Here is a 55,903-nt window from a genome sequence, read left to right as displayed (position 1 = left end):
GACAACTAGAAAGTTTGATAATAGTTGTCCGTTTTCTTATATACAAAATTGCTTTTCCAAAGAATGATAAGGGGGATTTGGATGGAGAATTTAGTAGAATGGTTAGTAGGGCAAGTGTGGAGTATCGGTTTAGTTGTTTTTGCATTAGGGGCAGGCGTATATTTCACGATTGCAACACGTTTTTTGCAAATTCGTTATTTTAAAGAGATGATTAAACTATTATTTGAAGGAAAGAGTTCAGAGACGGGAATATCATCTTTTCAGGCATTTTGTTTAGCCTTATCAGGAAGAGTTGGAATTGGTAATATCGCAGGGGTAGCGACAGCGATCGCTTTCGGCGGGCCTGGAGCTGTATTTTGGATGTGGGTAATGGCTTTGTTAGGGGCAGCGAGTGCGTTTGTTGAATCAACATTATCTCAAGTATACAAAAGTAAAGTAGGGAATGAATATCGCGGCGGTACTCCATATTTCATTGAGAAAGGTTTAAAAATGAAATGGTTTGCAGTCATTGTAGCGGTAGTTGTAACACTTTCATATGGCATGTTATTACCAGGTATTCAATCTAGTAGTATCGCAGTTGGATTCGAAAACTCTAATGGTATTAACAAATATATAACTGGTATATTTTTAGTCGTGTTACTAGCGGCAATTATTTTTGGTGGTGTAAAGAGAATTGCTGGCGTTTCTCAAATGCTTGTTCCATTTATGGCAATTGGTTATGTAATTGTTACATGTATCATATTAATTGCGAATGTAACGGAGATTCCAAGTATGTTTGCTTTAATTTTCTCTAGCGCATTTGGTGTAAATGAAATGTTTGGTGGAATTGTTGGTGCAGCTATTGCATGGGGTGTAAAACGTGCTGTATTTTCAAACGTTGCTGGTGTCGGAGAAGCGACGTATAGTTCGGCTGCTGCTGAAGTATCGCATCCTGCAAAACAAGGATTAGTTCAAGCGTTTTCCGTATATATCGATACAATTGTCGTATGTACAGCGACAGCTCTTATGATATTAATTACAGGTATGTATAATGTTATACCTGAAGGGAAAAGCGCTATTGTAAAAAACATAGGAAATGTGGAAGCAGGTCCAATTTATACGCAACAAGCAGTTGAAACTGTGATGACAGGGTTTGGTCCAATATTTATTTCAATTGCAATTTTCTTTTTTGCATTTACAACGTTACTCGCTTATTACTATATCGCTGAAACGACACTTACTTATTTAGATCGTCAATTGAAGTATGGCTGGTTAAAACCAGTTTTAAAATTTGGATTTTTAATTATGGTTTACATCGGTAGTGTTGAATCAGCGTCGCTTTTATGGAATCTCGGAGATTTAGGAATCGGTAGTATGGCATGGTTAAACTTAATCGCGATTCTATTATTAAGTAAAATCGCATTAAAAGTGTTAAAAGACTATGAAACGCAGAAAAAAGAAGGGAAAGATCCAGTATTTAATCCTAAAAATGTGGGGATTGAAGGATTAACATTTTGGGAAGAAAGAAGTAAAGAGGTTGAAAGAAAAAGTTCTAGAGAAAAAGTTATTGTAGATGATAATTTAAAATTATAACGTAAATTAACTGAAAATTCTTAATTTAAAAGAGGGTATATTGCCTCCATTTCATCGCATACTACAATAGGTATGGATAATATGACTGGAGGGAATAAGATGGAACATGAGCAACATAGTTCGATAAATGATATTCTACATCATTATAAAGAAGGTATAGGTAGTTTTACAAATCAAATTCCTGAAATCGCTGAGACATATAATGCGTTCACGCAAGCTTGTTTTCAAGAGGGTGCTTTAACAAAAAGAGAAAAACAACTTATTGCATTAGGAATTAGTTTAGCAACGCAAGATGAGTATTGTACAATTTATCATACAAAAGGTTGTCTTGATCAAGGATGTTCGGATAAAGAGATTCTGGAAGCATGTGGTGTTTCAGCAGCATTTGCTGGCGGAGCTGCGATGAGTCAAGCGGTAACTTTAGTGCAAGAGTGTTTAACAGAACTGAAAAATCAAAAGCATTGAATAAAAAACGTTTTAAACTTTATGTTTAAAACGTTTTTTATGTGAAATTAAATTTGAGTATAAAAATTATCTAGGATGGGTTCAATTTTTATCGTTTTCAATTTGTATTCAATTTAATATTCTATATCTTCATAAATAGATTTTCCTACATCAGGAAGAACTGTGTATATACTCTTACCGATTAAAGCTTCTAATTCTTTCTTAATCGCATAAAACCCTTTCCAATGTAAAGATGTATGAGATGTTGTACCATGACGCAAACCAACGGAAATTAATCTTCTTTCCAGCGTAGTAAAGCCATCTGCGTCAGCAAGAGCGTCACAAAGAGTAATTACTTTATTATATAAGTCGTAGTTACTATGTTCATTCAATATTGCAACTAACCGGCTTTTCATATGGTGAGGAACGAGACTCCACTCCGCTGCGATATCTATATGTTCATTTTTGCATGGGAATGAGTGTGTCACACAAATAACAGCGTTTCCTGTATACCCTAAATCATTCATATACATATAACCATCATAGGAATGAATGACCGATTTGGTAAAACCTTTGTATCTTCCGATATCATGCAAAAGGGCAGCATTATATGCTATGTCAGCATCTAGCTTGTACCCTTTTTTTATAAGTTCTATAATTATGTTTTCAGTTGCTTGAGCAACATGTAGTGAATGTTCAAACCAAGGGCCCGGGTTTTGTTCATATGCCCATACGAGTAATTCTTTTGCGTACGTTCTATCTAATATATATTTCATATCGTTATCCTTTCAAAAAAAATCATATCTTAATATAAATTCATCTTATTATTTCATTATTCCTTCTTTAAAAATTGTTACAATGAAACAAAAGGGGGAAAAGTAATGCGAAATTTAGTAATTGAAGAAATTAAGAAACTAGAAAATGATATGGAAGAACTTTCGAAACTTTTGAAAATGGTTGTAAATGATGGGGCATCAATTGGTTTTTTGCCTCCACTGGAACAAAAAGACGCAACAAAGTATTGGCAAACAGTATTAGCGCCAGAAGTGATATTGTATGTGGCTAAAATAAACAACGAAGTAGCAGGGAGTATTCAATTACAATTAGTTACAAAGCCTAACGGAATTCATAGAGCCGAGATTTGTAAATTAATGACTCATCCAAACTTTAGACGTAACGGTATTGGACGATCGCTTATGCAAAAAGCAGAGGAACGAGCAAAGCAAGAAAACAGGTCTCTTTTAGTATTAGATACTAGAGAAGGAGATCCTTCCAATAAATTGTACAAATCACTAGACTACCAAGAAGTTGGAACAATACCAGGGTATGCAATTTCTCCGAATGGAAAGTTAGATGCTACGGTTATTTATTATAAAAACATTTAAGATATAATCAAACGGGGAGAGTGCTTAATTATTAGTAAGTGAATAATAAACAACTATTTTTAACACAGTCTATATTTTTCTGGCGGTGTTAAAATAGTTAATTATAATCTAATTAACGCACTAAATGAATTTGAGAAAGTTTTTAGAGGGTTCTTTTAGTAATGATTCTCGTCTTATAATAAATGTAGAGAAGATGACTAGCCAACTATAGTTATTTTCGCTTTATTATCGGAAGGGGATGAAAGTATGAAAAAGAATAGTTTACAAAAGATGAAGAAAGTTATTTTAAGTGGTGGAGTATTACTTACGGGATTATTAACATTTGGATTTTCAGAAAAGGCTTCAGCTCATGGATATGTAGAATCACCAGCGAGCCGATCTTATTTATGTAAGCAAGGGGTAAATGTAAATTGTGGACCGATTCAATATGAACCACAAAGCGTAGAAGGGATAGGTGGATTTCCGCAACTAGGACCTTCTGATGGACAAATTGCAGGGGCTGGTCATTTTCCCGATTTAGATGTTCAAACTGTAGATAGGTGGAAGAAAGTTACGTTAAATGGCGGGATGAATACATTCAAGTGGAAACTAACGGCTCCTCATAGTACAAAAGAATGGAAATATTATATTACGAAAAAAGGTTGGAATCCAAATAAACCTTTAACGCGATCAGATTTAGATTTAGTGCCATTCTATGTAAAAAATGACGGTGGAGCTAGACCAGGGACAACAGTAACGCACGAAGCAAATGTACCAACTGACCGTAGTGGGTACCATCTTATTTTAGCTGTTTGGGAAATTGCAGACACTGGAAATGCGTTTTATCAAGTTATAGATGTAAACCTTTTGAATAATGGCTTATCCTCAAATTTCGCTTTTAACAATGTAGTGCAAGCTCCTACACTATTTTAATTGAAACATACATTTCGATCATCTAATTCATTTTAGATGATTTTTTTTATGAAAATGATGAAAAATATAGAAGAAAGTGCAATTATTTATAAAAAAATATGCTTTAAATATTGTCATATTTGCTTCTTTAAGATATCCTTTTCATGAAGAGGTGGAAAACATGGAAAAAGTACTAGTTTTCGGGCATAAAAACCCAGATACAGATGCAATTTGTTCTGCAATTGCTTATGCAGAATTGAAAAAAGAATTAGGAATGAATGCTGAGCCTGTACGTTTAGGCGAAATCAGCGGTGAAACTCAATTTGCGTTAGACTATTTTAAAGTAGAAGGACCGCGTTTTGTTGAGACAGTAGCAAGCGAAGTGGACAACGTTATTTTAGTTGACCATAACGAGCGTCAACAAAGTGCTAACGATATCGAATCAGTTCGTGTGTTAGAAGTTATTGACCATCACCGTATTGCTAACTTTGAAACAAGCGATCCTATATACTATCGTTGTGAGCCAGTTGGATGTACAGCTACAATCTTAAACAAAATGTACAAAGAAAATGGCGTTACAATTCGTAAAGAAGTTGCAGGTTTAATGTTATCTGCAATTATTTCAGATTCTTTACTATTCAAATCTCCAACTTGCACAGAACAAGACGTAGCAGCTGCTCGTGAATTAGCGGAAATCGCTGGTGTAGATGCTGATAGCTACGGCTTAGAAATGTTAAAAGCTGGTGCTGACTTAAGCGGAAAAACAATGGAGCAATTAATCTCTCTTGACGCTAAAGAATTCCAAATGGGTAATGCGAAAGTTGAAATCGCACAAGTAAACGCTGTTGATACAAACGACGTTCTTGTACACCAAGCGGAACTTGAAAAAGTAATCTCTGCAGTAGTAGAAGAGAAAGGTTTAGACCTATTCTTATTCGTTGTAACTGATATCTTAACTAACAATTCTGTCGGTCTTGCGATCGGTAAAGCAGCAAACGTTGTTGAGAAAGCATACAACGTATCACTAGAAAACAACACAGCTACTTTAAAAGGTGTTGTATCTCGTAAAAAACAAATCGTACCAGTATTAACAGAAGCATTCCAAGCTTAATTTTATTGAGTACACATAAACAGCAAGGACAAGTAGTCAGATTGGCTACTTGTCCTTTTTTATCTCGAAAAAACAGAAAATTAAAAACGGGAGGATTGTGTATGTTGAATGATTTGGAGAGTAAATTACAGTCACTTTTAGAGCGAAATATTACGTCGGTTTCAGAATTAGAGAGCTGGCTTTCGGAGGAGCTGCGTTTAAACGCAGAAATAGAAGAAGAGTTAACGATCAATTTAATCGCTATGTATAGAGATACAAAAGATAGTAATATACGTGATATACATATGTATAACCAAAATGAAATTCAGCCACTTTTAAAAAGATACAATGCAAAATTTGACCAGAAATTTAGAGATTGTCCGTTTTCTGATTTATTAGATGAGCAGAAATATGGATTTATGAAAAAAGCAAGATTTGTGAAGAGTGAAATGTTTAATGAAAAGAACATAGCGCTTTCCGTTAAAGAGCAAGAACTTATTACGAAATATAGAGAAATAATGTCTAACATATCTATTAATTGGGAAGGCGAGCAAAAGACGTATGCATACGTAAAAGCAAGGATAGATAACCCAAATAGAGCTATTCGTGAAAAAGCTTGGTACGCTTTATGCGAAGCAAGAAGTATAGTAAAAATAGAAATAGATTGTATTATGAAGGAACTCGTACAATTGCGGAATCAGATGGCTTTAAATGCAGGGTTTAATAATTATAGTGAGTATGCCTTTAAACAAAAAAATAGAGATTACAGTATTGAAGATTGTTATAAGTTTCATGAGTCGATAGAAAAGTGTGTTGTACCAATTTGGAAACAGTTAGGAAGTCTTTTTAAAAAGAATCTTGATGTAAAAACGTATCGTCCTTGGGATCTTGCTCCTTGTAATTTGCAAAAATCTTCATTTGAAAATTACATTGATTTATTGGATGGGGTTGAAGAAATGTTTCGGAAGACAGATTCATGTTTTCATGAGGAATTTACTCATATAAGGGAAGCGGGATTAATTGACGTACAAGAACGGAAAAATAAAGCATCAGGAGCTGCTTGCTTTACCTTACCTCATAGTAAAGACGTTTTTATTTATTCTAATTTTAGTCCTTCATTTTATGCAATTCATGCATTAATACATGAATTGGGGCATGCATTACATTTTTATAAACAATTTAACAATGAAAGTAGTATGCAGGAAAGATACCTTCGTGAAGAGGTGGCGGAACTTTATTCCCTTAGCCTGGAGTTATTATTAATGGATAAGCTTACTATTTTTTATACGCAAGAGGATGATTATAAAGAAGTACAGCGAGTTCAATTATATCGTACTTTATCGTTATTAATATCGTCAGTTTCAGGAGATGTATTCCAGCACTGGCTTTATACAAATCCAAATCATTCACCAGAAGAGCGAGATGAGAAATATATTGAACTATGTAAAAGGTATCAATATTCATCAGTTGATATTGCAGGAGTAGAGAATGAAATTGGTTCTAGTTGGTTCGAGTCATTTCACTTTGTTCAGTTTCCTTTTTATAAAATTGAATATGCAATTGCACAAATAGGAGCGATTCAATTGTTTCAAATTTATCGAGAGAATCCGGAACAAGCGATTACTTTCTTTAAAGAGGGAGCGAGTTCAGATTGGAATTTATCTATACAGGAAATATATATAAATACAGGTGTTGCGTTTGACTTTTCGGAAGAAAGGATACAAAGTACTGCAAGGGCTATTTTAGATTTGATTAACGAATTAAAATAAGGATAGCGTTAGCTATCCTTACAATTGTTTATTCGTAAGATTTTTTCTTGTTTATATAAAATGTGATTATCGCAGTAATGAAGAAAATAGGTATCGCATACACTTGCCCAACAAATAACTTCCAGCCGACATAATTGTAGCCTTCAGATGCTGGGATGATAACGGAAATAACGCAAACGATAAAATAGACTAATAGTGCAGGGATAATATTTTTCATTTTTACGAACCTCCTTTTTAATTTTTATTATTACATCATAATATTACAATTTATTTTTATTATTTTGAAGAAAAAAAGAAAAATTTTTATGGTATTATAATATTTGCATTGAGAGTGATCTATAGTACTTATATGGTAAAATGTGTAATTAAAACTTTCAGAATTATTATATAGTATTTCGAGAGAAAAATGTACAAAATAATGGATTTTATTTATTGAAGTAAAGGGAGTAGAAATATATATGAAAAGGCTATGTATAATTCCATGTGGAAAAAAGAAAATTTGGGATAAGCATTCAAACTACGGACCGATGGAAGCAAAAGATGTATATATTAGTCCGTTCGGAAAAGCATGTCAGGCGTACGCATCCATGTTTTTCGAAAACTGGGTTATATTATCAGCGAAACATGGATTTTTAAGGCCAAATGATATTGTATTAAAAAACTATGATCTTGCATTTGATTCAAAAAGCGATGAGGTAATAAGTATAGAGAAATTACAAAAACAGATGGTAGATAAAAGTTTACTACAGTTTGACGAAATCGTCTTACTAGCAGGGAAGAAGCATAAAAAAGTAGTGACAAAGTTATATCCAGAAGAAATGATTACATATCCGCTAGAGGGGTGTAAAGGAATTGGGTATATGTTGCAGAGGTTAAAAGAGGCAGTGAAGGAGGAGGCGGAAATATAGGTATAGTTTCGGTCACCATGATCTTAAACTTTATTTAGGGAACTAAAACGTAAAATAGAGTTTTTAAGCATCGCCAAAAAGGTGATGCTTTTTTGTTCGTGTTACCATTCAAGTTAATACAATTTAGAGAATAAAGAATCCGATTTGTGAAGTGACATCTCTTTTTTTAATCGAAAACGAATTGCCTTCACTTTTAGAAAATGTAGGACGTATTGGTGCAGTTAAGATTGTAAGTGGGAATAGCAATGAGACAAGTTTTGAATAGGATATTAAGAAAGGAGATGTTGATGAATAATGGCCAGATATAGTTTGCACGGAGGACACAATAGTATTGTTCAAGGTGCTAATTTTGGGAATCGGAGAGAACACGTTCTGGATAGGCAAGTTAAAGATGCTGTGGCGGCTAAGTTAAGAGCCTTGGGACACACGGTTTATGACGATACGGACGAGGTAGGGACAACTCAATCACAAAATTTAAATAATATTATTCGTAAAAGCAATTCCCATGCTGTGGATTTAGTTATTTCTTTTCATCTTAATGCGAGCAATGGAAATGGACAGGGTGTTGAGGTTCTGTATTATGATCAGAAAGACTTGGCGGCTAAAATCTCAGCTCAACTAGCAAAAGATATTGGATGGCGTGATCGAGGTGCGAAACAGCGTACAGATTTAGCGGTATTAAATGGGACGAAAGCACCTGCTATTCTTATAGAATTAGGATTTATTGACAATGAATCCGACATGGCAAAATGGAATGTTGATAAAATCGCTAATTCTATTGTATTTGCTCTTACAGGACAAACTGGAGGAGTTGCAGTGGATTTGCTCAAAGTAAAAACTGGCGGTGTAGCATTTAGTAATTTACAAGCTTTGGCTCAAGCGATGGTTGATGCGGGTATTGATGGACAAATTGTCGTTCAGAAAGATGGCATTGGTTATGCTATAACGAATGGTTACCCGGCTGGAAATATCGATAAATTTACAGCTTGGTTAGATTCACGTAAGTGGTACTATGAGTATGTGAGATAAGACTAATTATTATATAATCTTCTAACTCTACTTATGATATGGAGAAAATAGACTAATATACAAGCCTTTGTATACTTTCAAACATAGAATATGATGAATTCTATTTAGGAGGAAGTATATTCATGAGGAATACTTGTCATTGTGGGCATTCCCGAAATTGTAATAAATTTTGGGATGATTTAATGTTTGGGAGATGTAGATGTAAATGCAGAGATTTTCACGAATGTTGTTGCAAAGAGAAACCGAAATGTGAGTGTGAAAAATGTCATTGTAAAACAAAACCGAAATGCCATTGTAGGGATGAAGAGGAAGGGGATTAATAATAAAAAAGAGTACGATACGTACTCTTTTTTTGGGGGGAATTATAATCCATCTTGAATAGATTTCTTTACAATTACCCATGTGTCTTTCTTTTTAACCGTTATAGCTACATTAGTTCCATTAGATTCCTTATAAAAGATATATCCATTGTTTGAGTTTACATATGTTACTGGTTCGCCTATGCAATCTCGCGAGCAGGATTTGTTGACCAGTTCAATTAGGGATAGTTCGCTTGGATCGGTTTTACTTGCTTCTATAACAGCATCAAGGCTTGTTTTTCGATAACCTTGCAAGTTTATATGAAAAAGCTGCTCTATTTCTCCTGTAATGCTAGTGTTCATTACTTCTACTGAATTCTTTTTTTCTTGAAGAAATCCTTTTTCATAAAGTAATTTTGTATAGCCAATCCATGCTATTAACACTAGCATGAAAAACATACCCGTCAGTTTAAGTATTCGAAGTCGTTTGCTTATAATTGTTTCTGAGTATTTCATTCAGTCTAATCCTCCAATGTTTTTAATTTAAAATATGCTTGGATACATACTTTTAGAAGAGGATGAAAGTTAATGAGTTTTCAATAAAAAAGAAAACATCTAGAGTTAGATGCTTTCTTTTTTTTGTATTTTTCGCTATCTGTTCGTTACTTGTTTCATAAGTGGTCTTATTTCTTTAACTGGTGGTTTCTTATCATAGGCATCAACGTAAGAAAAGTAGTAGTTTAAGTTTCTTAGAAGACCTTTTCCTATTTTGGCACTTAAGAAAGGAAATACTTGTCCGGTATAATCATCGAGAGATTTACAGTAATATTTTTCATCTAAATATATACTGTATTTACATGTTAGTTCTACTAAAGGATTCCCTTCATCATCAAATACTTCTTTAGAACCAATAATATCTATTAGTGCAAATTTTTCATTTAAGTAAACTTTCTTTTTTTTCTCGTGTTTATTTGTAAGTATAAAAACGAGACCAATCGCGTTAATCAAACTATTTCCTCCTATAAAAAACGGATATTAATAAAATATATCGATATAAGCTAAATGTAAAGAGGAGAGGTGAAATATCATGGAGAGAAAACTAAATAAGCCGATTTATGTTTGGAAATCGACTTATTTTTATTAAGTATTACTTAGTAGTAATACCTACTCTGATTAAAGTTTTACTTTATTGAAATACTTGCGGGAATTGTTTTACGATTGCGTTTGTTATCATGTCGGCCATTTCTAATGCTTCTTTTTCAATTTTATCGTAAAGTTTTACTCCTGCTTCATAATCTTTATTTAGGAATGCCAGTGCTTCTGCCTTAGTTAGTGCTAAATGTTCATAAAACATTTTTCTAAATTCTTCTTTATCTATATATGGGTTGATACTGTTAAGAAATTGAGTAATTTCATCACCATTAGCGTACCATTTTTTCTCTATAGCGGCCGCTGCATTTTGATCACCAGCTTTTGCGGATTTAACAAGATCCGCTGCAATTACTAAGTGATCTTTAATTAATGCACTATATTTTTTCACTGCATCCTCACCGTAAAATGGTTCAAGTGATAGACCCATATGTGTTGCGTTTTGTAGAAGCCGTCCAACAGTAACGTTAACATCTGGTAAATTAAATACAATACTTATAATAGCCAATCTCGTCCAAGCGACGTGTTGTTCCCATAAAGAACGCATATACCCTTTTAAAAAATTCTCGTTTTTACTAATTCGGTAGTTACGTACGGATAAATCATAGTTTACATAAGGATTATGATAGGGGGAGTAATACGATTGCCAATAAGAATACATAAATAGTAACACTCCTTTGAACATGTATAACTCAAAGTATGATAAATATTTATTTTTAGTTACGTGTCCTAGATTATTTTTAGGGAATTTGAAATGGAGAAATTCAACGAATGATGTTGTGGTATATATGAATAAAATGAATATAAAGTAAAAGAGAGTCTGCAAGGGAAGTTGCAGACCCTCAAAAGGGTATTGCCGAGATGTCGGACTCGACTACGTAATGTTATCATAAAATTCTTTTGAAAAAACCTGGTAAATGTGTCCAAATGAAATTGGTACCGTCATAAAGTCAAAGGGACCTGCTTCCCGCGGCAGGCCCCATTAACTAGATAATGTCGATGAGCAAAAACTCATCTGGAGTACTTTTATAGTAACAAGTAAAATGTGTTTTGTGTATTGAGAAAGAAGAATTGCATAATTATATGTGAACAATTTAAATCCCAACGATTTATGATTATCATTAATTGTTGGGATTTAAATATAGTTATAAAATGGAGAAAAGACTTGGAAGTGGGATTGAAGTGCACAGAAGTATGTAATCATGAAAAAGACCTGCTAATATAAGCAGGTCAACTTAAGGGGTTTATCCAACAGATTATTATATATGGTAACAACTGAATTGTAGTAAGTCTATACGTTTAATATTGAGAAAACTTCTGTGAATGATACATTTTTTGCGCATATATTAACGTCTAAAAAGTTGAGAAAGAAAATGTAAAAGCTTTTTATAAGAGAATAATGGCTGGTACTTATAGTATGATTCATATTTCCACGCATCATTATTAGAGAATTGGAGTTGTGTTGTTTTCTTTTTTGTTGTGATGGAACTCATATTACGATGTTTCATATAGAAACCTCCTGAATTTATATGTATACGATTAGTAGTATTCAAGAAAGGGAAATAAAATGAATATTTAAATTGAAACTCTTTCTTCATGTGTACTGGATTTACGTTATAAATGTTGTAAAACATATAAAACACGGATGCTAATTCATATTAAATATAGAATAATGAAAAAACAATAAGCATTTATTCATCCCTTTCAAGTCGTATAAGTGATTGATATAATAGAAGTAGATGAAAGATAAAGAAAAGCAGGTGACTCTTTTTTGTTTACTAAAGCACAAGAACTTTTAGCGTCCTACTTTGGTTATTCTTCGTTTCGAAGAGGACAAGATGAAACAATTAAAAATGTACTAGATGGGAAAGATACAGTTTGTATTATGCCAACAGGTGGCGGTAAGTCGATTTGTTATCAAATTCCGGCATTAGTATTTGAAGGAACGACGTTGGTTATATCCCCTTTAATATCACTTATGAAGGATCAAGTAGATACATTGGTACAGAATGGCATTTCAGCTACATATATTAATAGTTCTATTTCTATTGCTGAAGCAAATCAGCGAATTCAATTAGCGAAACAAGGACATTACAAGTTACTTTATGTGGCGCCTGAGCGTCTTGATTCGATGGAGTTTGTTGACCAACTTATCGATATGAAAATCCCTATGATTGCGATTGATGAAGCACACTGTATTTCACAGTGGGGACATGATTTCCGTCCAAGTTATTTACATATACATCGCATTTTAGATTATCTTCCAGAAAAACCGCTCGTATTAGCATTAACAGCAACAGCAACACCGCAAGTACGTGAAGATATTTGTAACACACTTGAAATTAATCAAGAAAATACAATTATGACAACGTTTGAGCGAGAGAACTTATCGTTTTCTGTCATTAAAGGACAAGATCGAAATGCATATTTGGCGGATTATATTCGTCAAAATCAAAAGGAATCTGGGATTATATATGCAGCTACTAGAAAAGTAGTCGATCAGTTATATGAAGATTTAATGAAGGCAGGAGTTTCTGTATCAAAATATCATGCTGGTATGAGTGATAGTGATCGAAATGAGCAACAAGAACTCTTTTTACGAGATGAAGTAAGTGTAATGGTAGCAACATCTGCATTCGGGATGGGTATTGATAAATCGAATATTCGTTACGTAATTCATTATCAGCTTCCAAAAAATATGGAAAGTTACTATCAAGAAGCGGGACGTGCTGGTCGTGATGGATTAGATAGTACATGTATATTGTTATATTCTTCTCAAGATGTACAAGTACAGCGGTTTTTAATTGATCAATCAACTGGAGAATCACGTTTTTCAAATGAACTTGAAAAATTGCAAAATATGACCGATTACTGTCATACTGAACAATGTTTACAATCATTCATTTTGCAATACTTTGGAGAAGAACCGAAAGAAGATTGTGGACGCTGTGGTAATTGTACAGACAATCGCGAGAGCATCGATGTGACAAGGGAATCACAAATGGTTTTATCATGCATGATTAGAACGAACCAACGCTTTGGAAAGCAAATGATAGCGCAAGTATTAACGGGGTCGAAAAATAAGAAAGTTATTGAATTTAATTTTCATACTTTACCAACGTATGGGCTTTTATCGAACCGTAGTGTAAAAGAGGTCAGTGAGTTTATTGAGTTTTTAATTTCAGATGAGTTAATTGCAGTTGAACATGGCACTTATCCGACGTTAAAAGTAACAGAAAAAGGGAAAGAAGTATTACTTGGTAAAGAGAATGTTTTACGAAAAGAACGAGTAGAGACAAGACAAATTGTTCAAGACCATCCTTTATTTGAAGTGCTTCGTGAAGTACGTAAAGAAATTGCACAAGGAGAAGGTGTACCTCCGTTCGTTATTTTCTCTGACCAAACGTTGAAAGATATGTGCGTGAAAATGCCGCAAAGTGATTCCGAATTGTTGACGGTAAAAGGTATCGGAGAACACAAACTTGTGAAATATGGCTCGCACTTCTTACAAGCAGTTCAGCATTTTATTGAAGAAAATCCAAATTATGCTGAAACGATTAAGACAGAAGTAGTTTCAGAGCGTAAAAAGTCAGGAAAAGCGTCCGCAAATTCTCATTTAGAAACGTATGAAATGTATAAACAAGGTATTGATTTGAATGAGATTGCAAAAGAACGCAACTTATCAAGACAAACAATCGAAAACCATTTAATTCGCTGCTACGAGGATGGAATGGAAGTAGAGTGGCAAAGTTTTGTTCCATCAGAGTATGAATCTCTTATTGAAACTGCCGTTCAAAATGCAGAGGGTGGTCTGAAATCTATTAAAGAACAGCTTCCGAATGAAGTGAGTTACTTTATGATTCGTGCTTATTTACAAATAAGAAAGTAGAGACATATAAAGGGGATAAGAATTTATGTATCATGTTTTCGTTTATGGCACGTTAAGAAGAGGACAAACGAATGCTCATTATATGCTAGGTGCAACATGCATTGCGGACAGAGCTTGGACATATGGAAAATTATTTGATACGAACGAAGGATATCCGGCCATGACTTATTCGATTGAAGAAAAGGTGTATGGAGAAGTTTATGTAGTAAATGATGAGATATTGTGTAAGTTAGATGAACTAGAAGAATATACAGGTAATGCGGAGACTGATTTATATGATCGAATCACGCAAACAGTATATGTTGCTGATAGGGAAATTGAGGCATATGTGTATATCGCTCAAGATAAAAAGATGATATTGAAAGTTATTGATTCTGGTGACTGGATGGAGTATCAAAAAGAAAAATAAGAGTAGCTAAAGAGTAGATAGTGGAATAATCCATTATCTATTTTTTATACTTTCACTTTCAAAATTCTTATTATTTTGATAAATTGTAAGTGTAGGGAAATCAAAAGGAGGATTTTTCATGGGGATTAGAAATTTAGTTTCTCACCTGTAACAGAAAAATAATTTGCAGGAGGAGAATAATAATGAACGAATTAAATGTAAAAGAATTTTATAAAAAACAATTTGAACTAATGAGCTATGATATAAATAATGAAAATTGGTTACAGGAAGTTGCTAAAGAAGTGCAAGAACAAGTTGGATATCCAATTCAGACGATGTTAGAATTAGGAGCTGGAAATGGCGGATTCGCAAGGGCGATGTCTAATTTGAATGTAAAAATGACTACTGTTGAGCTTGTACCGGAGTTAGCTATGTTTGCAAAAGAACATTCTACTAATGACATTGAGGTTTATTGCGCCGATTTTTATAAAATTAACTTTAAAGAAAAGTTTGATGTTGTTAGTTATTTAGATGGATTTGGTGTAGGAACAGATGAGGAACAATTATTTTTATTAAAGCGTATAAATAACTGGTTGAAAGATGATGGATGTGCACTTATTGATATTTATCAACCGTTATATTGGGAAAAAGCCAATGGACAAGAAATGCTGATAGGTTCTGCAATGCGAAAGTATGAATATGATAGTGAAAATGCAAGAATGCTAGACCATTGGTGGGAAATAGATTCTTCAAATGATATCGTGACACAATCTTTACGCTGCTATGCTGTAGATGAGATTAGTAATTTATGTGCCGAGGCTCATTTAAGTATAGTTGGGATTTTCCCAGGAGGAGCGTATGATTTTGAAGCTGGGAAATATGAAGAGCAATCATCTTTAAATGAATGTTTATCATATCGAGTAAAAGTGAAAAAGAGTAGGGATTAAATCCTTACTCTTTTTACTTTTATTGTGTGAATAATTATCGTTCTCTTTTTATTCTTATAGTTCTTAGTACGATTCCAATTCCGAGAAATAAAACAGTAGCAGCGACCCCGCTAATAGGATTTAACCAAAAATCACTACTGTTTGTAAGAGTAATAATCCCTGTTATTGTAACTAAAACAGTAGGAACAGCATCCTCGATCGCATGCATGATAACGCATGGCCAGACAGATTTTGTAAGTCTATATATTTCAACATACATAATTGACCAACAAACCATAAGGATACAGCCAGATAAAAGCATATTTAATCTTGAGATAGATTCAAAATATTCATTTGGCAAAAAGACTATATAATATGCAGCATGCCAAAGTGCCCAAATTAAACCAGAAATAATATAAATGTACCAATCGTTTAGATTTAGTTCAATCAACTTTGGAGTTAAATAACCACGCCAAGAAAACTCTTCAAAAATATTTTTAATAAAGTTACCAATAGTAGACATGACTATGAGTGACAATAACGTGGATATATCAAAACTAGAAATATGAACTACTCCAAAAATGAGCGATATGCTTATCGTTATTACTGTAACGAATGGATAAATAAGTAGTGCAGTGAAATACCATATAAAGTTTCCTTTCAAATTTGGCTTGATGCCAAAATCATTCCAATCTCGGCTAATAACTCTAAGTAAAATGCTTACGAGGAAAGGTAATATTAGCCATAACCCCATACCTAAAGTGTTTCCTGCAGGTTGATTTGTTAGAAGAGAATCTAGAAATACCCCAATCCATCCACTGGCCAAAACAGTTAATACAAAAATAAGTAAATATAACTTTAGTGATTTCTTTTTCGCGAATTTCATTTGAATAGACTCCTTTACTTTTATTTAGCCTACTATTTGTGGGCAGTAAAACCCCCTTATAAAATTTTCACTTTATGTATCTTTGATTTTTACATTGTTTGTCAATATATAAATTAAATAGGTCACAAATAGAAAGAGGTATTTTTTGTATGCATCACTATACTATATGTGTAGTGATGTGATTTAGATGTTGTATATATCTTTAAAATTAGAAAGATAAAAAGTAAGTTTTTTCGGAAAATTTAATTGGAAACTATTGACTTTACGATTGAATTTTTAATACAATGGTATTTCGACTGAAAAATTAGAACGGACAGGAGGGAATCGTCGAAATGAGCAACATATTTGAAGATGAGTTACAAAAAATGAAGGATACTTTACACACGATGGATGAGCAATTGGATAAGCTTGAAAAAATCCCAGTTTATTATGGAGAAGATTTTAAAGAGCAAATTCTTGAAAGTATGAGAGAGTCTAATAGACAAAATTTACGTATTGGTGTGCAAGAGCCGTACTTTGGAAGGTTAGATTTTCAGGAAGATGGTAAAGAAGCAGTTATGCCGATTTATATTGGAAAAGTAGGGGTTTCGGATATGGACACGATGAAACCAATTATTATTGATTGGAGAGCACCTGTCGCAAGTATGTTTTATTCATTTACCGGTGGAGAAGAGTTAGCATTTTATCAATCACCAGATGGGTTAGTAGAAGGTGATGTGTATTTAAAACGAAACATTTCCATTCGAAAAAGAGAACTTGAACGTGTTGTTGATACATATGTAAAAGGAAATGAAGATGTATCGCATGCCGATGATTTTCTTCTATATCGATTAGGTGAGAATAAAGATAATAAGCTAAAGGATATTGTTTCAACGATTCAATCGGAACAAAATGATATTATTCGTGCGGAAAGAAACTTGCCATTATTAATTCAAGGGGTTGCAGGGAGCGGAAAGACAACAATCGCTTTACATCGCCTTGCTTTTTTAATTTATGAATATCGTGAACAACTAGAAGCAGAAAGAATGATCGTATTTGCGCCGAATAGTCTGTTTTTAGACTATATTTCGAGTGTACTTCCTGAATTAGGTGTAGGGAATATTAGTCAAACAACGTTTTCGGATTGGGCATTACGTACGTTAGAGGGTTCAGTGAAACTAAAGCAGACAGAAGAAAAATTGAAAGAAGCCTTTTCAATTAATCGCGATGAAAGAAAGATTATGATCGGTAAATTAAAAGGTACGCTAGAATTTAAGGCGTTTATAGAAGAAAGAATGACTCAATTTGAAAATGATTTAGTGCCAACAAAAGATTTTGAGGCATGGGATAAAGCTGTTATTCCAGTGGAAGACGTTAAAAAATGGATGCAAGTGGAATATAAACATTATCCATTAAAGAAGAGAAGAGAACGTTTAGTCGGCCGTATGAAACGTTGGATTGAAATTGAACTTAAAAAGTATGGAGAAACAAACGAGAAAAAGTTACTAAAAAAAGAAGCAACAAAGAGATTGAACACCTATATGAATTTTTGGCCAAAAATGAGCCCACTTTCACTATACAGTTCAATGTTGAAAAGCAAAGAAATACTCGAAGTATTACCTGAAGAACTTGTTCAAGAAACAGAAAAGAGTTGTCGTAAAAAAGAAGTGTATGTAGAAGATTTACCAGCTTTAATATACATACATCATCGTATAACAGGGATTGAAATCGGGCAGAAGTTTCATCACGTTGTTATTGATGAAGCGCAAGATTTTTCGCCTTTCCAAGTTTATGTATTAAAAGAAATTACATTAGGTAATTCTTTCACTATATTAGGTGATTTATCGCAAGCGATTTATGATTACCAAGGAATTGAAGATTGGAATGCTTTTAAGGAAGTATTCCAAGAAACCGGTTATTATGAATTGACAAGAAGTTATCGTTCTACAAAAGAAATTATTGAATTTGCAAATGAAATAATTAAAAATGCAGAAATCCCAGTAGGACTCGCAACACCAGTCTTCCGCAGTGGAGAAGATGTAAAAGTAATTCATGCAGAAAATCAATTTACTGAAATTGTGAAGACGGTAAAACATTTGCAAAATGCAGATGTGAAAACAATTGCGGTAATCGGAAGAACAGAAGATGAATGCCGTGATATATATGTGAAATTAACAAATGCAGGATTAACGGTCAACGTAATTGAAGCAAACCAAAGTAAATATGAAGGTGGTATATCAGTAGTACCTGTCTATTTAGCGAAAGGTTTAGAATTTGATGCGGTGCTTTTAATTGATGTGGATGAAGAACATTACAAAAACACAAAACATGATGCAAAATTACTATATGTCGGATGTACGAGATCACTTCATGACTTATGGATTTTCCATAGTGGAGAAGTGTCACCTTTAATTAAAGGATTAAAATAAAGTAAAACTATAATCAGTGGGGAGTTTTACTGCAAGCTAATGTGGGATAAATATAAAAAGAGGATTTCTATTACTGTCTACTTAACAGGGAGATGACTATGAAGATCCTCTTTTTATATTGAAATTAATGTTCAATTTTAAACGAATAAAGCCATTAATATTAAATTTTGATAGCTATCATCCAATTTTACACCCTTTGCTTTTCTACCCTCTTCAAAGAAGCCTAGATTCTTATATAACTGGATTGCACCTAGATTATCTTCCATTACCTCAAGACAAACTTTTTCAATCTTACTGTTATTTTTAGCCCAATTGATTAACGTTTCTAGAAGAGCTCTTCCAATACCATAATTTCGATATTCAGGTAGTATGGTCATCGCAAAAGCCCCTTGATGACTAATTTTTTCTTTGTTTCCGTTCTTAAAATCTATTGCACCTACTAACTTACCATCAACTTCAGCAATAAACTGTACATAATTTGGATTTTCATGATAAGCTTTTAACGTTTTTTGAATAGCATCGATACGCACCTTTTTTAAATCCTCAACCGTACTTAGCATGTATGGAGCGTTTATTAAAGCTTTTGAAGCAGAATCTAGTATTCTTTCTGCATCCTGTTCTTTAGCTTCTCTAATTATTACTGTTTTTCCATCCTTAGATTTATAAGTAAAAACATTAGTTGATAAGATACTACACACACCCTTTCGGAATATAATTAATTAAAATTTTCAACTGTTTCGCGATTCTTAAGTAAGAAAAAGTTGTATCACCTTTTTCTGCAATCGTTCTGCTTCAACTTAATAACGATTATTTCAAATATTTCTAATTTTTACAAGGATTCATTCCATTATATAGTCCGATTGTTGAATAACATGACTGGCGTTTTTTAAACAATTTTATTATGTTTTAAACAACTTTATTATCTCTGTACAAGATGAATTAACGACTTGAGCTGTTGTGTAAATAATATACAATGACCATTTCTAATTCCTTAGTTTGTTCTTTTTCCCATGTACGAACAGCATCTACTGGAATTTGTGTATGTTTTAACCAATCTAGAATTAAGTGTAGTTGTTCTTGTATTTGACCAATGTTTTGCTCCTTTATGTTCTTATTCTGAATTCTATTAATTAATTGAAGCATATAGGGAAGTTTTTCTATACATTCGCTTAAATCTCCGCAATAACCTGAAGGGAATTCATGTGTACCAAATTCTAAAGTATGGATGTAATTAGAAACTAGGTATATCATAGCTTCTTGTTCGGTATCACCACCTAATTCAATCGCTTTTCGAAGGAATTTTTCTAAATCGTCATCTTTATTGCTAGAGTCCATATAAATTCCTATCCATCTAAAAGGTCTTGAATCAATCGGGTTGTTTTCTGTCCATCTATATAGAATGTCAATTAGAAAACTATTTAGTGAGAAAGTTAAGACCTCATCTTTTTCGTTTAATGCATCTAAAATAGTAAACAACGAAATGGCAAACTCTTCTTGATCTTTTGATTCCCATTTCTTTGCATTTGAAATAAATGTCTCTAAATGTTTATAAGCTAATTTTCGAAGTCCCGCTTCGCGATGCTGACAGTAACAAATAAAATCATGCCAATGTTCATTTGTATTCATATGTATAATAATAGTTTGTAATGCAGTGAGAGGTTTATCCATTATAAGTCCCCAATCTATTAAGCACGTGTTGAAAATTTAGTGTTATTATATCATTACATAAATTAAAGTGGGAAGAATTTAAGATGGATTTTATTGGTCGCGGGATCCAATTGATTGGTAATGTAGCAGTTCTAACAGGACTCATTATAGACTTTGAAGATGAAACGTAAAAAAAGTTATTATGTTTATCTGGATATTAAGGTAATGCAACATTAGTATTTATTTAATTTTTAGAAAACATAGACTACAACATTAATAAATGGTATAATTTCCTTGTTATTGGAATTAAAATGAAAATATTAGAAGAAAAAGGATAGGATTGGTTTTAATGGGGGATTCTGATCACAAAGAAACAAAGGCAATATTAAAGTTATGGTTTATTTATATACCACTTGCATTTGGAGAGTTTGTCTTTTCGAATATCATAGATTATTTAAAAAAATAAAGATTTTGCATTTGAAAAACAATTAACCTAATTTAATTGTTTTTTTATTTTTCTCTAATAAACCAAACAAAAATAAAGATTTTGAACAAGATGAAGTTTATGAAGGAAATAACGTTGATTAGGTGCTGAAAACGGGAATCATTCAAGCATGGTAATTCGCCATTTTTATAGCTTCCTATAGTGAAATGTTATGTTCACATCATATGTATACGATATTTGTAACTTAATATAGCATTACTGGAACTTCAAAATTAGTAGTTAAGGTTGCTACCTTTTAGAGTGCTATAGATATATAACTTAGCTAAAAAAGCAAAAATCATATAATTTGCGCTTTTTATTATCCGTTTTTTGGTAAATGATTATAGTTTTTGTCACATTAATACTGTACGATACATAGTATAAAACACATACTGTATGACATATAGTAATGGAAATGAGGTGAGTGAATGGATACTTTATTAAACTCGTTAATTACTGAGTTAAGAAGAGGGACATTAACGTTAGCTGTTTTAAGTCAATTAAGAACGCCGCAGTACGGATATTCACTTGTCCAGTTATTGGAGCAATCAGGGATTACAATTGATCAAAGTACTTTATATCCACTACTTCGCCGATTAGAAAAGCAGGAGTTAGTGACGAGTAGTTGGGATAAAACAGAGAGTAGACCTCGTAAGTATTATGTTTTAAGTGAATATGGATTAGAGATATTTTTACAATTGAAAAAGCAGTGGGTAAAGGATTCGAAAGAACTTTATAACTTATTAAAGGAGGAGGACGAAAATGAGTTTGATTGATATGTATGTCCATGAAGTTGCGAAGAGATTGCCTGAACAAAATCGTGAAGATATTACACTTGAACTACGGTCAACAATAGAGGATATGTTACCAGACGATTATAATGAGAAAGATGTGAAGAGTATACTCGAAAAATTGGGAAGTCCAGTTTCATTGGCTAATGGGTACTTGGATAGACCAATGCATTTAATTGGACCACGTTATTTTGATGTATATACGACGCTATTAAAAATGATTATACCAATTGCAGCTGTTATTGCGCTCATTTCAATGGTTGCAGAAAATTTTATAGGCTATAATGGTGATCAAGCGGTATTAAATGTTATTTTACAATTGATAGGTAAAGGTATAGGGGAAATTTTTGAAGTGGGTCTCCATGTATTTTTCTGGTTAACACTTGTATTTGCTATTTTAGAAAGAACTGATAAAGAAAAGGATCCACACCCATTAACAACAAGCTTAAAAAAATGGACACCAGATGACTTGAAAAATGTTTCGTATATCCCGAAGAAAAAGGCGATTTCAAAGTTTGAAGTTTTTGGAGGTTTAATGTGGACAGCAATATGGGCTACACTTTACTTTTATGCGAATCATCTTGTAGGCGTATATCATGGTACAGAAAACGGATTGAAGTTTGTCGCGCCAACGTTTAATCAAGATGTTTTGCTTCAATACTGGCCCCTAATTTTGGTTATGATCGTTTTCGAAGTAGCTATATCACTTTATAAGTTAGTACAGGGACAATGGACGAAAAGGTTGGCAATTGGAAATGCTATTCTTCAAGTAGTCGGAACAATCATATTCATTGTAATTGTAGTAAATCCACATTTATTAAACGCAGGATTTATTACGTATTTGGCAAATGCATTTACTATTTCCCCAGAGGAGTTTAAAACGTGGCTCATTGGGGGAGGAATTTTCTTCTACATGTTATCTGCTGCAATAAATATACTTGATGGTTTCCGAAAAGCTAGTATTCGTATGTAGATAAAAATCGGAAATTTCGATAAAATAAAACTATTGAAAAGATAGTGAAATAAGATGAACATGATGAAAGGAAGAAAACAATGATAAGGGAAGCAACGAAAAGAGATTTAGCATACATTTTAGATATTTATAACGATGCGATACTTTATACAACAGCTGTATATGCGTATAAACCTGTAACCCTTGAAAATAGAATAGATTGGTATGAACAAAAAAAGGCTGAAGGGTATCCAATTTTCGTATATGAATTAGATAATAAAGTAGTAGGATTTGCGACATTCGGCCCATTTAGAGCGTGGCCTGCTTATAAATATTCAGTTGAACATTCTGTGTATGTAGATAAGGCATATAGAAAAAATGGCATTGGGTCTTCATTAATGAAAGAATTAATCAAAATTGCAAAGGAAAGAGAGTATATGACCTTAATTGCTGGAATTGATGCAGAGAATGAGAAAAGTATTGCCTTGCATCAAAACTATGGATTTATTCATGCAGGAACAATAAAAAAAGCTGGTTATAAGTTTAATAAATGGCTAGATTTAGCTTTTTATCAGCTGGAACTTAACGGTCCTGAAAATCCTATAGAAGAATAAATATTTTTCGGTAGCAAGAAAAAATTCATGCTACCTTTTTCTTATTTTAATAGCTAATGAAAAGTTTTTTTACATTCAATGTTGAAATATTAGAAGTTAATATAACGATATAAAAAGAGGGATGGAAATGGAAACTGTTATAAATAAAATAAAAGAGGTACAATCTAATTATGTGGGAATGGCAATTTATTCTACAAAAGATAATCGGATAGTTGCTTCATATAATAATGAATTAAATATTCCGTTAGCATCAGCAGCAAAATTAGTCATTGGATTTGTAGTAACGCAAATGGTGAAGGAAAATAAACATAATTGGAATTATACTTCATCACATTAAATTTAATCCGCATGAAGATAGTGCGCAGTTATATCCGCATTTACAAGGAAGAACTTCTTTAACACTTAGTCAAGCGGTAGAGGTAATGATTGCTTGTCATGATAGTTGCGTTGCACAGTCAGTTGTAATGCACTGTGGTGGATGGGATGCTGTGAAAATGTACGCACAAACGTACTTTTCAAAAATTTATATACAAGAGAATGCTAGAGATGAGAAAAATGTTGGAGAATTAAGTGAAGTTCTTGCCCTTTTCATACAAACCTTTCAAGGTTATAAATCAGAACCAGAATTATGGGAACCAATTATTAGCGGCATGGTAAGACAGCAAGGAGAGTATGAAGAAATCCCATATTATCATTTAGCTCATATGACAGGTGGATTACTCACAGCTACAATAAATATTGGTATTATAGGAATGTTTAACGAATTTCCGCTTCTTTATGTGATGGGGGGAAAAGATTTACCGAATCGACGTGAAAATACAGAGGTAGATGAAGCTTTTGCAGCAGTTTTAAAGTACATATACAAAGAATATAGTGAAAGCATGCTAGGAGTGAGCGATTGAAAAGAAACTTAAAGACTTCAACAATCATTATTTTAATTTTAACGATTATTGCTCTTGAAGTTGGAATCGCACTATATGATCACAATTTGTCATTAGATACAATTTACTTTGCAGCGATCCTTATTTGTATTGTATTGCTTTTTGGCACACGTGTTTCTGGAGAGAAAGAAAGTACATCGCAACGAGGAAGAAGAAAAACAGCTCTTATATTTTGGCCATCTATTTTATTGTCTATCGTTTGTTTTGCGGTTATAAGTTACATAAGGGTAGGATATGTCTCTGTACCAGGTATAATTGGCTTTTCATGTTTTGTTACATATGGTGGATTCGTATGTATTAGTATTTTAAAGAGAAAAAATAAAATGTAGATTACTAAGCTGAAAGGAAGCAATATAAATGAAACATATAAAGAACGGTACACGTACTGAAGGAGAATATATTAAAAATAAAGTTATTCAATATAATATGTCCATCTTAACAGATGAGGCAAGACAGACGATGGAAGAAGTACGCCTCGTAGTAAAAAATGAAGAAGGAAAAATTTTTGGTGGCGTAACAGGTACGATGTATTTTTATCACCTTCATATCGACTTTTTATGGGTTGATGAATCAGTTCGTCATGACGGTTATGGCAGCCAACTTTTACATGAAATTGAAGGGATTGCGAAGGAGAAAGGGTGTAGATTAATATTGCTAGATTCATTTAGTTTTCAAGCACCAGAATTTTATAAAAAGCACGGTTACAGGGAGTATGGTGTCGTTGAAGATCATCCGAAAGGTTATAGTCAGCACTTTTTTGAAAAGAGATTATAATAATATTATGTATACTGTTTGATAGGAGAAAGAATATGTACACGTATAAATTGCAACAAGAACAACCAATCTGTGCAGAAAAAATAAAAAAACTTTATGATTCTGTCGGTTGGTGGCCAGAAAGAAAAGAAGTCGATATTGAAAAAATGTTAAAGAATAGCATAGCCATTGGAGTATGGGAAGAAAATGAATTAGTTGGATTTGCTAGAGTCGTTTCTGATGGTATTTTTCGAGCATACATTGAAGATGTTGTCGTACATGAGAGTGTAAGAAATAAAGGTATTGGAGAGAAGATGCTTACAATGTTACTCGAGGAAATATCTCATATTCATATTGTTAGTCTATTTTGCGGAGAGAAGCTAATAAAGTTTTACGGTGAGCAGCAATTTCAAGCAACGAAGCAAATTGTGATGCATCGTAATCAAACAGGGAAGAATAAGAGGTGCCAATTAAAATGAATGCAACAAGAGCGTACTGTTTATCGAAAAGAAAAGCGACAGAAGATTCTCCAGATGGTTGGAGTGCAACATGTATGAGGCTTAATAATAAAATATTTGCGATAGTAAATCATGAAGAAGGCGAAAAAGCTGCGATTACATTGAAGTGTGATCCAGAAGTCGCATTAAGAATAAGAGAAGATTATCCAGAAACCATTATTCCAGGGTATCATATGAATAAAAAACATTGGAATACTGTTTATATTCATAAGGATATAGAGCAGGAGCAAATTAATAAAATGATTGATTGGTCGTATGATTTAGTACTACAATCATTTTCAAAGAAAAAGCAGCAGGAGTTAATAGATTAATATGTATTAGGAGTGTGTGTAATGAAAGATTCTATTAAAGATACGTATGATAAATTAGCGAGTACATATAAAGAAAATCTAGATTTCGCAAATCCATATAACAGTTATTATGAAAGACCGGCGATGATGGAGCTTATTCCAAAGGAACTAGAAGGAAAAAAAGATACTAGATGCTGGATGTGCAGCTGGATGGTATACTTCTCAATTCATAAAAAGAGGAGCAAATGTTACAGCAATTGATGTAAGTCCTGAAATGGTAAAAGCAGCAAAAGAAAATATAGGAGAAGAAGCAACGTTCCTTTGTCATGATCTGCAAGAAACATTGCCATTTAAAGATAATACATATGATGTGATTGTAAGTTCATTAACTCTTCATTATATAGAAAATTGGAATCAAGTATTTCAAGAATTTCGTCGTGTATTGAAGCCAGGTGGAGAACTTATATATTCTATTCATCATCCTTTTATGGATTTCACAAAGTTTCCATGTGAAAATTATTTTGAAAAACAGTTATTAATAGATACTTGGGTTAAACCGAATATTACTATTGAAGTCAAGTTTTTTAGAAGATCATTACAAGACATACTAAATGAAACTACAAATTATTTTGTATTAGAAGAGATAGTAGAACCGAAGGCAATTGAAAAAATGAAAGAAGTAGACGAAAAATCATATTATTATCTAAATACGAATCCACATTTTCTTATCATTAAAGCAACTAATAAATAGCTAGTAAAATAACTTTGTTTTACTAGCTATTTACAGTTTTACATTACATATTAGGGGACTTTAAAATGAATACGAAACGAAATAGAGTAGTATATGCACTATTTACTATAGTTATTATTATTTTAGGTCTTAGCTCAAGAAAGTTTTCTTTTGCACTACCACATCTATTAAATGATTACTTAGGCGATGCTTTATGGGCATTAATGATTTTCACTGGCTTTGGATTTTTGTTTCCTAAAACAGAGACGAAGAAGTTGGCTTTTATTAGTTTAATGTTTTGCTACGGGATTGAAGCGAGCCAATTGTATCATGCGGAATGGATAGATAGCATGCGTGCAACGACTTTGGGCGGACTCGTGTTGGGATACGGTTTTTTGTGGAGTGATTTAGTGGCCTATACAATTGGTGTTGGAGTGGGAGTACTGTGTGAGGTTATTTTTCGGAAGACATAAGAATTGTAAAAGGGGTATTTGTAAATGGAACAAGCACTGGAAATTGCAAAGTTTTGGTTTCAAAATGAACATGTCACAGCTACTGTAATTCAACAAAAAGTAGCGAAGGTTATATGCAAGAATAAAGAGTATATTTTAAAGAAAACAGGATCAATAAAGCAACTTCTAGTTGAATTCGATGTTTTGAAGCAACTGTATGAAAAGGGAATTAAAGTACAGAGAGTAGTAAAGACAGAAAATGATGAACAATATGTATTATATAAAGAAAAATATTATTGCTTATATGAGTATGTTGCCGGAAGTGTTTTAGAAATAAAAGATACGAATAAGCTGGAAAGGCTAGCAAGTACAATTGGAGAAGAAATAGCTAATCTGCACAAAGCATTACATTCGGTGAATAGTGACCATGAGTTAATAAAAAGAGATTTATATAGGATGGCATTTGAATGGGCTATACCGATTTTAGAAAAGAATGAGTATGTTCATCGAGAGGTAATTCAAAAGATGGAGCGAATGCACGCAGCTTTCAAGGAAACGGTCCATCCATTACCGAGACAAATTATTCATCGTGATATGCATCTATCAAATGTAATCTTTAAAGATGATAAACTGGAAGGGTTTATAGATTTTGAGATTTTAGAAAATAATGTAAAAATATTTGATTTATGTTATTGCTGTACAAGTATATTAAGCGAGCTATTTAGTGATGAAAGATTAAGAGGGAAATGGTTACATATCGTTAGCAAAGTCTTTGAAGGTTATTATAAACAAAATGATTTAACGAAAGAAGAACTAAAAGCTATTTGGTATGTTATGCTTTCAATTCAAATTATCTTTATTGCTTATTTTGTCCAGTTACCAGATTTATTAAAGTTAAATGAAGAAATGTTCTTCTGGATTTTCGCTAATAAGGAAACTATTGAAGAAGTTATAGAAGGTATCGTAAAGGTATGAAAAAAATAATATTAATTGGTTCTGGTGGTTCAGGAAAATCTACATTAGCAAGGCAGTTAGGAAATAAATTAAATATTAAGGTGCATCATCTTGATGCATTATTTTGGAAACCGAATTGGGAAGGTGTTCCGAGAGAAGAACAAATAACAGTTCAAAATAACTTAATTAAAGATGAGAAATGGATTATTGATGGGAATTACGGCGGGACGATGGGTATAAGACTGAATGCAGCTGATACAATTATCTTCCTTGATATTCATAGAACAATTTGTGTTTATAGGGCTTTTAAAAGAATTGTAAAATACCGAAATAAAACAAGACCAGATATGGGCGCAGGATGTGAAGAAAGATTTGATTTGCAATTTTTTAAATGGATATGGGAATATCCTAATGCTAAACGACCTACAATTTTAAAAGAGTTAGAGCAATTGCCGGAAGAGAAAAAGGTTATTGTTTTAAAATCTCCAAATGAGGTTCGGAAATTTTTAGAGCACATATAATTATAGAATGTAACACAGAAATTCTTTGTGAATCTTACCGATTAGTTTAATAAAACTAATCGTTTTTTATTATGAAAAATTTAACGCTTTTTGAAAATTGTATTTTGTAATGAGTATATGACTTTAATTTCATATAAAATGAACGTTTGGAGGAATAGAAAATGACTAACGATTTAATTCAACTAATCGATTCATTAATGGTCAATATTCCAGCTGGAGAGGTAGTATTAAGAGATGATCGAATAAAAAAAGAATGGCTAGTACAAATTCAACCATTTCTTCTTGCAAAGTATGCTGTAACAATGGAACTATATGATGCTATTACAAATAGTACATTAAATAATTTTGATAAAAATCATAAACCAGTTGTCAATATTTCATGGAACGATGCCATTGCGTTTTGTAATGTACTTTCAAAAAAAGCGGGATTAAAAGAATATTATTCTATTAGTGATGGTGGTCAAATTGTGAAATGTAATTTAGATTCAAATGGCTACCGATTACCATCTGAGGCGGAGTGGCAATATGCATGTAAAGCAAGTACAACCGGATATACATACGGGAAACTTCATGATATAGCGTGGTATAATGAAAATTCAAATGGAGAGATTCATGACGTTGGCCAAAAAGAACCGAATGCATGGGGACTTTATGATATGCTAGGGAACGTTTGGGAATGGTGTTATGATTTGTATGATGAAACAGTGTACGGATCATACCGCATTTTTCGTGGTGGTAGTTGGGCTGAAACAGCGAGAGGGTGCGGCGCTACTTGTCGTCGTCGAAGCCATCCTACATTTCATATAGATGATCTCGGTTTTAGACTTGCTAGGTCAATTTAGTAGGAACATGATACGAACAGCTAGGAAAAGAGTATGGAGAGAATCCGTACTCTTGCCAACATAGAAATGATTTAACGTAAGGAGTGTTTATTATGGCGCGTGTTTTATTTATTAATGCTGGATCAGAAGGACATATAAATCCAACTTTACAAGTTGTAGATGAATTGATTTCTCGTGGTGAAGAGGTCGTTTATTTTTCAATAGAAGCTTTCAGGGAGCGGATTGAGAAGACAGGTGCTACTGTACGAACGATTGATGATCAAAAATTTATAAAAGCGTTTCTATCTGGAGGCAGAAATTATTTACAGGAAAGAATAAATGGCCTTCTACATACAGCGGATATTGTCATACCTAGCGTTCTAGAACAAATTGAAGGTGAACATTTTGATTACATAATTCATGATTCTATGTTTGGCTGTGGCCATTTAATTGCTCAAATCCTTAAACTTCCAGCCATAAATTCATGCACATCTTTTGCGCAGGATGAAAAATCCTTTGAGCAAATGTTAGGTCATCTATCAAAAAATATCCCAGTAGAAATTTATGATAAAATACAGAATGATTTTCAAAACTTAACGAAGGGAATTGCTGAAAAATATGGTGTTGAAATAAAATCATCGTATGAAGTTTTCTGTAATCCTGCACCCCTTACTATTGTATATACAATTAAGGAGTTCCAGCCTTTTGGTGATACGTTTGATGAAACATATAAATTTGTAGGACCATCTATCTCTGCACAAATGAAAAACAGAGACGTTAATTTTACTTCAATTGAAGAAAAAAGTCCGATTTATATTTCATTAGGTACTGTTTTTAATGAAGCGATTGACTTTTATAAACTGTGTATGAAGGCCTTTGAGAATAGTGAGCATACAATTGTTATGTCTATTGGTAATAAAACAAAAATAAGTGATCTAGGCGAAATTCCTAAAAACTTCATTGTGAAAAACTATGTACCCCAAACTGAGCTGCTTACATATACGAAACTATTTATTACACATGGCGGGATGAACAGTGCGCATGAAGGACTGTATAACGGGGTTCCGCTCGTTGTAATACCGCAAAGTGCAGATCAGCCAGTAGTCGCAAAGCAAGTGGAGAGTCTTGAGGCGGGAGTTCAGTTACATATGAAGGAATTAACTGAAGAGCAACTACGTGAAAATGTGGAACTAATTTTAAATAATCCTTCATATAAAGAAGTTGCTTTGAATTTGAAGGAATCTTTCCAAAAATCAGGTGGATATAAGGAAGCTGTTGATGAAATTTTTATATTTGTAGGTCAGTGAAAAAAATGAAATTCTACATTAGAAAAGCATCTAAATAGGATGCTTTTTATTTAACTTTATAATTCTTATTTTTAATATCTAGTATGGTTAAAACTAAGGCACTGAGAGATATAAGTATAAGAATAAAAGTTAACCAGTTAAATGTATTTTCAATTATGAAGTAAAGATGATAGATAAATATATTCAAATTGTATTTTAAAATGTTAGGACTTAGTTTTACATGTTAGTAATAATTTCACTGTTTCTGCACAACTTCTGCACATACTCAGGTAATTTCTATGTCATGATATATTCATAAAGTGAAATATTTCACAAGAAAAATATAATTTCACTGCGGTGTATGCATAATTAACACATACATCGGTACAAGTTTGTCTCTTGTTATTCTTTTACATCAAAGCCCACATTCCACTACAAAGTATAACAAGAAGGAGACATGAACATGAATAATCGATTTTTAAAACAACTACAAAATATGAAAATGAACAAAAAAAGTTTAGGAGCTGTAGCATTAACAGCTGGAATTATTAGTACGACACTTATTCCTCAAAATGCTTATGCGCACGGTTTTGTTGAAAAGCCTAGTAGCCGATCCGCTTTATGTAGTCCAACTTATGGTGCGCTAAATGTAAACTGTGGAAGTGTTATGTATGAACCACAAAGTTTAGAAGCTCCAAAAGGGTTCCCACAAGGTGGTCCAGTAGATGGACAAATTGCTTCAGCAGGCGGAAAATTTGGCGGTATTTTAGATCAACAAACAGCAAATCGTTGGTTTAAAAATACAATTACTGGTGGGGAAAATACATTTACTTGGAAGTATACTGCGCCTCACTTAACGAGTAAGTGGCATTACTATATTACTAAAAAAGGATGGAATCCAAATAAAGCGCTAACAAGAGCAGATTTCGAACCAATTGGAACTGTACAACATGATGGTTCTGCAGCTTCAAATAATTTAACTCATAAAATCAATATACCTACTGATCGTAGTGGATATCATGTGATTTTAGCAGTATGGGATGTAGCTGATACAGCAAATGCATTCTATAATGTAATTGATGTTAATCTTATTAATGATGTGAAACCAGACATAGAAGCGCCAAGTATTCCAAATGGACTTCAGACGCAAAAAGTAACAGCGAATAGTGTAGAACTAACATGGAACGCTTCTACGGATAATGTAGGGGTAAAAGGATATCAAATCTTCCGAAACGGAGAGATGATCGATACAGTACTAGGCACTCATTTTATTGATAAGAAATTACAACCAAGCACAGAATACTCTTATACTGTAAAAGCAATTGACTCAGCTGGAAATGTATCGAAAGAAAGTACAGCGCTTACAGTAAAAACAACAGATGAGATTCCTGATACAGAAGCACCAACACAACCAAAAGGATTACATAGTATGGGAACGACAGCGTCAAGTGTGGATTTAATGTGGAGTCCATCTGACGATAATATTGGTGTAGACCATTACGATATTTATAGAGAAACAGAAGGATCAATGAAAAAGATTGCAACATCCAATACAACTTCTTATATGGATAAAAATCTGCTCGCTAATACTACTTATAAATATGTAGTATTAGCTGTTGATGTAGCTGGAAATGAATCCGTACAGAGTGATATATTCACAATTACTACAAAAACCGAAAGCGCTTCATATGAAGCGTGGGATGCAAAAAAAGCATATAAAAAGGGAGATAGAGTTCTACACGAAGGAAAAGTATATGAAGCAGTCCAGAGTTATCAAGGAAATGGTGATCCGAACTGGATTTATGCATTATCATTATGGAAAACAGTGTAAGCTTTACCTAGATATGAACTAAGAGATGATGGGCTTTGATGAAAAAGGGAATCTTGAGAATTCACTTTTCTATTAATAAAAAAGGGTAGTGTATGAATACATAAGATTCATACACTACCCTTTTTATTATGATAACATTTTCGTCATAAGTATATGTGGAATGCCATCTTCCATAAATATATCAGAAGAAGTTTCATAACCTAATTTTTTATAAAATCCTTCAGCTTGTGTTTGCCCGTGTAGTTTCACTTTTGTAGCTTGTTCGTTACGAGCAATTTCTTCTAACGTTTGAATGATAACTTTACCTAATCCGTATGTACGATAATCTTTTAAAATGCAAATACGTTCTAATTTTCCGACGCCATCAACAAATCGTATACGCCCTGTACCTACAGGAAGCTCATTATAATAAACTAAAATATGTTTACATTGCTCTCCGATTTCATCGAATGTATCGAATTCATCTGCAAGAGGGACACCTTGTTCTTTTACAAATACTTCTTTTCGAATATGAAAGGCAGTTTCTAAATCAGCAAGTTCTGTTATAAGTTTGGATTGCAAAATGTTCAGTCCTTTCTAGTGTAATCAGCTTGTGTTTTCATAGTATATCATAATAAAGCGCTATTAAGAGAAGAACATACTAAAAAGCCAACTTTAAAAAGTTAGCTTTTATTACAATTCCTTTATCCCATTTTTAGCGCCGATAATTACTTTACTCGTCATACTTATAAACAACCCTGTTTCAACTACACCAGTAATCATTTTTAATTGAGTGTGTAAATGGGCAGGATTAGAAATAGGATTAGGGAATATACAATCGATAATCATGTTATTGTTATCGGTTATATAGGTTTCATTATTTTTCAAACGTAATGTTGTTTGACATCCTAAAGACTGAATTTTATTTTCGGTTTGTTTCCATGAAAAAGGGATGATTTCAATAGGTAATGGAAAAGTACCTAAATGTGTTACAAGTTTCGATTCATCAGCAATGATAATTAGTTCTTTAGAGGAAGAGGCAACGATTTTTTCACGAAGTAATGCACCGCCACCGCCTTTTATAAGTTGTAAATTTGAATCAATTTCATCCGCTCCATCAATTGTAAGATCAAGACTTTGTACGTCGTTTAACGAAATTAGGGGGATATTTAGTTGATGCGCTAATGCTTCAGTTTCCTTTGATGTCGGTACAGCTTGAAATGATAATCCTTCTTTTACACGCTCACCTAATTTTTGTATTGTCCAATATACAGTAGAACCTGTACCAAGCCCAATCTTCATGCCATCATTTACAAAGTTAGCGGCATATTCGCCAGCGAGCTGTTTTAAATTCATCGCTTTACTCCGCCGGACGCGGTCCAGCATCAAGACCTGAATTTTCAACTGTAAGTACCGGACGAACGACTATATCTTTATGTACACGCATTTGACAAGATAATCGTAAATGATCTTCAATCCCTTTTTCCGTCATTGCATGTTTCTCATTCGCACTCGCTTCACAGAAATCACCTGCTAGTATTTCTACTCTACAAGTTGTGCAACGTGCATTCCCGCCGCAACGATGAAGAATGTTGACACCGCTATCTCCAATTGCTAATACTAACTTCGTTCCTTCTTTTACATCAAATGTTCCCGCACCTTCAATTGTTAATTTTGGCAAATTTGTTCCTCCTCACGTAAAATTGTACATAACATATTTATGACCGCGAATTATTGAACATAAACATTATTTTTTTATATCCCCGTAACTTTTTTTAATGTTGAATCGTTTATTAAGTAAGCGCTGAAAAGGAGTGGTTATTTTGTGCACAAAAGTAACTCATGTTTTAAAGAACCGTATCGATATGAATCATTCAAATATAAACTTTTTAATTGAACAATATGGAGAGTTAAAAAGATACTGTACTTTTTTAACGAAAAACAAATGGGATGGGGAAGATCTCGCCCAAGAAACAGTGTGTAAAGTGCTTCAAAAATATAGAAATAAAGATATTTGTATGACACTCGTCTATAAAATAGCAAGAAATCGTTGGTTAGATCAGATGAAGTCTAAGTCTGTTCAGGAAAAAATAAGAGAACAAATCACTTTTGAAGAACCACATGAGAACATTGCAGATTTGCATGAAATGGTAGGGAAAGTATTGTCTTCATTAAATGTACAGCAATCCGCAATTTTATTATTAAAAGATGTTTTTCAATATAGTATCGCTGATATTGCTAAAGTGTGTTCTGTATCAGAAGGTGCAGTGAAAGCTTCTTTATTTCGGAGTAGAAATAGGCTGAAAACTGTAAGTGAAGAAGGGGTCGAGATAGTCGAATTCACAGATGATATGGAAGTTGTAGTAACGTCTATTCGAGAAGAGAGACCGGAATTATTAACGAAACTGCTTCCGTCAATAGATTTTACTAAGTTACCATCTAAACAGCCAGTCTTATTATTTAATGTGAAACAACCTTCTTCCTACAGTTGTATGCTTTGCGCAGCATAACAAGTATTGGAGGGATTTAAAATGAATGCAATTCCATATGTAGTAGAACAAACAAAATTAGGAGAACGTTCCTATGATATATATTCAAGGTTATTAAAAGACCGCATTATTATTATCGGTTCAGAAATTAATGATCAAGTAGCGAGTAGTGTCGTAGCTCAATTATTATTTTTAGAAGCAGAAGATGCAGAGAAAGATATATTCTTATACATCAATAGCCCCGGCGGTTCAACGACAGCAGGTTTTGCAATATTAGATACGATGAATTTAATTAAACCAGATGTGCAAACGCTGTGCATGGGCTTTGCGGCATCATTTGGTGCATTGCTATTATTATCTGGAGCAAAAGGAAAACGGTTTGCGCTCCCTAACAGTGAAATTATGATTCATCAGCCGCTTGGTGGTGCACAAGGGCAAGCAACAGAAATTGAAATAACTGCGAAAAGAATATTAAAGTTAAAGCATGATATTAATAAAATGATTGCAGAAAAAACAGGCCAACCGATTGAAAGAGTAGCACATGATACAGAAAGAGATTATTTTATGACTGCAGAAGAAGCGAAGGAATATGGGATTGTAGATGATGTTGTTACGAAAAAATAAGATGAAAAAGGCTAGAGGATATATTAATTCTCTAGCCTTTTTATTAATCCTTTACCCATTCATCAACTAATGCTTGATTTTTTTTAATCCATTTTCGCGCAGCTTCTTCAGGATCTTTTGTTTTATTTAACATGACCATTAACGTACCGAGCTGTTCATCGTTCATTTTCCATTTATCAAAGTATTTTATAACATCTGGGTGATCTTTTTCGAAACCTTTACGAACGGAGTAATAAATGTCATCTTTTTCACCATATACTTTCTTAGGGTCTTTTAAATATTTCAAGTCAAATTCTGAAAAACCCCAATGCGGATTCCAAAGCGTAACAGCGATTGGTTTCTTTTTTGTATATGCTTTCTTTAGTTCACTCATCATCGCAGCTTCAGAGGATTGGACAAGTTTTAGTTTTATATCATATTCTTTCATTGCTTTATTCGTTAAATTCATAAGACTACTACCGGGTTCGATACCGACAATTTTATTATCTAGTTCATCTTTATGAGCATTTAAATCTTCGATACTGTTTATGTTTTTCATATAAGAAGGGACGACTAAACCTAGTCCAGTACCTTCGTACCATTTTGATTTTAAGACAATATCATCTTTATAACGATCGTTTAGCGGTTTATCTGTAACTGGTAGCCATACTTCTAAATTCGCATCAACATCGCCACGAGCAACACCAGTCCAAATTGCGGCTTTTTCTAAATACATAAGCTCAACTTTGTAGCCTTTTTCTTCTAATAAAACTTTCCACATGTTTGCAGTTGCAATATTTTCTTTCCAACTTGTTACACCAAGTTTAATTTTTCCTTTCGAATTTGCATTTGTTGCATTACATGAAGTGAAAATCATAGTAATAAATAATGCAAGGCATATAAACCAAATTTTCTTTCGCATCGAAAACCTCCTAAGTAACGTTTGCCTTATAAAATAAATGTATAAGTAAGCATTCTTATTATGAACGGAAACGAGAATTTTAAAGAAATCTTATGAATGTCATTTTTATGTAATATTTCTTTGTAAAATCGCAACACTATGTGAATAGATGGGTAGAAAAGGAGTAGTGACATGGATAATACAAAGGTGCGTGTTGAAAACGTAACAAAAGTATTCGGGAAACATCCGCAAAAAGCCCTTTCCTTATTGAAAGAAGGAAAAAGTAAATCGGAAATTTTAAAGGAGACAGGAATGAACGTTGGTGTGAAAAAAGCAACGTTTGAAGTATACTCTGGAGAAATTTTCGTTATTATGGGTTTGTCTGGTAGCGGGAAATCTACGCTAGTTCGTATGTTAAATCAATTGATTAAACCAACCGCAGGTCATATATACATAGATGGTGAAGACATCGCAACGATGGGAAAAGAAGAGTTACGGAGAGTAAGAAGAACGAAAATGAGTATGGTATTTCAGAAGTTCGCTCTATTTCCGCATCGTACGGTTATACAAAATGTTGCATATGGGTTAGAAATACAAGGAGTTCCGGTTGAAGAGCGAGAGAAAAAAGCGTTAGAATCGCTACAGTTAGTAGGACTCGATCATCATAAAGATAATTATCCAAGTCAACTTAGTGGTGGTATGCAGCAGCGCGTTGGAATCGCAAGGGCGCTAACGAATAATCCAGATGTATTACTAATGGACGAGTCATTCAGTGCATTAGATCCACTTATTCGAAAAGAAATGCAAGATGAATTGTTAGAGTTGCAAGATAAAATGGAAAAAACGATTATATTTATTACGCATGATTTAGATGAAGCGCTTCGAATTGGAGATCGTATCGCATTAATGAAAGATGGAGAAATCGTTCAAATTGGAACGCCAGAAGAAATTATGATGAGCCCCGCTAATGAATTTGTAGAAAAGTTTGTTGCGGACGTGAATTTAGGAAAAGTAATTACGGCGGAGTCTATTTTAAAACGACCAGAAACTTTATTAATTGATCGTGGACCTCGTGTAGCCCTTCAAATTATGAGGAATGCTGGTGTTTCAACTGTATATGTTGTAAACAAAAAGTATGAGTTTTTAGGTATATTAACTGCGGATGATGCGAGTAAGGCAGTACAAAAACAGTGGCCGATTGCTGATTTATTACTTAATGATATTCCGCATGTGTATTTAGATACTTTACTGGAAGAGACGTATGCAAAAATGGCGGAGATGAAATATCCGTTACCAGTAATCGATGAGAAGAAAAGGCTAAGAGGAATTATTAAACGTGAAAGTGTCATTCAAGCTCTTGCAGGAAACATTGAGGAAGAGGTGAAAGACGATGAATAGTATACCGCGTATTCCATTAGGGGAATGGGTAGACTCATTTGTTGCAAGTTTATATGAGCACTTTGAAGGCTTATTCCGAGGATTCTCTTATATTATTGGTGGATTCGTTGATTTACTCACTAATTTTTTAATAATAATTCCTGCCATATTGATGATTATTATCTTATGTTTCCTCATTTGGTACACAACGAGAAAACTATCTTTAGTCATTTTTACGCTTATTGGATTATTATTTATTTTGAATATTAACTACTGGGCACAAACGATGCAAACATTGGCACTCGTACTTACGTCAGTTATTATTTCAATTATTGTCGGAATTCCAATTGGTATATTAGCATCTCAAAATGAACGTTTCTCAAAATTTTTAAAACCAACATTAGATTTTATGCAAACAATGCCTGCATTTGTATACCTTATTCCAGCGATCACATTTTTCGGAGTAGGTGTAGTACCTGGAATTATTGCATCAGTAATCTTTGCAATGCCACCCACAATTCGTTTTACTGACTTAGGAATTAGACAAGTTCCAGAAGATTTAATTGAAGCAGCGAATGCATTTGGATCCACTGCATCACAAAAACTATTTAAAGTACAATTACCACTTGCTACCGGAACGATTATGGCTGGTGTGAACCAAAGTATTATGCTTTCGTTATCGATGGTTGTAACAGCGTCACTTGTAGGAGCTCCTGGACTTGGAGTTGATGTATATCGCTCGGTAACACAAGTTAATATCGGAATGGGATTTGAAGCTGGATTAGCTATCGTAGTAATCGCAATTATATTAGACCGAATTACACAAGGGTTCCATACGAAAAGAAAATAATGACCAAAAAACACACTTTTATACTACAAAGTGTGTTTTTTATTGCATCCAGTTTACATACGAACGATAACAGAACCTCCAGCTGGTGCACAAACTTGGTTTTGCTGTTGTTCCATGGATTTAATTAATTGATTATTTTCTTCAATTAATGAGATTAATTTAGCTAACTGACTTTCAAGACTTGCGATGCGCTGCATCATATATTGTGAATCATGATGCAATGTATTCCTTAAAGGATGGGGGAATAAACATACTGTTGATTTATATTTGGATTCCAATGAGGATGCATTTGAATCGTTCCTCCTTCAATAAATTACGGATCTTTCTTATAGTAAATGCCTATATATATTTAATGGTTACTTGAAATTTTTTCATTATAAAAGGAGTATGTACAGAAAATGGAAAATATTATATATGAAGTTAAAGTGCATTTTTTGAAAAGATTCAAGCGAGATAGTGCGTATATTAATACATTTAAGTGAATGTATTTTGTTTAGGGAGAAATGATGGGAGGAGATGCAATTTTGGCTAAAAAAAAAAAAAGAAATGATGCTTTGGCAATAGGTGTCGGTATAGGGGTTGTAATCGGTGTATTTCAAGGGCACTTTACAAATAATTTAATAATCGGAATTGTGATTGGGATTATAATTGGGATTGCGTTTTTGAAGAAATAATGAGATGTAAATTCATTTCAAAAATTGTTGTATCAAAAGAATGAAAATTCGGAATACGAAACCTGTTTTTCCTTTTTTTGTGCTATTATATATGAAAAGGAAGGTGATGGATATGTCAACAAACAATCAAATAGAACAAAACTGTTTCATTTGCGAAAAACATAAAGGAAATATTATAGTTCCAGGTAGAGCTATTTACGAAGATGAACTCGTTTACGTTGGACATGTCTACTGGGATAGTGAAGAAACATACCTAGGTTATGTAATGATAGATATAAAAAGACATGTACCTGGACTTGCTGAACTAACAGATGAAGAAGCGAAAGCGTTCGGACTTATAACAAGTAGAGTAAGTAAAGCGCTAAAAGAAAGCGAAGGTGCAGAGCATATTTACACTTTTGTTTCAGGAAATGGTGTACCACATATGCATATGCACATTATTCCACGTTATCCCAATACACCAAAAGAATTTTGGTCACCAACCGAAGTAGCGAAATGGACTGGTGCACCATATGGTGATGAAGAGAAAATAAAAAAACTATGCGAAAGAATACGTAAGTATATGGTAAATGAGTATGCATACAACAAATAATACACAATATTCATGGGTTGGAAATATAGAAATGTGTTTAGGAGAAATTTCAGTTAAGCAATATGGTGATATTGTACTTGGTAAATATGGCGGGAATATAAGTGCTGGAGCGAAAAAGAATGAAGATGGTGCATTAGTTTGGTCAAATGGTGAATGGGAATTTGCAGCTATATTAGATGGACATAATAGTGCAGAAAGTGTTGATTTAGTAGTAAATACAATCGAAAAAGAATATGAAAATATAAGCGTAATTTTGAATGAACCAATTGATACAGTATTTCAGTCTGTTGAAAATCATATACTTACAATTTTTCAGTCATCTTCATTTAAGGAAAAGTGCAAAAGAATACAAGGTGAAACAGCTTGCTTACTATGTGTAAGAAAAGAAAATTATATATGGTGGCTTTCTATTGGTGATTGTTTAGTTTATGTATTTCACGAAGAGTTACATAAGTTAGGACAATATGCATTAAATCAACGTCATTTTTACGAATGGATTGGAAATGTAAACACATTTGATTTACCTGTTCCTTGTTATTCATCAGGTATTCGTGAATTACGTACTGGAAAGAACCGAATTGTAATGGTGACAGATGGAGTATTAGAATGCGGGGAACGCCGATATGAAACGCCAGTAAATCTGTATAATAATATGAATAGAAATAATAAAAAACTTGAAGAAAGTGTTCATCATGTATTAGAGCACGTTCATCATCAATTCGGACGCGATAGTGCGACTATAATTAGTTGGGACGTTGAAAATAAAGAGAGTGCTACGTATCCGAGTAATCAGCCGGAGAAAAGGTAAAGGAGGAGACATCACTGTTTTTAGTTAAAGTAATTTTATTAGTATTATGGATCATATTTGTAGTTATTTTGGAAAAAGTAGTGAGAAAAAAATTAAATATACCGAAACAAACTGCCTGGAATAGTAAATATGTAAACAACTTTCATAAATGGGGCACTAGGGCTCTTATTATTTCTTATATAATTGTTACGATGATATGTGCTACTTTAAATCCCGTTTATATTAGTAATTTACCCATTTTATTTTTAATAACTTTATACTGCTTTCAATCATTTATGGAGTGGAAATTTAATAAAGAATCGAGGGAATATGTCATTTCTTTAGGGACAGTTCCATTATTAATAATAACAGGAATTATGTTTAATCTCTTCTTTTATAGTTATTGGATTTAATCATATGTGGAATGAACGGAGTGACAAAATGAAAATACCTAAATTACGTGCTGAAGTAATGATTGTAAACGACGAACATTCAAAAGTACTAGTACAATGTGATGAGAATGAATCATTTTATCGTTTTACAGGTGGCTCTATTGAATTTGGTGAAACGTCAAAAGAAGCAATAATTCGAGAGTTAATAGAAGAATACGATTTGAAAGTTGATGTTCAAGAGTTAGCAATTGTAAATGAACATATTTTTGAGTGGGGCAACGAAAATGGTCATCATTGTACATTGATACATTGGGGGACTGTTGAAAAAATCATTACAAATGAAATAAGGCATAAAGAGCATGAGGATATTATATTAATTTGGAAAAGTCTAGAGGAATTACAGGAGAAGCCGACATATCCTGAAGGCATCATAAGTTATTTAGAAGGGGATAACCGTAATATAGTCCAATTTATTTCAAGTAATTAAATGAAATAATAGGAGGGGTGAAAATGGGAGCTTCTACTTTTTGGATTATAACTATTGTTTTTTGTATAGCTGTCTACTTTCTCGATAAGTTTTTAAGAAAAAAATTGAATATGCCCAAGGGTGGTTTTTGGGGATATAAGAAACATGTAAATAGTTTACATAAAAAATTGGAAATAGGACTACTTTTTATTTATTTAATAACTAGCTTTATATTTATCTTTAAATTTGAAAGTGTTAATATCGCTTATGTCATTTTTTCTTATTTAGGTGGGACGTTAATCTTAAGAGCATTGATGGAATGGAAGTATGATAAAGAATCGAAAGAATATATATTTTCGATAATTGGGGTATTCACGTTTATTTTTATGACTTCGATACTATTTTACTTCTTTCCACCTGCTGTATAATAAAAATTTGATAGTACAAATAATGAAATAACTAATAAGCAAGAAACCATTTACTACTAAATGGTTTCTTGTTTATTTAAGCATTTATTTTAGTTAATATAGATGTAATGAAATTAGTTTTATCCTCTGCATACTTATGTTTATCAGTAGGATTAGCTTGTGAAAGTTGAATCTTTAACTGTTCATACTGCATGCGTGCAGTTTTATTGTCTATTAAGTAATCACGAAATTGTAATTGTTCTATTAAATATGTATTCCCTTGTTCATACATATGAATTTGATGAGTTCTTGGTTCACCTTTATTAAAGTAGTATCTTTCGGGTAATACTTCTTTTCTATATTTATAGTTTAGTAGTTCTAACTTTTTAATACAATGTATACCGTCCGTATAATTTTCTAATTCAATTGCTATATCAATAATTGGCTTTGCACTTAAATATGGAATAGAAGTACTACCAATATGGTGTATCGCTAAAATATGTTCGCCAATTTGTTCCTCAATGATTTGTTTCTCTTTCATAAACTCAATTTCCCATTCTTCAGTCCACGGCACTAAAAACACTTCCCCATACGGTAAACCTAACATTTAATTAGCACCTCTTTCAAAATAGTTTTCAAAAAGTTTATTACATCTTCTTAAAGCTTCTCAAAACAAGGTATTCCCACAATCTCCAAGGAAGAATCTTCTTCGTAAAGATCATAAATTTTACACCTTTTCCAATAGGATATCGTAAAGTAGTACGCTTTTTTTCAGCAATTTCAACGATTTTATTAGCAACATCTATCGGATTACCAAATGTATCACTACCGCTATTAATATGTTTTTGTATTTTATCCATATATTCTTTGTAAGGAGATGTTGTATCAGATTGGTTTTCAGCTAGTTGTTTACCAACCTCCCATATATTTGTGTTGTAAGAACCAGGTTCAATTAAAGCGACATCTATTCCGAAAGGTTTTAATTCTAAGCGAAGCGATTCACTCCAGCCTTCTAATGCATATTTTGAAGATACATAAGGAGATAAACCAGGAAATCCAACTTGGCCGCTAATGCTGCTTATATTAATGATTTTTCCGCTTCTTTGTTCTCTCATATATGGTAAAACAAGCTGAGTGATTGATATAGCTCCAAAAAGGTTCGTTTCAAATTGCTTTCGATATTCGTCTACTGGGATTTCTTCTACAAAGCCCCCATTTGCATATCCTGCATTATTTATAAGGAGATCTATTCTATTAATTTCTTTTAAAAACAATTGGAAATTATGTATAGAATTTTGATCTGTTACATCTAATTGTTGAACTTTTATATTGTGCTGTAAGTTAAGTTGAGTAACTTGGGATAGTAAGGTTCCTTGTTTTTCAAGGTTTCGCATTGTAGCGATAACTAAATAATCTTTTTTTGCGAGTTCGAGTGTAGTTAATAGTCCAAATCCACTTGAGGCTCCAGTAATTATTGCGATTTTTTTATTCATTTTTCGCCAGCTTTCTTTTTCTTTTATCATAACGAGTTATGATAAGAAAATCTATTATTCTTACATTCAGTATGAAATGAATTTGTATGTAAAAAAGGAGATTATAGGGAATCAGCGTATATAGAGTAGTGTATATTAATATGATAATGAAATGAGGGAAGAAAAATGGTCCATGTAAAAGCTGTATTAGCAGATCAGCTATTAGCGAATGCAAATGATCCCAGTTGGTATATGCCATTTTCAGATGCAGTTAAGGATTTATCTGAGAGGGAAGCTTTCTGGAAACCGAATGAAGAGAGTAATAGTATAGCTGAAATCGTACAACATTTACTGTATTGGAACTCTACGTGGCAAACTAGGTATAAAGAATCAAATGTGAATGCAGTACCCGCTATAGGAGATAATAACAAAAGTTTTATGCTCTCAGATAATCAAACTTTCGATGAATTACGGGAAAAACTACTAGAAAAACTGTTACAATGGCAAAATCTCATAAATGAAGAAAAGGTTGAAAGTGATGTAGTGGGATTTCCTGTTTCTGCAAAGTGGTGGGAAGTGCTAGCGAATGTAACAACTCATAATGCATATCATATTGGTCAAATTATTTACATCCGAAAATTACAGAAGAGCTTTGATAATGAATAAAGTAACAATTCTCTTATTAAGGGAACAAAAGTGGACAAAACGAGACAAACGTCTCATTTTGTCCACTTTTTTATTGTTTAAAGATAGAGAAAACCTATTAAAACAAGGATTCGAAATTGGCACAATACTTGCAATATAAAAGACGAACAAGAAAATAGGAGGGCTGGACATGTTAAAAACAACTGAAAGTAAAGGGAATGAAATTACGAAAGAACAAGCTCGTTGGATGTACGAAAAAATGTTAGAAATTCGTAAGTTTGAAGATAAGGTGCATGAATTGTTCGCGCAAGGCGTTTTGCCAGGTTTCGTTCATTTATACGCAGGTGAAGAAGCGGTAGCAGTTGGTGTATGTGCCCACTTAACGGATAGTGACAGTATTACAAGTACACATAGAGGTCATGGACATTGTATCGCAAAAGGTTGTGATTTAAATGGTATGATGGCTGAACTTTTTGGGAAAGCGACAGGATTATGTAAAGGAAAAGGCGGTTCCATGCATATTGCCGATTTAGATAAAGGAATGCTAGGTGCGAATGGCATTGTAGGCGGCGGTTTCCCACTTGCTTGCGGTTCAGCATTAACAGCTAAATATAAAGGAACAAAAGATGTAAGTGTTTGCTTCTTCGGTGACGGAGCAAATAATGAAGGAACATTCCATGAAGGGGTTAATTTAGCGGCGATTTGGAAGTTACCAGTTATTTTTATTGCAGAAAATAACGGTTACGGTGAAGCAACTACATTTGAATATGCTTCAAGTTGTGATTCTATCGCTGATCGCGCAAAAGCTTATAATATTCCAGGTGTTCAAGTAGATGGAAAAGATCTTCTAGCTGTATATAAAGCTGCTGCAGAAGCAGTGGAACGTGCGCGTAATGGGGATGGTCCAACAATTATTGAATGTATGACATATCGTAATTATGGTCATTTCGAAGGTGAAGCGCAAACATATAAAACATCAGAAGAAAAAGAAGAACATTTAAATGAAAAAGATGCAATTGTGAATTTCCGTAAGCATTTAATTCATGAAGGTTTATTAACGGAATCTGAACTTGTTGATATGGAAAACGCAGTAGATGATGCAGTACAAAGATCCATTGAATTTAGTGAAAATAGTCCATACCCAGACGATGAAGAATTATTAAAAGATGTATACGTTTCTTACAAATAAGAGGAGGGTGAAAAATTATGACTAGAACAGTAAGTATGTCAACTGCAATTAATGAAGCGATGAAAATCTCAATGCGTCGTGATGAAAATGTAATTTTAATAGGTGAAGATGTTGCAGGCGGTGCACAAGTTGATCATCTGCAAGATGATGAAGCTTGGGGTGGTGTTCTTGGTGTTACGAAAGGACTTGTACAAGAGTTTGGCCGAAATCGTATATTGGATACACCAATTTCTGAAGCGGGTTATATGGGAGCTGCGATGGCAGCTGCTGCAACTGGGTTACGTCCGATTGCTGAGTTAATGTTTAATGATTTTATCGGTAGTTGTCTTGATCAAGTATTAAACCAAGGTGCGAAATTCCGTTATATGTTTGGAGGTAAAGCAAAAGTACCCGTTACAGTACGTACGATGCATGGCGCTGGTTTTAGTGCAGCAGCTCAACATTCACAAAGTTTGTACGCATTATTTACGAGCATACCAGGTATTAAAGTTGTTGTTCCTTCCACACCGTATGATGCAAAAGGCTTATTATTAGCGGCAATTGAAGATGATGATCCAGTAATCTTCTTTGAGGATAAAACACTTTACAATATGAAAGGTGAAGTGCCAGAAGGATACTATACAATTCCATTAGGAAAAGCAGATATTAAACGGGAAGGTTCTGATGTAACAATTGTCGCAATCGGAAAGCAAGTTCATACAGCGCTTGCAGCTGCAAAGCAATTATCGAAAAAGGGGCTTGAAGTAGAAGTAATTGATCCACGATCTTTATCACCACTTGATGAAGATACTATTTTATCATCTGTTGAAAAAACAAATCGTCTTATCGTCATTGACGAAGCGAATCCTAGATGTAGTATTGCAACAGATATTGCGGCAATTGTAGCGGATAAAGGTTTTGATTTGTTAGATGCACCTATTAAACGAATTACAGCACCACATACACCTGTTCCGTTCTCACCACCACTTGAAAAGTTGTATTTGCCAACACCAGAAAAAGTAATTGAAACTGTATCAGAAATGATCGGAGACCAATCTTTATTACATGTGTAATAAAACGATGAGAAGGGAGAGAGAGACATGGCTGTAGAAGTTGTAATGCCGAAGTTAGGTATGGCGATGAAAGAAGGTATTATTACGAGCTGGAATATTAAAGCAGGCGATAATGTAGCAAAAGGAGAACTAATTGCTAGTATTAATTCAGAAAAAATTGAAACGGAAATTGAAGCGCCAGCTGATGGTACGGTACTTGATATAGCTGTAAGTGAAGATGAAGGAGTGCCGCCTGGTACTGTAATTTGCTACATCGGTAAACCGAATGAAAAGGTAGAAATGCAGGAAAGCACACATGTTGTAGAAGAAAAAACATCTAATATAGAAGTACAAAATGTACAAAATCAAGAAGCAAATGGGAAAGAAGTATCGAAGCAAAGAATTAAAATTTCACCTGTAGCCAAGAAAATTGCAAAGTCTGAAAATCTGGATATCAAGGCATTAGTTGGTACAGGTCCTGGCGGAAGGATTACAAAGGCAGATGTATTAAAAGTACTTGAGGTAAGAGTAAACGTTCCGGAAATATCTGAACGAGAAGAAAGTAAAGCGATTCCTGTTACTGGTATGCGTAAAGCAATCGCAAATCGTATGCACGCAAGCTTACAAAATAGCGCACAATTAACGTTAACGATGAAAGTAGATGTAACAGATTTAGTTGCTTTACATAAAGAAATAGCGGAAGTTGTACAAAAAAGATATGATAATAAATTAACTATTACGGATTTCGTCTCGCATGCTGTTGTATTAGCACTTGGAGAGCATAAAGAAATGAACAGCGCTTATATAGATGATGCAATCCATCAATTTGAACATGTGCATTTAGGCATGGCAGTCGCATTAGAAAAAGGGTTAGTCGTTCCAGCTATTCGCTTTGCAAATAATTTATCTTTAGTAGAGTTGTCTAAAGAGATTAAGAATGTGGCACAAAAGGCACGAGCAGGTAGCTTAAGTAGTGATGATATGCACGGAACGACATTTACAATTAGTAATTTAGGTAGCTTTGGTATTGAATATTTCACACCGGTATTAAATACACCTGAAACTGGTATTTTAGGTGTAGGTGCAATTGAACATGTTCCTGTATTTAAAGGGAAAAAATTAAGAAAAGGAAGTATGTTACCTTTAAGTTTAACATTCGATCATCGTGTATTAGACGGTGCACCAGCAGCTGCATTTTTACGCACAATTAAACATTATTTAGAAGAACCTATAACAATTCTTTTATAAAGAGAAGGTGAGAGAATGAGTAAATTAGTTGTTATTGGGGGCGGACCTGCTGGCTATGTAGCAGCAATTACCGCGGCTCAAAATGGCAAAGATGTCACTCTTATTGATGAAGCTGACCTTGGCGGAACATGTTTAAATGTTGGGTGTATGCCGACGAAATCACTGTTAGAAAGTGCTGAAGTACATGACATTGTGAGAAAAGCGAATGATTATGGGGTTACGCTTAATACAGGAAGTATATCAATTGATTGGGATCAAATACAGGCGAGGAAATCACAAATCGTAATGCAACTCGTCCAAGGAATACAATATTTAATGAAGAAAAATAAAATTAAAGTTGTAAAAGGAAAAGCGAAATTCGAAACGGATCATCGTATGCGAGTTGTACAAGGAAATAAAGAAGAAGTAGTTGATGGAGAGAGCTTTATTATCGCAGCTGGTTCCGAACCTACAGAATTACCATTCGCTCCGTTTGATGGAAAATGGATTTTAAATAGTAGCCATGCTATGTCTCTTGAGAGTGTACCATCTTCATTGTTAATCGTTGGTGGTGGTGTAATAGGATGCGAGTTTGCAAGCATTTATAGTAGACTTGGCACAAAAGTATCGATAGTTGAAATGGCACCGCAATTAATACCTGGTGAAGATGAAGATATCGCGAATACTTTAAGAGAGAAATTAGAAAAAGATGGGGTGAAAATTTTTACGGGAGCATTTTTAAAAGGTTTAAATAACTATAAGAAGCAAGCTTCATTTGAATACGAGGGAATTACTCATGAAGTAACTCCAGAATTTGTTCTTGTTTCTGTAGGAAGAAAACCACGAGTGCAACAATTAGGATTAGAAAAGGCAGGGGTTCAGTTTTCAAATAAAGGGATTGCTGTGAATGAACATATGCAAACGAACGTATCGCATATTTACGCAGCTGGTGATGTGATCGGTGGAATTCAGCTTGCTCATGTTGCCTTCCATGAAGGAACGACAGCAGCATTACACGCAAGCGGAGAAGACGTGAAAGTAAATTATCACGCTGTGCCCCGTTGTATATACACAGCTCCAGAAATAGCTAGTGTCGGGTTAAGTGAAAAAGGTGCAAGAGAACAATATGGTGATATTCTCATCGGAGAATTTCCTTTTACAGCGAACGGAAAAGCTCTTATTTTAGGAGAACAAGTAGGTAAAGTAAAAGTCATTGTAGAACCTAAATACCAAGAAATTGTAGGGATTTCTATTATCGGTCCTCATGCAACTGAACTTATTGGTCAAGGAACCATAATGATTCATACAGAAGTTACCGCTGATATAATGAGAGATTATATTGCAGCACACCCTACTTTATCAGAAGCAATTCATGAAGCGTTAATGCAAGCGGTAGGACATGCTGTACATGCTTAAATGGAAATATAATAAACCACTATTCTCTAAACAAATAAGAGAATAGTGGTTTGATTTTTTATTAATAGAATATCCTATTATTTTTTAATTTCAATCGCTGAAGTAATATCGTTCCAATCAGGAGCTAAATTAGCAGTTTTACCATACCAATCAGCGTGTTTAAATATAACACCTTTTCCTAATCCTTGTGTAGAAGTATGCTCCCAAAGTGTCGTTGAATAACTTGCAGAAGGTGACGCTGTACTTACAGAAGAAATTCTGTCATTCCAGCTAGATGGTAAGTTTTTAAAGCCGCTGCTCCAGTAAATATATTGACCACCTTTATCTTTATGTTCGTAAAAATCAGTACTACCAGCACCGCTACCTAAAGGATTAATATTATTTTTAATTGCTTTTTTATCCTTTGCAATATACGCATCCAATGTTTCACGGCTAGTAAAACCATAAGCTAGCCAATCTCCATTTTCATTTTGCTCTGGTAATACCATAGTAATTTGGATATCTTTCTTATCCTGATCACTTAATTTTGCAAATGAATTAACATTTTGTTCATCCACTTTTAAATAATCAAATGACTTAATTGTGTTACTTTTTTCCTCAGCACTTACTGCACCTAGTCCTCCAGTTAATGCAAAACCTGCTACTAATGTCCCTGCTACTAATTTCTTCAACATATAACCATCCCTTTTTGTTTGAATTTTTGTACAGGTGAATCTTGTACAGCTAAAATGTATTCTAATTTTATACTTTTGTAAATATTCTGAAGTTTTAGAAATAATAGGCGGAATATTTACATTTTTACATTATTTCTTTAGAAAAAATGGTTATTGGAATGATATAATAAGTGGATGTATTGCTTTTACTGGATGTAAAGATATTTTAGGAGAGGTGTCATTGAAATATTTTACAAGAGAATGGTATAAAAAAATGCAAGTTTTAGAATTTATAAGTTTTATAGAGTCTATAAAAGAATGGTCGGAAATGGATATACAAAGTTTAAAGGAAGAAATAGAGGAAAGGAAAATAGATTTATTAAAATTCCTTCCTGAATCGATATACTCAATTATACAAAACATAACAATTAATTCAGAATACCCATCAGGTGAACTGAAAAAACTTATGCAAGAGTGGACAACAGATTATGAAAAAAGAATGGCACAATTAGATCAATCATACGTAGAATATTTTAATTCCATTGAGAAAAAACTTCCGTCAAATGTCGCTCAGTTACACAAGACATCACTACACGATAGTGTAATTAAAGTAATAAAGAGAGAATCAGAAGATACTTTGTCTATCGTATTAGATTGCAGTGGTACTTTTAGTGAATTTGATAAACTTGAAGTAACCTTTATAGGAGTAACACAGTGTTCTATGCCGGAAAACTTTGAAAATGCTTGGTGGTTATATCATGAAATAGCTCTTACTGAAGATGGTTTTGAACTTGGCGTTTTATTTGACTCTCCGTTTAGAGAAGTGACGATTTGCGCAGCAGATGTATTACTTGTGAAGAAATAATGTTGTATGGAGTATTACAAACGTTTGACATAATAAAAAAATAAAGTTATTGTAGATACATGAAGTCTACAATAGGAGCTGTACTATGAAATATTCTAAAGCTACAAATTATGCTCTTCATACAATGCTTTTTCTGGCAAAGGCCACACCAAATAAGTTAGTTAGTGTTCACCAATTAGCAGAAATGCAAAATGTTTCACCAACGTACTTGTCTAAAATACTAACTAAGTTGACGAAGGAAGGGATGATACACTCATCATCTGGTCCAAAGGGCGGTTACTCGCTTAGTAAGAATTGGGAAGATATTTCATTTTTAGATATTATACATGCAATTGAAGGCAAAACATCATTGTTTGACTGTTGTTTACATGACAAACCTGGATGTTTAATTAATGAGGCAATGCTCGCAGCAGAAGAGAAAATGGAAGAAGAGTTAAGAAATCAAAAAATCGTAGATCTTGCGAAAAAAATAAAAGTGGATTTTTAATCTGCTTTTATTTTTAAATTAATTAAGGATAAAAAGGCTCTTTAATATCTTTGATTGTAGTTAGAAAATGATATGAAGAAGGAGAGAAGATGATGAATAATTTTTGGAATGATCGATATAAATCAGATGAATATTTTTACGGGGAAGAACCTAATACATTTATTAAAGAACAAGCATTTCGTTTAGCAAATCACAATAAAGTAATAGCATTTGCGGAGGGAGAAGGTAGAAATGCTGTATTTCTAGCAAGACAAGGGAACGAAGTAACAGCTATTGATTATTCGGAAGATGGATTAGAAAAGACAAAAAAATTGGCAGAGAAGCATAACGTAAACGTGCATACAAAAAAAGTAGATTTATTAGCTGATAGTTTGCCAGAAAATGAATATGATGCGGCAATTATGGTATTTGGACATTTTCATGATGATTATAAAAAAATGATATTAGATAAAATGATACAAACGATAAAACCTGGTGGATTAATTATGTTTGAAGTTTACTCAAAAAAACAAATAAACAATTGTACTGGTGGACCAAAAGATGTTGATATGCTGTATGATCCAATTGATATCCTTACTTGGTGTGAAGAACATAAGATAATTCATTTCTTTAATGGAGAACAAGAGCGAGTTGAAGGGAAAGGGCACACTGGTTTAGCTGATGTTATTCAAGTTGTTATTAGAAAATTAATATAAGTGTTAAATGTATGAATGTAAAAAGACCAGTCGTATAAGACTGGTCTTTCTATTTAGATACTAAATTATCAAGCTTCCAATATGTATTTGTTAACGGCGCAGCTTTGCTATCTATGTATAAATACATATTATTTAAATCTTTTGGTGAAGTTTTCAGTTCAAATATAACGTCAGTAGTTAAAGAGAATTCGTGTGGAACATTTTTATAGTGCTCGTCATCTATCGGATGAGCTTCACCTTCATATTTCTCACCAGTTTTTTCATCTTGTATGAAATATTTTATTTCCGAAAGATCAATAGTTTGTCCATCGTCTCGAACATTATTAATCATAACACGAGTAGTAAGGCGCCGCTCTTTGTCTATTTTTTCAAACTTTGCATTCTCAACTGTCGCTCTATAGTATTCATTTTTAACTATTTCTCCATAGTGCATTGCATTCTTTTCGAGAGCGCTCTTTTCTTGTTTTGATGTAGTATTGCTATTACATCCTGTTAATATTCCTGTAAATAATAATGCTGTACAAGTTACTTTAATTAAAGAGTTCATAGTAATTCCTTTCTGTATTAAAAAGTAAAACATAGGATTAATTTTACAACAATAAGGAAATAAGTAGAAGCCTTTTAGTAAAATATGCAAATGTACATTTATTCGGTATTTGAGTTAATAAAATGGAAAAAGGGGGGAAACCTGCATAAAAACGGAAGGAAAAGGATTGAAAATATTGTGAAACGGAAGAAACGTGCATATAATTAACATAAAGTTTAAATTTCTGAATCTTCAATAACGGTGGTGATAACATGTTTACTGAAGAACGTCGAGAGAGAATCTTAGAACTACTTAATACAGATGGAAGAGTAATCGCAAAGGAACTTGCGGAAAGATTTGATATGTCTATTGATTCTATAAGAAGAGATTTGTCTATTATGGAGAAGGAAGGTTTATTAAAAAGAACGCACGGAGGTGCAATTGAACTTACGCGAGTGAGAAACTTAGCTGCGGAACCAACTAAACGTTATAGTGATAGTTCAATATATGAGGACACAATCGCAAGAGTTGCAGCATCTTATATACAAGAAGGTGATTCGATTTTTATTGGTGGGGCTTCCGTTCATAATGCGATGCTGAAATATTTACCGGAAATATCATTTACGGTTATTACGAATTCTATAGAAATAGCTGGTTATCTACGAGAATATAAGAATATTGATACGTATTTAATTGGCGGAAAAGTAAAACCTTCAGGGAATATTACTGATACACTTGCTTCTGAATTGATAAGTAGATTTTCTATTGATCTTTATTTCTCTACAGGTGGAGGCATTTCATTACAAGGTATTAGTACTGCAACACCTGAAGTTGCTTATTTTAGTAAAAGAGTAAGTGAAATTGCTAGAAAAAATATTTGTTTAGCCCCGCATAATAAACTTGGAATAGATTGTTTTATAAGAGGAGAGTCTCTAAAAGAAATTGACCTTATTATAACTGACGAAGAGGCTAGTAAAGAAACTGTTCAGGAATTTGAGAAACAAGGTAAACAAGTTGTAATAGCGCCATTATATTCATTTGAAAGGAGTTTGACATGATTGTAAAAGAGCAAGAGTTTCATATAAATGGATTAACTTATACAATTCGTTCTGCAGCTGAGAAAGATGCTGACCAGTTATCGAAAATTAGAGTTCAGATTGATGGAGAAACTGAAAATATGGATAGAGATGCTGGAGAGGGATTTATAGATAATCTAGGATTTCAAAAAATAATAAAAACAGATAGTGAAGAGACGAAGAATCTCTTTTTAGTTGCAGAAGTGCACAATCGAATCGTTGGATTTTCAAGGTGTGAAGGATCAAATTTTAAGAGATTATCTCATAAAGTGGAGTTTGGCGTTTGCATTTTAAAAGAGTTTTGGGGATATAAAATGGGTAAGAGCCTATTACAACAATCTATTAAATGGGCTGACGAAAATGCAGTAAATAAAATATCTTTACAAGTATTAGAGACAAACGAGAAAGCTATTCATCTTTATAAAAAATTAGGTTTTGAAGTAGAAGGCGTTTTGAAAAATGACAAAAGACTATCGGACGGAAAGTATTATAATACGGTAGTGATGGGAAGGTTTACTGATACTTTTCATAAAAGAGGTGAAGAAGTATGTTTTACAGAAGGAAGTACTATGTAGTGAAAAATGAATTCATAGAAGTATTTAATGATCATTTCAATAACACGAACTTACCTAATCAATTAAAGCATGGTTCTAAGCTAATAGGACGCTGGATGAAAGATAATAAGAATGGTACGTCTGAAGTATTTGCTATATGGGAATATGATAGTTATGAACAGTATAAAGAAATAGAATCGAAAATTAGAAGTGACGAGAGGCATATTAGAAGAATACATGAATGGTATGAAAACCATGGCGGGAAAGAATATGTTTTACAGGAGTACATAGTAGAGATGAAAAATGAAGAGTTAGTATGTACTGTAAAGTAATAGAGGGGTGAGGGATAATAGGAATGAAAACAAAATTATATTTTAGTTTAGCATCCACTATTTTATTTGCAATAGCCGTGATTGTTTTCTTTATAAACGGTAATCCACAAAAGTGGTTTTGGTTATGTATTTTCTTTGCTTCCATTATACAAAATATAGTGCTACTAAAAAAGAATAAAGAAGTGCATTAAGATATTCAAATTATTAACATATCTGTGTCGTCTTTCTAGTTTTATTGAAAACGCTTTTATTCAGTTTTATAATAAAAGTATGTTTTTACAGATCTCCAAAACAATGAATAGGGAGATGATACAATGTTAGCTTCACCGTTTTACTTACATACATGGAAAAAGTTTATTAATGAAGGAGTCCTTGATTCGAACCGTATAAACGAAAGAATTTCAGAGTCATGGCATCGATGTAAACAAGCAAATGTGAATCCTCACATGAATAAAGGTCAGAAAATTTTGTCTTCTAATTTTTTTCAAGATCAAAAGAAAAAGAGTGAAATCTTCCTAGATATCGCAATCCCTCAAATACAAAATATGAGAAAAACCATTGATGAACTACAAATGATGGCATTATTAATCGATCCAGATGGTTATGTTCTATCGTTAAGTGGAAATAAACAAACGTTAAAGCGAGCGAAATATATTAATTTTATTGAAGGTGTAAAATGGACGGAAGCAGCTGTGGGGACAAACGCAATAGGAACAGCGCTAGAAATTGAAGAAGCTATTATGATAAGTGGTACTGAACATTACTCCGTGGCATCTCATAGCTGGAGTTGTGCGGCTGCTCCCATTCATAATGATGACGGGAAATTAATTGGTGTTCTAGATTTCTCCTGTCCAATTGAATTTTCGCATCCATATATGCTCGGTATGGTAACTTCAATTGCACATGCGATAGAACGTGAATGTAGCATAAGAGTTCATCAAAATGAATTACACTTAATTCATCGTTTTTTAGATGTCATTGATAGTGATGAACAAGTAGTTATTTGTAATCATCGTGATGTTATCGTTTCTGCGAGTAAGAGCGTTCGTGAACGAATAAATAATTGGTCAAGAATGAAACTTGAAGAGTTAATGCACCATGGATTAGAAACTAAATTAGAGATACCAGTATATAGTAATGAAAGAATGATTGGGAAATGTATGTATTTAAAGGAAAACAAACAAATGAATACATATTCTGCTCTCACATTTATAAAAGGAATTACTTTTCCAGGAGTTACTGGGACAAGCAAAGCATTTCAACACACACTAGAAGAAATTAAGCTTGTTTCACCGACTGAGGCTAGTGTGTATGTATGTGGTGAGACAGGAGTGGGAAAGGAATATGTCGCGAGAGCGATTCATGAAAATAGTCCAAGAAAAGACGGGCCCTTTATAGCTGTTAACTGCGGTTCTTTGCCTAAAGAATTAATGGAAAGTGAATTGTTCGGTTATGCTGAAGGGGCATTTACAGGTGCGCGACGTCAAGGATATAAAGGGAAATTTGAACAAGCGAATGGAGGAACATTATTTTTAGATGAAATTGGTGAAGTACCACCAGAGATGCAAGTAGCATTATTGCGTGTTTTACAAGAACGTAC

Annotated in this window: 65 protein-coding genes and 3 pseudogenes (1 of these 68 only partly in view); 51 read left to right on the top strand and 17 right to left on the bottom strand. The window is 33.4% G+C overall.

Features of this window, described 5'->3' with window-relative positions:
• Nucleotides 1–81 precede the first annotated feature (81 nt).
• Both N2V79_RS13740 and N2V79_RS13735 read left to right on the top strand, forming a co-directional pair.
• Nucleotides 82–1,572, top strand: a complete 1,491-nt coding sequence (locus tag N2V79_RS13740; protein WP_006920613.1) for an alanine/glycine:cation symporter family protein — start codon at nucleotides 82–84, stop codon at nucleotides 1,570–1,572.
• A gap of 72 nt (nucleotides 1,573–1,644) precedes the next feature.
• On the top strand, nucleotides 1,645–2,037 hold the full coding sequence (locus tag N2V79_RS13735) for a carboxymuconolactone decarboxylase family protein (protein ID WP_001999958.1): 393 nt from the start codon (nucleotides 1,645–1,647) through the stop codon (nucleotides 2,035–2,037).
• A gap of 113 nt (nucleotides 2,038–2,150) precedes the next feature.
• Here the strand turns inward: N2V79_RS13735 and N2V79_RS13730 are convergent, their stop codons facing one another.
• A complete protein-coding gene (locus N2V79_RS13730; protein ID WP_242806267.1) occupies nucleotides 2,151–2,792 on the bottom strand; it encodes an HD domain-containing protein in 642 nt (213 codons plus the stop codon).
• 105 nt (nucleotides 2,793–2,897) lie between these two features.
• Between N2V79_RS13730 and N2V79_RS13725 the strand changes: the two genes are divergently transcribed.
• The 4 genes from N2V79_RS13725 (at nucleotide 2,898) to N2V79_RS13710 (ending at nucleotide 7,151) form a co-directional block, all read left to right on the top strand.
• On the top strand, nucleotides 2,898–3,401 hold the full coding sequence (locus tag N2V79_RS13725; protein ID WP_001245255.1) for a GNAT family N-acetyltransferase: 504 nt from the start codon (nucleotides 2,898–2,900) through the stop codon (nucleotides 3,399–3,401).
• A 246-nt stretch (nucleotides 3,402–3,647) separates the two neighbouring features.
• Nucleotides 3,648–4,313, top strand: coding sequence for a lytic polysaccharide monooxygenase (locus N2V79_RS13720; protein WP_340719963.1), 666 nt, complete (start codon nucleotides 3,648–3,650; stop codon nucleotides 4,311–4,313).
• Between the two features lie 160 nt (nucleotides 4,314–4,473).
• Nucleotides 4,474–5,403 (top strand): manganese-dependent inorganic pyrophosphatase, encoded by a 930-nt coding sequence (ppaC, locus tag N2V79_RS13715; RefSeq protein WP_242806268.1) that lies wholly within the window; start codon nucleotides 4,474–4,476, stop codon nucleotides 5,401–5,403.
• Between the two features lie 101 nt (nucleotides 5,404–5,504).
• Nucleotides 5,505–7,151 (top strand): M3 family oligoendopeptidase, encoded by a 1,647-nt coding sequence (locus N2V79_RS13710; protein WP_078400760.1) that lies wholly within the window; start codon nucleotides 5,505–5,507, stop codon nucleotides 7,149–7,151.
• Nucleotides 7,152–7,179: 28 nt separating this feature from the next.
• Here N2V79_RS13710 and N2V79_RS13705 read toward each other — a convergent pair whose 3' ends face one another.
• Entirely contained in the window at nucleotides 7,180–7,368 is a 189-nt protein-coding gene (locus tag N2V79_RS13705) for a DUF4017 family protein (RefSeq protein ID WP_000789485.1), read from the bottom strand.
• Between the two features lie 241 nt (nucleotides 7,369–7,609).
• Here N2V79_RS13705 and N2V79_RS13700 point away from each other — a divergent pair, with 241 nt between their 5' ends.
• The 3 genes from N2V79_RS13700 (at nucleotide 7,610) to N2V79_RS13690 (ending at nucleotide 9,466) form a co-directional block, all read left to right on the top strand.
• The gene (locus N2V79_RS13700) at nucleotides 7,610–8,059 is read left to right on the top strand and encodes a DUF6884 domain-containing protein (protein WP_000824876.1); all 450 of its coding nucleotides are present in this window, start codon (nucleotides 7,610–7,612) and stop codon (nucleotides 8,057–8,059) included.
• Between the two features lie 294 nt (nucleotides 8,060–8,353).
• Entirely contained in the window at nucleotides 8,354–9,088 is a 735-nt protein-coding gene (locus tag N2V79_RS13695; protein ID WP_197242577.1) for an N-acetylmuramoyl-L-alanine amidase, read from the top strand.
• A gap of 186 nt (nucleotides 9,089–9,274) precedes the next feature.
• Nucleotides 9,275–9,466 carry a hypothetical protein gene (locus tag N2V79_RS13690; RefSeq protein ID WP_000502998.1) on the top strand — a complete coding sequence of 64 codons (192 nt, stop codon included), beginning with the start codon at nucleotides 9,275–9,277 and terminating at the stop codon, nucleotides 9,464–9,466.
• Here the strand turns inward: N2V79_RS13690 and N2V79_RS13685 are convergent.
• The 3 genes from N2V79_RS13685 to N2V79_RS13675 form a co-directional block, all read right to left on the bottom strand.
• Nucleotides 9,451–9,903: a hypothetical protein gene (locus tag N2V79_RS13685; protein WP_069355751.1), complete on the bottom strand. Its 453-nt coding sequence runs from the start codon at nucleotides 9,901–9,903 to the stop codon at nucleotides 9,451–9,453. The genes N2V79_RS13690 and N2V79_RS13685 overlap by 16 nt on opposite strands.
• 135 nt (nucleotides 9,904–10,038) lie before the next feature.
• On the bottom strand, nucleotides 10,039–10,395 hold the full coding sequence (locus tag N2V79_RS13680) for a cytoplasmic protein (RefSeq protein WP_197242574.1): 357 nt from the start codon (nucleotides 10,393–10,395) through the stop codon (nucleotides 10,039–10,041).
• A gap of 178 nt (nucleotides 10,396–10,573) precedes the next feature.
• The gene (locus N2V79_RS13675; RefSeq protein WP_197242573.1) at nucleotides 10,574–11,197 is read right to left on the bottom strand and encodes an acetylglutamate kinase; all 624 of its coding nucleotides are present in this window, start codon (nucleotides 11,195–11,197) and stop codon (nucleotides 10,574–10,576) included.
• 1,110 nt (nucleotides 11,198–12,307) lie between these two features.
• Here N2V79_RS13675 and recQ point away from each other — a divergent pair.
• The 3 genes from recQ to N2V79_RS13660 all read left to right on the top strand — a co-directional run bounded on the left by recQ (nucleotide 12,308) and on the right by N2V79_RS13660 (nucleotide 15,760).
• Nucleotides 12,308–14,425, top strand: coding sequence for a DNA helicase RecQ (gene recQ, locus N2V79_RS13670; RefSeq protein ID WP_000494276.1), 2,118 nt, complete (start codon nucleotides 12,308–12,310; stop codon nucleotides 14,423–14,425).
• Between the two features lie 25 nt (nucleotides 14,426–14,450).
• Nucleotides 14,451–14,834: a gamma-glutamylcyclotransferase family protein gene (locus N2V79_RS13665; protein ID WP_000274900.1), complete on the top strand. Its 384-nt coding sequence runs from the start codon at nucleotides 14,451–14,453 to the stop codon at nucleotides 14,832–14,834.
• A 182-nt stretch (nucleotides 14,835–15,016) separates the two neighbouring features.
• Nucleotides 15,017–15,760, top strand: coding sequence for a class I SAM-dependent methyltransferase (locus N2V79_RS13660; RefSeq protein ID WP_095690721.1), 744 nt, complete (start codon nucleotides 15,017–15,019; stop codon nucleotides 15,758–15,760).
• Between the two features lie 34 nt (nucleotides 15,761–15,794).
• On the opposite strand, the gene N2V79_RS13655 is transcribed toward N2V79_RS13660, so the two are convergent.
• Nucleotides 15,795–16,625: a CPBP family glutamic-type intramembrane protease gene (locus N2V79_RS13655; RefSeq protein ID WP_242806270.1), complete on the bottom strand. Its 831-nt coding sequence runs from the start codon at nucleotides 16,623–16,625 to the stop codon at nucleotides 15,795–15,797.
• A gap of 332 nt (nucleotides 16,626–16,957) precedes the next feature.
• Between N2V79_RS13655 and N2V79_RS13650 the strand changes: the two genes are divergently transcribed.
• On the top strand, nucleotides 16,958–19,033 hold the full coding sequence (locus N2V79_RS13650; protein WP_242806272.1) for a HelD family protein: 2,076 nt from the start codon (nucleotides 16,958–16,960) through the stop codon (nucleotides 19,031–19,033).
• 137 nt (nucleotides 19,034–19,170) lie between these two features.
• Here N2V79_RS13650 and N2V79_RS13645 read toward each other — a convergent pair whose 3' ends face one another.
• Together N2V79_RS13645 and N2V79_RS13640 are read right to left on the bottom strand one after the other, a co-directional pair.
• A complete protein-coding gene (locus N2V79_RS13645) occupies nucleotides 19,171–19,731 on the bottom strand; it encodes a GNAT family N-acetyltransferase (RefSeq protein ID WP_000337117.1) in 561 nt (186 codons plus the stop codon).
• 241 nt (nucleotides 19,732–19,972) lie between these two features.
• Entirely contained in the window at nucleotides 19,973–20,701 is a 729-nt protein-coding gene (locus N2V79_RS13640; RefSeq protein WP_242806274.1) for a hypothetical protein, read from the bottom strand.
• Nucleotides 20,702–21,592: 891 nt separating this feature from the next.
• On the opposite strand from N2V79_RS13640, the gene N2V79_RS13635 reads away from it, so the two are divergent.
• The 15 genes and pseudogenes from N2V79_RS13635 (at nucleotide 21,593) to N2V79_RS13565 (ending at nucleotide 32,618) form a co-directional block, all read left to right on the top strand.
• Nucleotides 21,593–21,940, top strand: a complete 348-nt coding sequence (locus N2V79_RS13635) for a PadR family transcriptional regulator (protein WP_000380296.1) — start codon at nucleotides 21,593–21,595, stop codon at nucleotides 21,938–21,940.
• Nucleotides 21,927–22,928, top strand: coding sequence for an HAAS signaling domain-containing protein (locus tag N2V79_RS13630; protein ID WP_242806276.1), 1,002 nt, complete (start codon nucleotides 21,927–21,929; stop codon nucleotides 22,926–22,928). Before N2V79_RS13635 ends, N2V79_RS13630 begins: the two co-directional genes overlap by 14 nt.
• 80 nt (nucleotides 22,929–23,008) lie before the next feature.
• Nucleotides 23,009–23,521 (top strand): GNAT family N-acetyltransferase, encoded by a 513-nt coding sequence (locus tag N2V79_RS13625; protein ID WP_000617522.1) that lies wholly within the window; start codon nucleotides 23,009–23,011, stop codon nucleotides 23,519–23,521.
• 127 nt (nucleotides 23,522–23,648) lie between these two features.
• A pseudogene (locus N2V79_RS13620) lies at nucleotides 23,649–24,423 on the top strand (serine hydrolase).
• Nucleotides 24,420–24,791: a hypothetical protein gene (locus N2V79_RS13615; RefSeq protein ID WP_000827997.1), complete on the top strand. Its 372-nt coding sequence runs from the start codon at nucleotides 24,420–24,422 to the stop codon at nucleotides 24,789–24,791. The pseudogene N2V79_RS13620 and the gene N2V79_RS13615 overlap by 4 nt, the downstream one beginning before the upstream one ends.
• Before the next feature lie 28 nt (nucleotides 24,792–24,819).
• The gene (locus N2V79_RS13610; protein WP_061457337.1) at nucleotides 24,820–25,236 is read left to right on the top strand and encodes a GNAT family N-acetyltransferase; all 417 of its coding nucleotides are present in this window, start codon (nucleotides 24,820–24,822) and stop codon (nucleotides 25,234–25,236) included.
• A gap of 35 nt (nucleotides 25,237–25,271) precedes the next feature.
• Nucleotides 25,272–25,694 carry a GNAT family N-acetyltransferase gene (locus N2V79_RS13605; protein ID WP_242806277.1) on the top strand — a complete coding sequence of 141 codons (423 nt, stop codon included), beginning with the start codon at nucleotides 25,272–25,274 and terminating at the stop codon, nucleotides 25,692–25,694.
• Complete coding sequence (locus N2V79_RS13600; RefSeq protein WP_197242566.1) at nucleotides 25,691–26,044, top strand: MmcQ/YjbR family DNA-binding protein; 354 nt, start codon at nucleotides 25,691–25,693, stop codon at nucleotides 26,042–26,044. The genes N2V79_RS13605 and N2V79_RS13600 overlap by 4 nt, the downstream gene beginning before the upstream one ends.
• 21 nt (nucleotides 26,045–26,065) lie before the next feature.
• Nucleotides 26,066–26,774: pseudogene (locus N2V79_RS13595) on the top strand (class I SAM-dependent methyltransferase).
• 65 nt (nucleotides 26,775–26,839) lie between these two features.
• Nucleotides 26,840–27,226, top strand: a complete 387-nt coding sequence (locus N2V79_RS13590; RefSeq protein ID WP_001093456.1) for a ribosomal maturation YjgA family protein — start codon at nucleotides 26,840–26,842, stop codon at nucleotides 27,224–27,226.
• Nucleotides 27,227–27,250: 24 nt separating this feature from the next.
• A complete protein-coding gene (locus N2V79_RS13585) occupies nucleotides 27,251–28,180 on the top strand; it encodes a phosphotransferase enzyme family protein (RefSeq protein WP_069358081.1) in 930 nt (309 codons plus the stop codon).
• A complete protein-coding gene (locus tag N2V79_RS13580) occupies nucleotides 28,177–28,680 on the top strand; it encodes a DNA topology modulation protein (RefSeq protein WP_000720561.1) in 504 nt (167 codons plus the stop codon). The genes N2V79_RS13585 and N2V79_RS13580 overlap by 4 nt, the downstream gene beginning before the upstream one ends.
• 161 nt (nucleotides 28,681–28,841) lie before the next feature.
• Nucleotides 28,842–29,522, top strand: coding sequence for a formylglycine-generating enzyme family protein (locus tag N2V79_RS13575; protein ID WP_000180345.1), 681 nt, complete (start codon nucleotides 28,842–28,844; stop codon nucleotides 29,520–29,522).
• Nucleotides 29,523–29,614: 92 nt separating this feature from the next.
• Complete coding sequence (locus N2V79_RS13570; protein WP_340719962.1) at nucleotides 29,615–30,808, top strand: macrolide family glycosyltransferase; 1,194 nt, start codon at nucleotides 29,615–29,617, stop codon at nucleotides 30,806–30,808.
• Nucleotides 30,809–31,250: 442 nt separating this feature from the next.
• Nucleotides 31,251–32,618: a lytic polysaccharide monooxygenase gene (locus N2V79_RS13565; RefSeq protein ID WP_242806278.1), complete on the top strand. Its 1,368-nt coding sequence runs from the start codon at nucleotides 31,251–31,253 to the stop codon at nucleotides 32,616–32,618.
• 126 nt (nucleotides 32,619–32,744) lie between these two features.
• Here the strand turns inward: N2V79_RS13565 and N2V79_RS13560 are convergent, their stop codons facing one another.
• From N2V79_RS13560 to N2V79_RS13550, 3 genes are all read right to left on the bottom strand, one after another.
• Nucleotides 32,745–33,179 carry a GNAT family N-acetyltransferase gene (locus N2V79_RS13560; RefSeq protein ID WP_001190868.1) on the bottom strand — a complete coding sequence of 145 codons (435 nt, stop codon included), beginning with the start codon at nucleotides 33,177–33,179 and terminating at the stop codon, nucleotides 32,745–32,747.
• A 111-nt stretch (nucleotides 33,180–33,290) separates the two neighbouring features.
• Entirely contained in the window at nucleotides 33,291–33,953 is a 663-nt protein-coding gene (gene rpiA / locus N2V79_RS13555) for a ribose 5-phosphate isomerase A (RefSeq protein WP_242806279.1), read from the bottom strand.
• 4 nt (nucleotides 33,954–33,957) lie between these two features.
• The gene (locus N2V79_RS13550; RefSeq protein ID WP_242806280.1) at nucleotides 33,958–34,278 is read right to left on the bottom strand and encodes a 2Fe-2S iron-sulfur cluster-binding protein; all 321 of its coding nucleotides are present in this window, start codon (nucleotides 34,276–34,278) and stop codon (nucleotides 33,958–33,960) included.
• A gap of 142 nt (nucleotides 34,279–34,420) precedes the next feature.
• Between N2V79_RS13550 and N2V79_RS13545 the strand changes: the two genes are divergently transcribed.
• Nucleotides 34,421–35,107 (top strand): RNA polymerase subunit sigma-70, encoded by a 687-nt coding sequence (locus N2V79_RS13545; RefSeq protein ID WP_097997457.1) that lies wholly within the window; start codon nucleotides 34,421–34,423, stop codon nucleotides 35,105–35,107.
• Between the two features lie 21 nt (nucleotides 35,108–35,128).
• Nucleotides 35,129–35,710 carry an ATP-dependent Clp endopeptidase proteolytic subunit ClpP gene (gene clpP, locus N2V79_RS13540; RefSeq protein ID WP_000991612.1) on the top strand — a complete coding sequence of 194 codons (582 nt, stop codon included), beginning with the start codon at nucleotides 35,129–35,131 and terminating at the stop codon, nucleotides 35,708–35,710.
• Between the two features lie 43 nt (nucleotides 35,711–35,753).
• Here the strand turns inward: clpP and N2V79_RS13535 are convergent, their stop codons facing one another.
• A complete protein-coding gene (locus tag N2V79_RS13535) occupies nucleotides 35,754–36,611 on the bottom strand; it encodes a glycine betaine ABC transporter substrate-binding protein (protein WP_001227615.1) in 858 nt (285 codons plus the stop codon).
• 171 nt (nucleotides 36,612–36,782) lie between these two features.
• On the opposite strand from N2V79_RS13535, the gene N2V79_RS13530 reads away from it, so the two are divergent.
• Nucleotides 36,783–37,988, top strand: coding sequence for a quaternary amine ABC transporter ATP-binding protein (locus N2V79_RS13530; protein WP_000370603.1), 1,206 nt, complete (start codon nucleotides 36,783–36,785; stop codon nucleotides 37,986–37,988).
• On the top strand, nucleotides 37,981–38,817 hold the full coding sequence (locus N2V79_RS13525) for an ABC transporter permease (RefSeq protein ID WP_001084752.1): 837 nt from the start codon (nucleotides 37,981–37,983) through the stop codon (nucleotides 38,815–38,817). The genes N2V79_RS13530 and N2V79_RS13525 overlap by 8 nt, the downstream gene beginning before the upstream one ends.
• A gap of 53 nt (nucleotides 38,818–38,870) precedes the next feature.
• Here the strand turns inward: N2V79_RS13525 and N2V79_RS13520 are convergent.
• A pseudogene (locus N2V79_RS13520) lies at nucleotides 38,871–39,106 on the bottom strand (hypothetical protein).
• Nucleotides 39,107–39,323: 217 nt separating this feature from the next.
• Here N2V79_RS13520 and N2V79_RS13515 point away from each other — a divergent pair.
• From N2V79_RS13515 to N2V79_RS13490, 6 genes are all read left to right on the top strand, one after another.
• Nucleotides 39,324–39,491, top strand: coding sequence for a septum formation initiator (locus N2V79_RS13515; protein ID WP_242806281.1), 168 nt, complete (start codon nucleotides 39,324–39,326; stop codon nucleotides 39,489–39,491).
• Nucleotides 39,492–39,582: 91 nt separating this feature from the next.
• Nucleotides 39,583–40,083 (top strand): HIT family protein, encoded by a 501-nt coding sequence (locus N2V79_RS13510; RefSeq protein ID WP_242806282.1) that lies wholly within the window; start codon nucleotides 39,583–39,585, stop codon nucleotides 40,081–40,083.
• Complete coding sequence (locus N2V79_RS13505; protein WP_197242660.1) at nucleotides 40,067–40,891, top strand: PP2C family serine/threonine-protein phosphatase; 825 nt, start codon at nucleotides 40,067–40,069, stop codon at nucleotides 40,889–40,891. The genes N2V79_RS13510 and N2V79_RS13505 overlap by 17 nt, the downstream gene beginning before the upstream one ends.
• 68 nt (nucleotides 40,892–40,959) lie before the next feature.
• Entirely contained in the window at nucleotides 40,960–41,283 is a 324-nt protein-coding gene (locus N2V79_RS13500; RefSeq protein WP_003274417.1) for a DUF4181 domain-containing protein, read from the top strand.
• 4 nt (nucleotides 41,284–41,287) lie between these two features.
• The gene (locus tag N2V79_RS13495) at nucleotides 41,288–41,749 is read left to right on the top strand and encodes an NUDIX domain-containing protein (RefSeq protein WP_445661888.1); all 462 of its coding nucleotides are present in this window, start codon (nucleotides 41,288–41,290) and stop codon (nucleotides 41,747–41,749) included.
• 23 nt (nucleotides 41,750–41,772) lie between these two features.
• Nucleotides 41,773–42,156, top strand: coding sequence for a DUF4181 domain-containing protein (locus N2V79_RS13490; protein WP_242806285.1), 384 nt, complete (start codon nucleotides 41,773–41,775; stop codon nucleotides 42,154–42,156).
• 76 nt (nucleotides 42,157–42,232) lie between these two features.
• On the opposite strand, the gene N2V79_RS13485 is transcribed toward N2V79_RS13490, so the two are convergent.
• Both N2V79_RS13485 and N2V79_RS13480 read right to left on the bottom strand, forming a co-directional pair.
• Nucleotides 42,233–42,742, bottom strand: a complete 510-nt coding sequence (locus tag N2V79_RS13485; protein WP_000901177.1) for a GrpB family protein — start codon at nucleotides 42,740–42,742, stop codon at nucleotides 42,233–42,235.
• A 40-nt stretch (nucleotides 42,743–42,782) separates the two neighbouring features.
• Nucleotides 42,783–43,628, bottom strand: coding sequence for an oxidoreductase (locus N2V79_RS13480; protein ID WP_001034792.1), 846 nt, complete (start codon nucleotides 43,626–43,628; stop codon nucleotides 42,783–42,785).
• A gap of 165 nt (nucleotides 43,629–43,793) precedes the next feature.
• On the opposite strand from N2V79_RS13480, the gene N2V79_RS13475 reads away from it, so the two are divergent.
• Genes N2V79_RS13475 through lpdA form a run of 6 tightly spaced genes read left to right on the top strand, consistent with a single transcriptional unit; the run spans nucleotide 43,794 to nucleotide 49,115 of the window.
• Nucleotides 43,794–44,273: a DinB family protein gene (locus tag N2V79_RS13475; protein WP_000233778.1), complete on the top strand. Its 480-nt coding sequence runs from the start codon at nucleotides 43,794–43,796 to the stop codon at nucleotides 44,271–44,273.
• Nucleotides 44,266–44,412 carry a hypothetical protein gene (locus tag N2V79_RS13470; RefSeq protein ID WP_001045412.1) on the top strand — a complete coding sequence of 49 codons (147 nt, stop codon included), beginning with the start codon at nucleotides 44,266–44,268 and terminating at the stop codon, nucleotides 44,410–44,412. Before N2V79_RS13475 ends, N2V79_RS13470 begins: the two co-directional genes overlap by 8 nt.
• A gap of 30 nt (nucleotides 44,413–44,442) precedes the next feature.
• The gene (gene acoA, locus N2V79_RS13465; protein ID WP_069355732.1) at nucleotides 44,443–45,441 is read left to right on the top strand and encodes an acetoin:2,6-dichlorophenolindophenol oxidoreductase subunit alpha; all 999 of its coding nucleotides are present in this window, start codon (nucleotides 44,443–44,445) and stop codon (nucleotides 45,439–45,441) included.
• A gap of 17 nt (nucleotides 45,442–45,458) precedes the next feature.
• A complete protein-coding gene (gene acoB / locus N2V79_RS13460) occupies nucleotides 45,459–46,493 on the top strand; it encodes an acetoin:2,6-dichlorophenolindophenol oxidoreductase subunit beta (RefSeq protein ID WP_000198898.1) in 1,035 nt (344 codons plus the stop codon).
• Nucleotides 46,494–46,520: 27 nt separating this feature from the next.
• Entirely contained in the window at nucleotides 46,521–47,720 is a 1,200-nt protein-coding gene (locus N2V79_RS13455; RefSeq protein WP_000257775.1) for a dihydrolipoamide acetyltransferase family protein, read from the top strand.
• Nucleotides 47,721–47,735: 15 nt separating this feature from the next.
• A complete protein-coding gene (gene lpdA / locus N2V79_RS13450; RefSeq protein WP_242806287.1) occupies nucleotides 47,736–49,115 on the top strand; it encodes a dihydrolipoyl dehydrogenase in 1,380 nt (459 codons plus the stop codon).
• Nucleotides 49,116–49,192: 77 nt separating this feature from the next.
• Here the strand turns inward: lpdA and N2V79_RS13445 are convergent, their stop codons facing one another.
• Nucleotides 49,193–49,789: a hypothetical protein gene (locus tag N2V79_RS13445; protein WP_098139586.1), complete on the bottom strand. Its 597-nt coding sequence runs from the start codon at nucleotides 49,787–49,789 to the stop codon at nucleotides 49,193–49,195.
• Nucleotides 49,790–50,009: 220 nt separating this feature from the next.
• Here N2V79_RS13445 and N2V79_RS13440 point away from each other — a divergent pair, with 220 nt between their 5' ends.
• The 3 genes from N2V79_RS13440 to N2V79_RS13430 all read left to right on the top strand — a co-directional run bounded on the left by N2V79_RS13440 (nucleotide 50,010) and on the right by N2V79_RS13430 (nucleotide 51,815).
• Entirely contained in the window at nucleotides 50,010–50,633 is a 624-nt protein-coding gene (locus tag N2V79_RS13440) for a DUF4085 domain-containing protein (protein WP_063547502.1), read from the top strand.
• Nucleotides 50,634–50,718: 85 nt separating this feature from the next.
• Nucleotides 50,719–51,120 carry an Rrf2 family transcriptional regulator gene (locus tag N2V79_RS13435; RefSeq protein WP_000877649.1) on the top strand — a complete coding sequence of 134 codons (402 nt, stop codon included), beginning with the start codon at nucleotides 50,719–50,721 and terminating at the stop codon, nucleotides 51,118–51,120.
• 89 nt (nucleotides 51,121–51,209) lie between these two features.
• Nucleotides 51,210–51,815, top strand: coding sequence for a class I SAM-dependent methyltransferase (locus N2V79_RS13430; RefSeq protein WP_069355728.1), 606 nt, complete (start codon nucleotides 51,210–51,212; stop codon nucleotides 51,813–51,815).
• A 49-nt stretch (nucleotides 51,816–51,864) separates the two neighbouring features.
• On the opposite strand, the gene N2V79_RS13425 is transcribed toward N2V79_RS13430, so the two are convergent.
• Nucleotides 51,865–52,362: a hypothetical protein gene (locus N2V79_RS13425; RefSeq protein ID WP_075718739.1), complete on the bottom strand. Its 498-nt coding sequence runs from the start codon at nucleotides 52,360–52,362 to the stop codon at nucleotides 51,865–51,867.
• Between the two features lie 251 nt (nucleotides 52,363–52,613).
• Between N2V79_RS13425 and N2V79_RS13420 the strand changes: the two genes are divergently transcribed.
• The 4 genes from N2V79_RS13420 to N2V79_RS13405 form a co-directional block, all read left to right on the top strand.
• Nucleotides 52,614–53,399, top strand: coding sequence for a DeoR/GlpR family DNA-binding transcription regulator (locus tag N2V79_RS13420; protein ID WP_340719961.1), 786 nt, complete (start codon nucleotides 52,614–52,616; stop codon nucleotides 53,397–53,399).
• On the top strand, nucleotides 53,396–53,992 hold the full coding sequence (locus N2V79_RS13415) for a GNAT family N-acetyltransferase (protein WP_000635672.1): 597 nt from the start codon (nucleotides 53,396–53,398) through the stop codon (nucleotides 53,990–53,992). Before N2V79_RS13420 ends, N2V79_RS13415 begins: the two co-directional genes overlap by 4 nt.
• Nucleotides 53,965–54,303 carry an NIPSNAP family protein gene (locus N2V79_RS13410; RefSeq protein ID WP_000499988.1) on the top strand — a complete coding sequence of 113 codons (339 nt, stop codon included), beginning with the start codon at nucleotides 53,965–53,967 and terminating at the stop codon, nucleotides 54,301–54,303. The genes N2V79_RS13415 and N2V79_RS13410 overlap by 28 nt, the downstream gene beginning before the upstream one ends.
• A 314-nt stretch (nucleotides 54,304–54,617) precedes the next feature.
• Nucleotides 54,618–55,903, top strand: partial view of a sigma-54-dependent Fis family transcriptional regulator gene (locus N2V79_RS13405; RefSeq protein ID WP_242806291.1) — the 5' portion only. It continues 565 nt past the right edge of the window; the window shows 1,286 of its 1,851 coding nt (coding positions 1–1,286); its start codon is at nucleotides 54,618–54,620; the stop codon falls past the right edge of the window.

The organism is Bacillus sp. CH_70 (assembly GCF_038007045.1).
In the GTDB taxonomy this organism is placed as follows: domain Bacteria; phylum Bacillota; class Bacilli; order Bacillales; family Bacillaceae_G; genus Bacillus_A; species Bacillus_A cereus.
The sequence above is the reverse complement of the archived record's forward strand: the minus strand, read 5'-3'. Positions and strand labels throughout refer to the sequence as shown.

What these genes read in the sequence shown, in the direction of transcription:
- N2V79_RS13610 (WP_061457337.1), top strand. Translation starts at nt 24,820, where the DNA reads ATGAAACATATAAAGAACGGTACACGTACTGAAGGAGAATATATTAAA.
- N2V79_RS13710 (WP_078400760.1), top strand. Translation starts at nt 5,505, where the DNA reads ATGTTGAATGATTTGGAGAGTAAATTACAGTCACTTTTAGAGCGAAAT.
- N2V79_RS13580 (WP_000720561.1), top strand. Translation starts at nt 28,177, where the DNA reads ATGAAAAAAATAATATTAATTGGTTCTGGTGGTTCAGGAAAATCTACA.
- N2V79_RS13640 (WP_242806274.1), bottom strand. Translation starts at nt 20,701, where the DNA reads ATGGATAAACCTCTCACTGCATTACAAACTATTATTATACATATGAAT.
- N2V79_RS13525 (WP_001084752.1), top strand. Translation starts at nt 37,981, where the DNA reads ATGAATAGTATACCGCGTATTCCATTAGGGGAATGGGTAGACTCATTT.
- N2V79_RS13720 (WP_340719963.1), top strand. Translation starts at nt 3,648, where the DNA reads ATGAAAAAGAATAGTTTACAAAAGATGAAGAAAGTTATTTTAAGTGGT.
- N2V79_RS13425 (WP_075718739.1), bottom strand. Translation starts at nt 52,362, where the DNA reads ATGAACTCTTTAATTAAAGTAACTTGTACAGCATTATTATTTACAGGA.
- clpP (WP_000991612.1), top strand. Translation starts at nt 35,129, where the DNA reads ATGAATGCAATTCCATATGTAGTAGAACAAACAAAATTAGGAGAACGT.
- N2V79_RS13410 (WP_000499988.1), top strand. Translation starts at nt 53,965, where the DNA reads ATGTTTTACAGAAGGAAGTACTATGTAGTGAAAAATGAATTCATAGAA.
- N2V79_RS13695 (WP_197242577.1), top strand. Translation starts at nt 8,354, where the DNA reads ATGGCCAGATATAGTTTGCACGGAGGACACAATAGTATTGTTCAAGGT.
- N2V79_RS13585 (WP_069358081.1), top strand. Translation starts at nt 27,251, where the DNA reads ATGGAACAAGCACTGGAAATTGCAAAGTTTTGGTTTCAAAATGAACAT.
- N2V79_RS13730 (WP_242806267.1), bottom strand. Translation starts at nt 2,792, where the DNA reads ATGAAATATATATTAGATAGAACGTACGCAAAAGAATTACTCGTATGG.
- N2V79_RS13515 (WP_242806281.1), top strand. Translation starts at nt 39,324, where the DNA reads ATGGGAGGAGATGCAATTTTGGCTAAAAAAAAAAAAAGAAATGATGCT.
- N2V79_RS13660 (WP_095690721.1), top strand. Translation starts at nt 15,017, where the DNA reads ATGAACGAATTAAATGTAAAAGAATTTTATAAAAAACAATTTGAACTA.
- N2V79_RS13605 (WP_242806277.1), top strand. Translation starts at nt 25,272, where the DNA reads ATGTACACGTATAAATTGCAACAAGAACAACCAATCTGTGCAGAAAAA.
- N2V79_RS13495 (WP_445661888.1), top strand. Translation starts at nt 41,288, where the DNA reads ATGTGGAATGAACGGAGTGACAAAATGAAAATACCTAAATTACGTGCT.
- N2V79_RS13510 (WP_242806282.1), top strand. Translation starts at nt 39,583, where the DNA reads ATGAAAAGGAAGGTGATGGATATGTCAACAAACAATCAAATAGAACAA.
- N2V79_RS13590 (WP_001093456.1), top strand. Translation starts at nt 26,840, where the DNA reads ATGAATACGAAACGAAATAGAGTAGTATATGCACTATTTACTATAGTT.
- N2V79_RS13725 (WP_001245255.1), top strand. Translation starts at nt 2,898, where the DNA reads ATGCGAAATTTAGTAATTGAAGAAATTAAGAAACTAGAAAATGATATG.
- N2V79_RS13475 (WP_000233778.1), top strand. Translation starts at nt 43,794, where the DNA reads ATGGTCCATGTAAAAGCTGTATTAGCAGATCAGCTATTAGCGAATGCA.
- N2V79_RS13470 (WP_001045412.1), top strand. Translation starts at nt 44,266, where the DNA reads ATGAATAAAGTAACAATTCTCTTATTAAGGGAACAAAAGTGGACAAAA.
- N2V79_RS13685 (WP_069355751.1), bottom strand. Translation starts at nt 9,903, where the DNA reads ATGAAATACTCAGAAACAATTATAAGCAAACGACTTCGAATACTTAAA.
- N2V79_RS13650 (WP_242806272.1), top strand. Translation starts at nt 16,958, where the DNA reads ATGAGCAACATATTTGAAGATGAGTTACAAAAAATGAAGGATACTTTA.
- N2V79_RS13490 (WP_242806285.1), top strand. Translation starts at nt 41,773, where the DNA reads ATGGGAGCTTCTACTTTTTGGATTATAACTATTGTTTTTTGTATAGCT.
- N2V79_RS13530 (WP_000370603.1), top strand. Translation starts at nt 36,783, where the DNA reads ATGGATAATACAAAGGTGCGTGTTGAAAACGTAACAAAAGTATTCGGG.
- N2V79_RS13675 (WP_197242573.1), bottom strand. Translation starts at nt 11,197, where the DNA reads ATGTATTCTTATTGGCAATCGTATTACTCCCCCTATCATAATCCTTAT.
- N2V79_RS13665 (WP_000274900.1), top strand. Translation starts at nt 14,451, where the DNA reads ATGTATCATGTTTTCGTTTATGGCACGTTAAGAAGAGGACAAACGAAT.
- N2V79_RS13455 (WP_000257775.1), top strand. Translation starts at nt 46,521, where the DNA reads ATGGCTGTAGAAGTTGTAATGCCGAAGTTAGGTATGGCGATGAAAGAA.
- acoB (WP_000198898.1), top strand. Translation starts at nt 45,459, where the DNA reads ATGACTAGAACAGTAAGTATGTCAACTGCAATTAATGAAGCGATGAAA.
- N2V79_RS13435 (WP_000877649.1), top strand. Translation starts at nt 50,719, where the DNA reads ATGAAATATTCTAAAGCTACAAATTATGCTCTTCATACAATGCTTTTT.
- N2V79_RS13430 (WP_069355728.1), top strand. Translation starts at nt 51,210, where the DNA reads ATGATGAATAATTTTTGGAATGATCGATATAAATCAGATGAATATTTT.
- N2V79_RS13415 (WP_000635672.1), top strand. Translation starts at nt 53,396, where the DNA reads ATGATTGTAAAAGAGCAAGAGTTTCATATAAATGGATTAACTTATACA.
- N2V79_RS13735 (WP_001999958.1), top strand. Translation starts at nt 1,645, where the DNA reads ATGGATAATATGACTGGAGGGAATAAGATGGAACATGAGCAACATAGT.
- N2V79_RS13630 (WP_242806276.1), top strand. Translation starts at nt 21,927, where the DNA reads ATGAGTTTGATTGATATGTATGTCCATGAAGTTGCGAAGAGATTGCCT.
- ppaC (WP_242806268.1), top strand. Translation starts at nt 4,474, where the DNA reads ATGGAAAAAGTACTAGTTTTCGGGCATAAAAACCCAGATACAGATGCA.
- N2V79_RS13600 (WP_197242566.1), top strand. Translation starts at nt 25,691, where the DNA reads ATGAATGCAACAAGAGCGTACTGTTTATCGAAAAGAAAAGCGACAGAA.
- N2V79_RS13705 (WP_000789485.1), bottom strand. Translation starts at nt 7,368, where the DNA reads ATGAAAAATATTATCCCTGCACTATTAGTCTATTTTATCGTTTGCGTT.
- N2V79_RS13420 (WP_340719961.1), top strand. Translation starts at nt 52,614, where the DNA reads ATGTTTACTGAAGAACGTCGAGAGAGAATCTTAGAACTACTTAATACA.
- lpdA (WP_242806287.1), top strand. Translation starts at nt 47,736, where the DNA reads ATGAGTAAATTAGTTGTTATTGGGGGCGGACCTGCTGGCTATGTAGCA.
- N2V79_RS13570 (WP_340719962.1), top strand. Translation starts at nt 29,615, where the DNA reads ATGGCGCGTGTTTTATTTATTAATGCTGGATCAGAAGGACATATAAAT.
- N2V79_RS13485 (WP_000901177.1), bottom strand. Translation starts at nt 42,742, where the DNA reads ATGTTAGGTTTACCGTATGGGGAAGTGTTTTTAGTGCCGTGGACTGAA.
- acoA (WP_069355732.1), top strand. Translation starts at nt 44,443, where the DNA reads ATGTTAAAAACAACTGAAAGTAAAGGGAATGAAATTACGAAAGAACAA.
- rpiA (WP_242806279.1), bottom strand. Translation starts at nt 33,953, where the DNA reads ATGAATTTAAAACAGCTCGCTGGCGAATATGCCGCTAACTTTGTAAAT.
- N2V79_RS13700 (WP_000824876.1), top strand. Translation starts at nt 7,610, where the DNA reads ATGAAAAGGCTATGTATAATTCCATGTGGAAAAAAGAAAATTTGGGAT.
- N2V79_RS13505 (WP_197242660.1), top strand. Translation starts at nt 40,067, where the DNA reads ATGCATACAACAAATAATACACAATATTCATGGGTTGGAAATATAGAA.
- N2V79_RS13575 (WP_000180345.1), top strand. Translation starts at nt 28,842, where the DNA reads ATGACTAACGATTTAATTCAACTAATCGATTCATTAATGGTCAATATT.
- N2V79_RS13445 (WP_098139586.1), bottom strand. Translation starts at nt 49,789, where the DNA reads ATGTTGAAGAAATTAGTAGCAGGGACATTAGTAGCAGGTTTTGCATTA.
- N2V79_RS13565 (WP_242806278.1), top strand. Translation starts at nt 31,251, where the DNA reads ATGAATAATCGATTTTTAAAACAACTACAAAATATGAAAATGAACAAA.
- N2V79_RS13740 (WP_006920613.1), top strand. Translation starts at nt 82, where the DNA reads ATGGAGAATTTAGTAGAATGGTTAGTAGGGCAAGTGTGGAGTATCGGT.
- N2V79_RS13535 (WP_001227615.1), bottom strand. Translation starts at nt 36,611, where the DNA reads ATGCGAAAGAAAATTTGGTTTATATGCCTTGCATTATTTATTACTATG.
- N2V79_RS13655 (WP_242806270.1), bottom strand. Translation starts at nt 16,625, where the DNA reads ATGAAATTCGCGAAAAAGAAATCACTAAAGTTATATTTACTTATTTTT.
- N2V79_RS13625 (WP_000617522.1), top strand. Translation starts at nt 23,009, where the DNA reads ATGATAAGGGAAGCAACGAAAAGAGATTTAGCATACATTTTAGATATT.
- N2V79_RS13480 (WP_001034792.1), bottom strand. Translation starts at nt 43,628, where the DNA reads ATGAATAAAAAAATCGCAATAATTACTGGAGCCTCAAGTGGATTTGGA.
- N2V79_RS13635 (WP_000380296.1), top strand. Translation starts at nt 21,593, where the DNA reads ATGGATACTTTATTAAACTCGTTAATTACTGAGTTAAGAAGAGGGACA.